This is a genomic window from Eisenbergiella tayi, assembly GCF_001881565.1.
GTDB lineage: Bacteria > Bacillota > Clostridia > Lachnospirales > Lachnospiraceae > Eisenbergiella > Eisenbergiella tayi.
Map to the genome: position 1 here is coordinate 115,343 of NZ_MPDJ01000002.1, position 57,671 is coordinate 173,013.

At 45.9% G+C, this 57,671-nt stretch carries 46 protein-coding genes (2 of these 46 running past the window's edge); 12 read left to right on the top strand and 34 right to left on the bottom strand.

The genetic code is table 11. The annotated features are described in order from the left end of the window. From BLA28_RS09125 to BLA28_RS09185, 13 genes are all read right to left on the bottom strand, one after another. Window positions 1-1,170, bottom strand: partial view of a two-component system response regulator gene (locus BLA28_RS09125; protein ID WP_071699192.1) — the 5' portion only. Its footprint begins 519 nt before the window's first position; 1,170 of the gene's 1,689 nt are visible here — the first part of the coding sequence; it begins with the start codon at window positions 1,168-1,170; its stop codon lies off the left edge, out of view. A 116-nt stretch (window positions 1,171-1,286) separates the two neighbouring features. Then, a complete protein-coding gene (locus BLA28_RS09130) occupies window positions 1,287-3,500 on the bottom strand; it encodes a sensor domain-containing diguanylate cyclase (protein ID WP_071699070.1) in 2,214 nt (737 codons plus the stop codon). A 243-nt stretch (window positions 3,501-3,743) separates the two neighbouring features. Further along, entirely contained in the window at window positions 3,744-5,432 is a 1,689-nt protein-coding gene (locus BLA28_RS09135; RefSeq protein WP_169897223.1) for a sensor histidine kinase, read from the bottom strand. Between the two features lie 56 nt (window positions 5,433-5,488). Next, window positions 5,489-6,976 carry a response regulator gene (locus tag BLA28_RS09140; RefSeq protein ID WP_071699072.1) on the bottom strand — a complete coding sequence of 496 codons (1,488 nt, stop codon included), beginning with the start codon at window positions 6,974-6,976 and terminating at the stop codon, window positions 5,489-5,491. Window positions 6,977-7,009: 33 nt separating this feature from the next. Next, window positions 7,010-7,897, bottom strand: coding sequence for a carbohydrate ABC transporter permease (locus BLA28_RS09145; protein WP_069156915.1), 888 nt, complete (start codon window positions 7,895-7,897; stop codon window positions 7,010-7,012). A gap of 25 nt (window positions 7,898-7,922) precedes the next feature. Continuing rightward, entirely contained in the window at window positions 7,923-8,813 is an 891-nt protein-coding gene (locus BLA28_RS09150) for an ABC transporter permease (protein WP_044968590.1), read from the bottom strand. A 70-nt stretch (window positions 8,814-8,883) separates the two neighbouring features. Beyond that, window positions 8,884-10,605 (bottom strand): extracellular solute-binding protein, encoded by a 1,722-nt coding sequence (locus BLA28_RS09155; protein WP_069156914.1) that lies wholly within the window; start codon window positions 10,603-10,605, stop codon window positions 8,884-8,886. A gap of 119 nt (window positions 10,606-10,724) precedes the next feature. Then, window positions 10,725-12,227: an alpha-N-arabinofuranosidase gene (locus BLA28_RS09160; RefSeq protein WP_069156913.1), complete on the bottom strand. Its 1,503-nt coding sequence runs from the start codon at window positions 12,225-12,227 to the stop codon at window positions 10,725-10,727. 257 nt (window positions 12,228-12,484) lie between these two features. After that, entirely contained in the window at window positions 12,485-13,240 is a 756-nt protein-coding gene (locus BLA28_RS09165; protein WP_071699073.1) for a response regulator transcription factor, read from the bottom strand. Further along, window positions 13,221-14,909, bottom strand: a complete 1,689-nt coding sequence (locus BLA28_RS09170; RefSeq protein WP_069152769.1) for a sensor histidine kinase — start codon at window positions 14,907-14,909, stop codon at window positions 13,221-13,223. The genes BLA28_RS09165 and BLA28_RS09170 overlap by 20 nt, the downstream gene beginning before the upstream one ends. Window positions 14,910-15,026: 117 nt before the next feature. Beyond that, window positions 15,027-16,676 (bottom strand): type 2 periplasmic-binding domain-containing protein, encoded by a 1,650-nt coding sequence (locus BLA28_RS09175; RefSeq protein ID WP_069156910.1) that lies wholly within the window; start codon window positions 16,674-16,676, stop codon window positions 15,027-15,029. Between the two features lie 111 nt (window positions 16,677-16,787). After that, window positions 16,788-17,657: a carbohydrate ABC transporter permease gene (locus tag BLA28_RS09180; protein WP_044968582.1), complete on the bottom strand. Its 870-nt coding sequence runs from the start codon at window positions 17,655-17,657 to the stop codon at window positions 16,788-16,790. A gap of 18 nt (window positions 17,658-17,675) precedes the next feature. After that, on the bottom strand, window positions 17,676-18,629 hold the full coding sequence (locus BLA28_RS09185; RefSeq protein WP_081329930.1) for an ABC transporter permease: 954 nt from the start codon (window positions 18,627-18,629) through the stop codon (window positions 17,676-17,678). A gap of 350 nt (window positions 18,630-18,979) precedes the next feature. Between BLA28_RS09185 and BLA28_RS09190 the strand changes: the two genes are divergently transcribed. The 3 genes from BLA28_RS09190 (at window position 18,980) to dapA (ending at window position 21,084) form a co-directional block, all read left to right on the top strand. Then, complete coding sequence (locus BLA28_RS09190; protein WP_169897224.1) at window positions 18,980-19,495, top strand: GNAT family N-acetyltransferase; 516 nt, start codon at window positions 18,980-18,982, stop codon at window positions 19,493-19,495. 318 nt (window positions 19,496-19,813) lie between these two features. After that, window positions 19,814-20,080 carry a hypothetical protein gene (locus BLA28_RS09195; protein ID WP_044968574.1) on the top strand — a complete coding sequence of 89 codons (267 nt, stop codon included), beginning with the start codon at window positions 19,814-19,816 and terminating at the stop codon, window positions 20,078-20,080. A gap of 41 nt (window positions 20,081-20,121) precedes the next feature. Beyond that, entirely contained in the window at window positions 20,122-21,084 is a 963-nt protein-coding gene (gene dapA, locus BLA28_RS09200) for a 4-hydroxy-tetrahydrodipicolinate synthase (RefSeq protein WP_069156908.1), read from the top strand. A 110-nt stretch (window positions 21,085-21,194) separates the two neighbouring features. On the opposite strand, the gene BLA28_RS09205 is transcribed toward dapA, so the two are convergent. After that, window positions 21,195-22,064 (bottom strand): AraC family transcriptional regulator, encoded by an 870-nt coding sequence (locus BLA28_RS09205; RefSeq protein ID WP_069152760.1) that lies wholly within the window; start codon window positions 22,062-22,064, stop codon window positions 21,195-21,197. 233 nt (window positions 22,065-22,297) lie between these two features. Here BLA28_RS09205 and BLA28_RS09210 point away from each other — a divergent pair, with 233 nt between their 5' ends. Next, the gene (locus BLA28_RS09210) at window positions 22,298-22,804 is read left to right on the top strand and encodes a hypothetical protein (RefSeq protein WP_069156907.1); all 507 of its coding nucleotides are present in this window, start codon (window positions 22,298-22,300) and stop codon (window positions 22,802-22,804) included. 12 nt (window positions 22,805-22,816) lie between these two features. Here BLA28_RS09210 and BLA28_RS09215 read toward each other — a convergent pair whose 3' ends face one another. The 3 genes from BLA28_RS09215 to BLA28_RS09230 form a co-directional block, all read right to left on the bottom strand. After that, window positions 22,817-23,017, bottom strand: coding sequence for a hypothetical protein (locus BLA28_RS09215; protein ID WP_133304852.1), 201 nt, complete (start codon window positions 23,015-23,017; stop codon window positions 22,817-22,819). A gap of 65 nt (window positions 23,018-23,082) precedes the next feature. Next, entirely contained in the window at window positions 23,083-24,009 is a 927-nt protein-coding gene (locus BLA28_RS09220) for a Dyp-type peroxidase (protein ID WP_069156906.1), read from the bottom strand. Between the two features lie 420 nt (window positions 24,010-24,429). Further along, entirely contained in the window at window positions 24,430-26,433 is a 2,004-nt protein-coding gene (locus tag BLA28_RS09230; protein WP_069156904.1) for a right-handed parallel beta-helix repeat-containing protein, read from the bottom strand. 244 nt (window positions 26,434-26,677) lie between these two features. Here BLA28_RS09230 and BLA28_RS09235 point away from each other — a divergent pair, with 244 nt between their 5' ends. Continuing rightward, window positions 26,678-27,772: a helix-turn-helix domain-containing protein gene (locus BLA28_RS09235; RefSeq protein WP_044968952.1), complete on the top strand. Its 1,095-nt coding sequence runs from the start codon at window positions 26,678-26,680 to the stop codon at window positions 27,770-27,772. A gap of 89 nt (window positions 27,773-27,861) precedes the next feature. Here the strand turns inward: BLA28_RS09235 and BLA28_RS09240 are convergent, their stop codons facing one another. From BLA28_RS09240 to BLA28_RS09255, 4 genes are all read right to left on the bottom strand, one after another. Beyond that, window positions 27,862-29,553 carry a glycoside hydrolase family 2 protein gene (locus BLA28_RS09240; RefSeq protein WP_069156903.1) on the bottom strand — a complete coding sequence of 564 codons (1,692 nt, stop codon included), beginning with the start codon at window positions 29,551-29,553 and terminating at the stop codon, window positions 27,862-27,864. Between the two features lie 31 nt (window positions 29,554-29,584). Continuing rightward, window positions 29,585-30,454 (bottom strand): carbohydrate ABC transporter permease, encoded by an 870-nt coding sequence (locus BLA28_RS09245; protein ID WP_009255453.1) that lies wholly within the window; start codon window positions 30,452-30,454, stop codon window positions 29,585-29,587. 10 nt (window positions 30,455-30,464) lie between these two features. After that, window positions 30,465-31,385, bottom strand: a complete 921-nt coding sequence (locus tag BLA28_RS09250) for an ABC transporter permease (RefSeq protein WP_069156902.1) — start codon at window positions 31,383-31,385, stop codon at window positions 30,465-30,467. Window positions 31,386-31,450: 65 nt separating this feature from the next. Continuing rightward, window positions 31,451-33,043, bottom strand: a complete 1,593-nt coding sequence (locus tag BLA28_RS09255) for a type 2 periplasmic-binding domain-containing protein (protein WP_169897225.1) — start codon at window positions 33,041-33,043, stop codon at window positions 31,451-31,453. A gap of 259 nt (window positions 33,044-33,302) precedes the next feature. On the opposite strand from BLA28_RS09255, the gene BLA28_RS09260 reads away from it, so the two are divergent. The 4 genes from BLA28_RS09260 (at window position 33,303) to BLA28_RS09275 (ending at window position 36,693) form a co-directional block, all read left to right on the top strand. Then, window positions 33,303-35,585, top strand: coding sequence for a helix-turn-helix domain-containing protein (locus tag BLA28_RS09260; RefSeq protein ID WP_069156900.1), 2,283 nt, complete (start codon window positions 33,303-33,305; stop codon window positions 35,583-35,585). 256 nt (window positions 35,586-35,841) lie between these two features. After that, window positions 35,842-36,099 carry a hypothetical protein gene (locus tag BLA28_RS09265; protein ID WP_069156899.1) on the top strand — a complete coding sequence of 86 codons (258 nt, stop codon included), beginning with the start codon at window positions 35,842-35,844 and terminating at the stop codon, window positions 36,097-36,099. A gap of 107 nt (window positions 36,100-36,206) precedes the next feature. Further along, entirely contained in the window at window positions 36,207-36,479 is a 273-nt protein-coding gene (locus BLA28_RS09270) for a type II toxin-antitoxin system RelB/DinJ family antitoxin (protein ID WP_069156898.1), read from the top strand. Next, window positions 36,472-36,693, top strand: a complete 222-nt coding sequence (locus tag BLA28_RS09275) for a Txe/YoeB family addiction module toxin (protein ID WP_069156897.1) — start codon at window positions 36,472-36,474, stop codon at window positions 36,691-36,693. The genes BLA28_RS09270 and BLA28_RS09275 overlap by 8 nt, the downstream gene beginning before the upstream one ends. Before the next feature lie 156 nt (window positions 36,694-36,849). Here BLA28_RS09275 and BLA28_RS09280 read toward each other — a convergent pair whose 3' ends face one another. From BLA28_RS09280 to BLA28_RS09295, 4 genes are all read right to left on the bottom strand, one after another. Then, window positions 36,850-37,062, bottom strand: coding sequence for a hypothetical protein (locus tag BLA28_RS09280; protein ID WP_069156896.1), 213 nt, complete (start codon window positions 37,060-37,062; stop codon window positions 36,850-36,852). 71 nt (window positions 37,063-37,133) lie between these two features. Beyond that, window positions 37,134-37,469 carry an Ig-like domain-containing protein gene (locus BLA28_RS09285; RefSeq protein ID WP_069156895.1) on the bottom strand — a complete coding sequence of 112 codons (336 nt, stop codon included), beginning with the start codon at window positions 37,467-37,469 and terminating at the stop codon, window positions 37,134-37,136. Between the two features lie 147 nt (window positions 37,470-37,616). After that, the gene (locus tag BLA28_RS09290) at window positions 37,617-39,113 is read right to left on the bottom strand and encodes a S41 family peptidase (RefSeq protein WP_069156894.1); all 1,497 of its coding nucleotides are present in this window, start codon (window positions 39,111-39,113) and stop codon (window positions 37,617-37,619) included. Window positions 39,114-39,592: 479 nt separating this feature from the next. Further along, a complete protein-coding gene (locus BLA28_RS09295) occupies window positions 39,593-39,841 on the bottom strand; it encodes a hypothetical protein (protein ID WP_009255457.1) in 249 nt (82 codons plus the stop codon). A gap of 389 nt (window positions 39,842-40,230) precedes the next feature. On the opposite strand from BLA28_RS09295, the gene BLA28_RS09300 reads away from it, so the two are divergent. After that, window positions 40,231-40,578, top strand: coding sequence for a hypothetical protein (locus BLA28_RS09300; protein WP_009255458.1), 348 nt, complete (start codon window positions 40,231-40,233; stop codon window positions 40,576-40,578). 13 nt (window positions 40,579-40,591) lie between these two features. Here BLA28_RS09300 and BLA28_RS09305 read toward each other — a convergent pair whose 3' ends face one another. From BLA28_RS09305 to BLA28_RS09340, 8 genes are all read right to left on the bottom strand, one after another. Further along, window positions 40,592-42,457 carry a putative bifunctional diguanylate cyclase/phosphodiesterase gene (locus BLA28_RS09305; protein ID WP_069156893.1) on the bottom strand — a complete coding sequence of 622 codons (1,866 nt, stop codon included), beginning with the start codon at window positions 42,455-42,457 and terminating at the stop codon, window positions 40,592-40,594. Between the two features lie 39 nt (window positions 42,458-42,496). Then, a complete protein-coding gene (locus BLA28_RS09310) occupies window positions 42,497-43,399 on the bottom strand; it encodes a hypothetical protein (RefSeq protein WP_069156892.1) in 903 nt (300 codons plus the stop codon). Beyond that, a complete protein-coding gene (locus BLA28_RS09315; RefSeq protein WP_069156891.1) occupies window positions 43,396-45,489 on the bottom strand; it encodes a hybrid sensor histidine kinase/response regulator in 2,094 nt (697 codons plus the stop codon). Before BLA28_RS09315 ends, BLA28_RS09310 begins: the two co-directional genes overlap by 4 nt. Before the next feature lie 54 nt (window positions 45,490-45,543). After that, a complete protein-coding gene (locus BLA28_RS09320; protein ID WP_069156890.1) occupies window positions 45,544-46,998 on the bottom strand; it encodes a winged helix-turn-helix domain-containing protein in 1,455 nt (484 codons plus the stop codon). 72 nt (window positions 46,999-47,070) lie between these two features. Continuing rightward, a complete protein-coding gene (locus BLA28_RS09325; protein WP_069156889.1) occupies window positions 47,071-49,635 on the bottom strand; it encodes a hybrid sensor histidine kinase/response regulator in 2,565 nt (854 codons plus the stop codon). A gap of 29 nt (window positions 49,636-49,664) precedes the next feature. Further along, on the bottom strand, window positions 49,665-51,608 hold the full coding sequence (locus BLA28_RS09330; protein ID WP_050018789.1) for an extracellular solute-binding protein: 1,944 nt from the start codon (window positions 51,606-51,608) through the stop codon (window positions 49,665-49,667). Then, window positions 51,605-53,677, bottom strand: a complete 2,073-nt coding sequence (locus BLA28_RS09335) for a diguanylate cyclase (protein ID WP_069156888.1) — start codon at window positions 53,675-53,677, stop codon at window positions 51,605-51,607. The genes BLA28_RS09330 and BLA28_RS09335 overlap by 4 nt, the downstream gene beginning before the upstream one ends. Next, window positions 53,674-54,045: an Hpt domain-containing protein gene (locus BLA28_RS09340; RefSeq protein WP_069156887.1), complete on the bottom strand. Its 372-nt coding sequence runs from the start codon at window positions 54,043-54,045 to the stop codon at window positions 53,674-53,676. Before BLA28_RS09340 ends, BLA28_RS09335 begins: the two co-directional genes overlap by 4 nt. Window positions 54,046-54,373: 328 nt before the next feature. On the opposite strand from BLA28_RS09340, the gene BLA28_RS09345 reads away from it, so the two are divergent. Both BLA28_RS09345 and BLA28_RS09350 read left to right on the top strand, forming a co-directional pair. Further along, on the top strand, window positions 54,374-55,948 hold the full coding sequence (locus tag BLA28_RS09345) for a GGDEF domain-containing protein (protein ID WP_069156886.1): 1,575 nt from the start codon (window positions 54,374-54,376) through the stop codon (window positions 55,946-55,948). Continuing rightward, window positions 55,938-57,239 carry a hypothetical protein gene (locus tag BLA28_RS09350; protein WP_069156885.1) on the top strand — a complete coding sequence of 434 codons (1,302 nt, stop codon included), beginning with the start codon at window positions 55,938-55,940 and terminating at the stop codon, window positions 57,237-57,239. The genes BLA28_RS09345 and BLA28_RS09350 overlap by 11 nt, the downstream gene beginning before the upstream one ends. 53 nt (window positions 57,240-57,292) lie before the next feature. On the opposite strand, the gene BLA28_RS09355 is transcribed toward BLA28_RS09350, so the two are convergent. Beyond that, window positions 57,293-57,671, bottom strand: partial view of a hypothetical protein gene (locus BLA28_RS09355; protein WP_069156884.1) — the end only. The gene runs 1,118 nt beyond the window's last position; 379 of the gene's 1,497 nt are visible here — the last part of the coding sequence; its start codon lies off the right edge, out of view; the stop codon is at window positions 57,293-57,295.

The window sequence follows — 57,671 nt, forward strand, 5'->3', positions numbered from 1 at the left end:
GGAAACCGGCAGCGGCGGCAGTCCCCTATTCTTCCAGCTCTGCATAACGGCACAGACCTTATCCCAGACATATTGATCCAGCCGGGTGATAAAACCGTTGCGCTCAAACAGCGGAATAAACACTGCGGGAGACTGCAGCCCCCATTCCGGATGGTTCCAGCGGACCAGCGCTTCGGCGCCGGACATCCGGTTATCCTTAAGACGGTACTTCGGCTGAAGGTAGATTTCAAACTGGCCCTGTGCCAGAGCGGACTCCATGCTGTCAACGATTTCCTGCTCCTGCAGGAGCTTGCTGCGGAGCTCATCGTCATAGTAGGCAAAAAATTTCTTATATATTCCCTTGATGCTCCGAACTGCCAGCAGCGCCCGGTCACACATCCGCTCTACGGAAACATTCCTGTCCTCCACACGGTAGATTCCCCACTTCATCACAATATTCTGTGACTGGGACAACAGGTTAATCCGGCTGCAGGAATCCTGAAACATGGTTTCTGTGTAATCCCAGTTATGTTCAATGATACATGCAAACTGATCCGCATGGAAATGGCTGCAGATACCCCTTCCCTCTGTCAGAGCGGTATACTCCTGCGCAACCATCCGCAGGAGCCGATCCCCCGCAGGAATACCGAAAATATCATTGACCAGCTTAAAATTAACGATATCGGAACAGATGATATCATACTCCTTATCCGGATTCTGGTGCAGAAGCTCCCCTGCCTGCTGACAGAAAAATTCCTTGCTGTAAAGGCCGGTCAGCCGATCATACCGGAACTCATTGACGAGAGCGGCGGACTCCCGCAGGTGAATGATATTGGCAGCACGGTGCAGGATGATCTGGGGTTTGTAAGGCTTGACCACAAAATCGGCAGCACCGCAGGAAAGGGCTGTCACCTCTTCCGACTCTCCGTCATTTTGTGTGGTGACAATCACCGGGATGGAGGAAAAATCAGGGTCATTCTTGACCACGGCCAGGAACTCATAGCCATCCATAACGGGCATGACAATATCCAGCAGGATAAGGGAAAAATTTCCCTCCTCCTGCCGTAAAATGGCAAGAGCCTCCCGGCCGTTTTCCGCCTCTGCAACGTCATATTCGGTTTTTAATATTTCACATAAAAGACCTCTGTTAAGGGCGTTGTCTTCCACCACCAGGATTTTTCTTTTTGCCATCACCGCCACTGCATCCACCTCTTTATCCCGACCGGCACCTTGATGCGGCTGCCTTACCCCAGGTAACCGCAATTCACAGCATGCTCAGTACCGTAATATGTATTTTTCCGATATTTTTATCTCCCGCTGCCTTTCTTTTCCTGCATCCGCTTATATTCCGTGATATCCGCACAGTTGATCAGATAGGCGCTGTCATCTCCCCATTTCATTGGGGAAAACTGAACCTTTGCCCAGATGCCGTACTGAGGGTTATAAACCTCCATGGCGCCGGTCAGAGGGCAGTTCTCACAAGGGGCGCTGCGTCCGAAAAAGGCCTGATGACAGGCCATGCCGGGTCTGGCGGACGGATCCAGCCTGAGCAGCTTTTGATTCATATACAGCAGCTCGTAGGTATCCTGCTGAATCGCATAAATATAGGCATCCTGCATATCCAGAATAGTATTCAGCTGAACCATGATCTGTCTGTTGCGGTCGGCCTCCCGTTTTTTTGACAAAAAAGTAGTCAGCATCTGGGCGACCAGAGAAAGGATGCCAATTTCCTCCTTATTCCACATCCGCAGCCCCGTACACTCATCGAAACCGATGAAGCCGCAGAATTCCTTGTCATCGTACAGCGCGCACTGAAGGGTGGAACAGATACCCTGACTTTCAAAAAGCCGGCTCTGGGCGGGTGTGAGGGAATGGATATCCCGGCAGTAAAAAACAGAATTATCCCGAAACAGATCCTTGTAGCCTTCCACCTTCTCATAGGGATATTGCTGCAGAAACTCCTTTTGGGGTATAATCCCTTCATTACACCATTCATAGGTGTTATCCGCATAATTACCGCAGAAACTGTTTTCGAACACATAGGCGCGGCTCACATCGAAGCGCCTGCCTACGATTTCCAGAATAGTTTTGATGGCATCATCGATATCATTTGTATCATACAGAATTTGAAATACGTAATTGACCAAATCACCGGTCTTTCCGCCTGTATTCTGATCCGAATCGATGGACGCTCCCAAAGAGGAATAGCCAATCCGATCCATCGCCGCCATACTTCCGGCATCAAACCGTGCAAACCGGTTCTTGCCCCAGCATTTGGCCTGGTACAGCGCCAGATCTGCGCAGTGGTACAGCTCCTGATAGCTGCTGCCGTCCCACGGATAAACTGCCACACCAATGCTGCAGGTCACCTCAACAGACTGCTTTTCTCCCTGAAACAGGTTCTGAAACAGCTGCAGCAGCTTCCTGGCCTTATCCTCGGCAATACTGACCGACGGAAGATCCTTGAGAAACATGGCGAACTCATCCCCGCCTATCCTGCCGATCACATCCGATTTCCGCGTTATTTTCTTCATACCTGCCGCCAGCTCCGCCAGAACCGCATCCCCGAACAGGTGCCCCTGACCGTCATTCACCAGCTTGAAATTATCCACATCTATGATAAACATGGCACAGATTGTATCCGGCTTATCCACCAGGTACAGTTCCGCCCTCCGTTCCGTTTCGGTATGGTTATAAAGGCCTGTCAAAGCATCCAGCTCCGCCCTCCTGCGCAGTTCCTCCACCATCCGTTTTTCTTCGTCAATATCTGAGATTGTCCCCACCGCCCGAATCGGTGTATTTTCTGCACTGTACTGGGTCGCCGCCCGTATCCGGCACCAGATATACTGATCCTGAAAGCTGCGGATCCGAACATCAATGACCGAATCGGATATGCCCCTTTTGGCCTCTTCCATAAATGCCGCCATCGGCTCCACATCATCGGGATAAAAATTATGCAGCATTTCTTCCTTCTGCTGTCTGCCGTCATAATGCGGGGCATAGCCAAACTTTTCCAGCCAGTTCGGGGAAAAGGATATGGAATCCGCGATGAGATCCCATTCAAAAATAATGTCGGAGGACTGGTTCATAATAATTTCCAGATGTTCCAATGACAGACGCAGCTTCTCCTGTGCGTCCCTGACCTCGGTAAGATCCAGGAAAATACAGAAAAAACGTTCCTCCTTCTCATCCCCAAACAATTTTTCGCTGCTGGCAATCCATTTATAGCTTCCGTCCCTGCACAAAACCCGATAGCTTAGGGAAAGCCGATCGCCTTTTTCCAGCTGCCGTTCTGCTTCAATAAGGAAATTCTGCTGATCCGACGGATGAATCATTTGAAAAAAACGATTTTGGAACCTTTCGTCCAGTTCTTCTCTCGTATACCCAAACATGCTAAGAAAACCATCGTTGACCTCAACGATGGTATAGCTACTGTCATTCCTGCATTGCATAACCCCTCCGGGGATAAGATTTAAGAGGGCCTCTCCTTCCGGGCTGAGCCCTTTCAGCAGTCTTTTCATGTAAATCTCCTCTCAATCCTGAATCCGACTGTGCTCCTATGGCTCACCAAGATTCTTTGTATGCCATCACCGTACCCGTCACCATCGGAATTCGTTTATTGCTCATATGCATATATATTTTACTATAGCAAAAGACATAGCAAATAGCAATAGATATCCTTTTTTCGATGGAAAAAGGGAAAAGGAAAAAGCGGCAGCGTATTTCCGGATACAATCCACAAATACGCTGCCGCTGCTTTCCATTCAATTTACTTCCGCTGAAACCGGAATCCGGATTTGGATTCTCGTGTCCTCTCCTGCATTGCTGTAAATTTCAATCCCATAATCATCGCCATAGAAAATACGAATCCTGTCATTTACATTTTTCAACCCGTATCCCTTCGATTCCTGATTTATGGCCTGTTTTTCTTCATCCCCTGCAAAGCCCGGCCCGTTATCCGTAACCGCCAATACCAGTTTTTCCCCCTCTTTCCGAACAAATATACGCAGTACGCCGCGGCCATCCCGCTTTTTATCTATTCCGTGTTCCAGGGCATTTTCAATCAGCGGCTGCAGGATATTGCATATTATCTGACACGGCCTGCATTCCTCCCCTATTTCATATTCCGCATCAAAGCTGTTATTGTGCAGAGCCAGCTGGATGCTGATATAGCTCTGGGCGTTTAAAAGCTCTTCCTCTACCGTTGTGGTCGCCTTTCCGCTGTTTAAGGCTGTCCTGTAAAAGGAGGATATATCCCTGCTGATTTTAGCAATCTCCTTTTCCCCTGCTTTGAGCGCGCTCCAGTTAATAAAGGAAAGCGTATTGTACAGAAAATGGGGATTCAGCTGGGCCTGCAGCATCTTGAACTCCGCCTCTTTTTGAACGATCTGACTCCGGTATACTTCATTAACCAATACGTTCAGTTTTTTAATCATGGCGCCGAAGGCATTCGTAAGCTGCCCTATTTCATCCTCCGCCTCGGAAGAAACCTCAATGGAAAAATCCCCCTCCTCCACCTGGCGGATATGCTTCCGCAGCTTCTCCATCGGGCCTAACAGCCAGCGGCAGAGCATCCAGCTCATCAGCAGACACAGAAAAATAGCAAGAATCAATACAAGGAAGGTCGCCCTTAATATGGATGGATCGTTGATTTCCATATTTTTTTCAGGTACAAAGCAGAGCGATTTCCATCCTGTTTCCGGTATATTATTCACGAACAGAATATACTTTTCTCCGTCCAGCCTGACTTCCTGATAATTCTCCGCCTTTTCATACTCCGCATACTCCTGTGTCCCCGGACTTTCGAATATCCTATTTTCACTGCCGTCTATCAATAATAATTTTTTCTCTCCGTTCAGCATGAGCCCCAGTGATTCCGAAATACGGAACTCGATATACAGAACATTTGTCAAATCCGCCCCCTGGAAAGGATATTGGCATAACGCCGTAAGCTTTCCGTCATTGATCTTATAATTAAGCAGCATCCTGCCTGAGGATTTGTCATAATCCGGTAATTCTTCCAAATCGTAGAGATATCTGGAATGCCCTTTCAAGGTTTCATTATCCGTATATATTTTAACAAAAAGTATATTGGAATGGGAGCTTACAATACTCTCTATCGTAGGCTCCAGGCTGTTTTGAAACATCAGATACTGCTGATAATAGCTGATATTTTCCGTATTCAGGCATTGGATGATCTCGGAATTATACAACAGACTGGATATGACCGTCTGGCTCTGGGCGATTTGGCTGTTCAGCATGGTATTGGCCTGCCAGATCTGTTCCTTCACACTCTGCTTCTGCTTATCCAGTAAATTATTGTGGGCCTGGTAATAAGAATAAATTCCCAGCGGAATCAATGTGATGCTTGACGTAAGGAAGAAAGCGGCAAACAGCTTCCGGGAAAATTTAGTATTCTGAATCTTTCTTTTCAGTCCGTTCCCTATCTTCATTTCCTTTTCTCCTCCCTGCTGCCGTCTGTTGTTCATTAACCCTTACCTTCCGCATGCTATCTTCCGTGTTCCCGGAACTGAGCCGGTGACACCCCGACGTTATTTTTAAAGGTTATATTAAAATAAGAATAATTCTGATATCCCACTTTCGCGGCAATGTCAGAAATTTTCATATTTCCGGAAAGAAGCAGCTCCTTTGCCTTATCCAGCCTTGTCATTGTTATATACTTAATCAGACTGACTCCCACCTCTTTTTTAAACAGATAACTCAAATAAGAAGGGGATAAATATACCTCCTCCGCGATGGACTGCAGGCTGATATCCTCCTGATAATGCTGTTCCACAATTTCAATGACAGAGCGTATCACCTTTTTATGTTCAAAACCTCCTGCCTCCTCCGTCACAGACGTTTCCATGAATTGTGAAGAAAGAGCAAGCATCATCTTATGGATACCTGACAGAGAGCTTTCCTCAAACAGACTGTCCAGATATGTTTTAAAATCACCATAGGCTATACTGCTGTTATCAAATAATCTTTTTAAAATATTGGAATACAGATATTTGACATAAATCTGGGAATCCATAATATGAGAACGGAGCTCTTCCCGGAGCAGGGTCAGATTTTCCGTTACATAGGGAAGATTCTTATTATCCACTCCATGATAAATTTCCTTTACAATCCTCTCTATAATCTGTTCGGAGCTGCCTGATCCCGCATTGCTTTCATTCACATAGAGCAGCTGATTGCCGTCCATAAAAAAATGAAAACGAAGCATCTCTTCCATCTGCAGAAAGCTGTCCTGGAGCTCTTCACAGCCGGAAGCCTCATTCCCCATCACAACACATGCCTGCCGGACACCGCAATGTTCCAGAAATTCCATGACGGCCGGAGCGTTTTCATCCCCCTTATGCAGAAGCAAAAGAAATACCCCCTCACTTACGGTGATGCAGCTTTTCATAAGAACGAACGCATCCCTTATGCCTTCATAAAAGGATGCAATGGCCGTTTCCTTTTCATCCTGTATATCGTAAAGCTGCAGCCGGAAGGTCTCTCTGCCGTCAAGCATTTCCTCAAGCCATAACGGCGGAAGCCCCTCTTTATGCAGAAAAGCGCCAATCACATCCTCCGTTCCCGCACCAGTACGCTGCAGGCGCCTGCTATCTTCCTGTTCCCTTGTAACCGTCTCCACGATTTCGGAAAGGATATTCTGAAATTCATCCGGATCTATCGGCTTCAGGAAATAATGCAGAACCCGGTTTTCCAAAGCGGTCTTGGCATAGCTGAAATCTGCGAAAGCGCTGAAGATCACAATTTTCAGGCCTTTAAATTTCTGATTCGCCTGTACCAGCAGCTCCAGCCCATCCATAAAGGGCATTTTAATATCGGTAAAAAGGATATCAACCGCATGCGTTTCCAGGCATTTCATGGCCTCTTCCCCATTTTCCGCCATATACACCTGGAATTCATAGGGACTTTGCTCCAGAAGCAGGCTGATCCCTTCTCTTTCAATCCATTCATCATCAGCAATTAATACCGATAACATGTTTCCCTCCCTCACCTTCCAATTCCGGCGCACTCATTCCTTAACGGAGCCGAGCGTTATTCCTGTTACAAAATATTTTTGAAGAAACGGATATACCACTAATATGGGAAGCAGGGCAATCATAATTTTAGCCGCATTCAGAGTCTTGTTGGAAGACTGCATGATATTTTCCAGCTGCCTCGGATCCGTAATATTGGTGGTATCCGTAGGAATCACCAGCTGCTGTATATAAGTCATCATCGGAACCTTGGACGGCGTATTGATATATATCATTCCGTCAAAAAAGGAATTCCATTGGTTAACAATACTGAAAAGCGTGATTGTAGCCAGGCAGGGAAGGGAAATCGGAAGAAATATCTTAAACAGGATATCCACATGGGACGCCCCATCCATGATAGCTGCTTCTTCCATACCCGGACTGATATTGCGGAAATAGTTCATGAGCAGGATAACATTATAAATCGGAACGGCTCCGGGCAGCACCAGGGACCAGAAGGAATTAATCAGTCCCAAACGGCTGACCGTCAGATACAGAGGAATCAGTCCGGCTGAAAACATCATGCAGAAAATCAGAATCCACATATATACATTGCGTCCCCGGAACAGCTTCGGAGATTTTGACAGAGGATACGCCATCAAAACCGTCAGCATAAGGTTCAGGCCGCCTCCGACAATGACACGCAGGACGGACACGCCGAAGGCAGTAAAAAATCCGCTGTCCTTCAGCAGCATCTTATAGGATGCAAGGTTAAATCCTTTGGGAAGAAGAAAAACCTCCCCTGCCGCCGCCCTGGATTTATTGCTGAAGGAAAGAGACAGCGTATTCAAAAAAGGAATCAGGCAGGTAAGGCTGACAGCCACAACAATTATGACAATCAGATAATGTCCCAGTTTTTCTCCGGGTCTTTCTTTTATTTTCATAGTTTGCATCACCTTTCTCACTCTGTCAGAAAATCCGGTAGTTGGCAAATTTCTCCGCCAGCTTATAGGAAATAATTATCAGCAGGAAGCTTATGACGGATTTCATCATCCCCACGGCGGTCGCAAGGCTGAACTGGGCATTCTGCAGTCCCATACGATATACATAGGTATCTATAATATCCCCTGTCCGGTATACAAGCGGATTATACAGGTTGAATACCTGGTCAAAGCCTGCGTTCAGAACATTGCCCAGACTCAGTGTCCCCACCAGCACTATCGTGCTCACAATGGAGGGCAGCGTTATATAGATCAGCTGTTTGGATCTGGTCGCCCCGTCAATGGCGCTTGCCTCATAAAGAGTGGGATCAATCCCTGCCAGCGCGGCAAGAAAAATAATACTGTTATATCCAAAGCCCTTCCATACATCGGAAAGTATCACTATCGGGCGGAACCATGTATTGCTGCCCATGAAAATAATGGGCTCTATCCCCACACCCGAAAGAAGGGTATTAATAATTCCTGATTTGGAAAAGATATCCGCAATAATGCTTCCCAGGATTACCCAGGATATAAAATTAGGCAGATAAACAATCGTCTGAAGTGTCCTTTTTAACAGTTTACATCGGATTGCATTCAGCATCAATGCGAAAACCAGAGGGACCAGCAGATTTAATATCATTTTGGAAACAGCAATAACCAGAGTATTTACAAATATCTGCCTGCTGTCGGGCAGCTGGAACATAAATTTAAAATTATCCAGCCCCACCCACTTTGATCCTAAAAGGCCTTTTGCCGGAAGGAAATTCTGGAAGGCCATAATAAGCCCCGCAAGCGGTATAATGTTAAATAACAATATAAAAATCATGCCCGGAGCTATCATAGCATGAAAAGTAATATTAGCTTTTCTGTTTTTCACGTTGCCTCCTCCTTACAACAGCCGGATGTCTGCTTTCTGCAGGCATCCGGCTGCCGTCAGCTCTTCATTATCAGCCCTGATTCTTTACTATTTCAGTCGCTTCCTGCATAATCTGATCTCCGCCCAGTGATTTCCACTGGGATACAAATTCGTCAAAATAATCCAAATCCTTTTCTCCGGTTATGATTGCAAGCAGCGCTTCATTTTCCAGCTTTTCCAAAGAGGTCCATCTGGCCGTCATAGAATCTGTCATGGCAAAGAAAACACAGTTGTCCGCCACCTTGACATTATCCATGCTTGCCACCTCATATCCGCCTGTACGGGCCATATAGCCTGACCACTGATCCCTGTTTGCTTCCGGATCCTCTTTATACTTAAGCCTTGCCTCATAAACCGGCACCATGACATCACTGAGAATGCTGGGATCCTTTGTTTCTTCCGCTTCATTCAGCGCCGCATATTCTTTGGGCATATAATCCTGCTCGGAGAACTGCAGATTAAGAGGGATGATTGTCTTCCCGTCTGCAGGAGTCCCCCTGTAGGGATAAGCATAACCCTCCGGCAAATCCTTCACCGGCTGCAGCCACTCGCTCAGCTGGCTCTGAAGCTTCATAATGGCTTCCGGATGAGGGAAATCCTTTCTTACCACCGCCCAGTATGTATGGATTTCCTGCTGATATGTTTTAAATTTCCCGTCTTTATCCAAAGGACATAAATAGGGCTGCCAGTCGGCATCCGGATCATTATTTACACTATCCTGCAGGGTATACGGCGCCCACCAGGGTCCGAAAATAATACCGCATTTTCCTGCTGCCAGAGGAGAGTTGATGTCATTAGGGTTCCTCACCGCAAATTCCTCATCAATCAGCTTATCCGAATACATCTGGCGGAGTGTGGCAAGCGCTTCCTTTGTTTCCGGCGCGATAGTACCATATGTCACATTGCCGCTTTCATCTTTGAGCCACTGACGGGGATAGGAGCCGTAATAACCGAAAATAGGATCCATGGTATGATTGGAATTATAGATGCCTCCCACCCTCTGGTCACAAAGAAGGCCGATGGTATCATTCTGTCCGTTTCCGTCCGGATCCTCCTCCACAAAAGCCTTTGCTACCGCCTGAAGCTCTTCCAGCGAACCGGGCTCCTTCAGTCCCAGCTTATCAAGCCAGTCCTTCCTGATCCAGGTAAAGGCATAGGAATACCCAGGTACATAGTTGGAAATAGCCTTCAGCTTTCCGTCAAACGTACAGGTATCGAATTTCCGGTCCCCATAGGTATCCAGCACAGCCTTATTGTAAGGGCTCATACCGATCTCGTAAGCGGAGTCCAAATCGGCTACCAGATCCGATTCCACAAGCTGTGAAAGAAGGACCTGATTGGGTACCATCATGATATCGGGCATCTGGCCTGAGGTGATAGCCAGGCTGACCTTCTGGGAAAGCGCCGCCTCATCCACTGCCATCCATTCAACCTTCACATCCATATTCCAGCGTTCCTTATAAAGGCGGGTGAATTCATTATCTTCCAGAGTATCACCCTCCGGAAGGTTCATATCCTGCGGATTCCCCAGGCCTCCAATGGTGACCGTCAGCGTTTCCTCATAAGGATCATCCCAGCCTGCCGGAACCGGAATTCCGTCGGAAGGCATATTTTCTGCACCGGCACTGTCGGAATTACTCTCGTTCTGTGTTCCTTCCGGCTGAGTACCGCCGGTCTGTGCATCCTGCCCGCATCCCACCATGGAAACCGCCATGGATAAGGTGAGCAGTATCGCCGCTATTTTCTTTTTCATTGCATATCCTCCTACTTTTTCTGTTGAGCTCCCGGGCAGCTCCTGTATCTTTATACTAATGGCTCAAAGTACTTCCAACAAGATTAGGTTTTTTCGATTTCTTTTTATTTTTTATGATTTTATTTCTTTGGGCTGTTTTCTTTAAGGATAATTTCAGCCACGGAACATGCCGGAAGGATAAAGCTTATCCCGCCGTCCTTTCTTTTGATTTCCTGCAATTCATTCAGCTTTATATTTTCCGGATTGTCAAAGGTATTATGAGCGGCCATATCTCCCTGAAGGATTCTTCCTTCCATAATCTCCGGGGTATAGCCCAGAATATAACAGTCTATCTCTTCCGACCGGAAAGGAGACAGATTGCTGACAGTCAGATGTAACTCTCCGTCCTTTATGGACGCTGTGTGGGATAAGGAAGGGATACGGCTCTCCTCATCCCCGATTTCTTCTGTCTCCAGCCAGCTTCCAAGCAGAGAGGCATCCTGATGGCCTTTATACAGTTCAAAAACAAAGTAGGTGGGCGTAAGTATCATATGCCGGCCTTCCGTAAGGATAATCGAATGAATTACATTGACCATCTGCGCCAAATTAGCCATTTTCACACGATCCGAGTGCTTATTAAAAATATCCAGCTGCACCGCTGCCAGCAGGGCATCCCTGACCGTTCCCTGCTGATAGAGAAAAGCCGGATGGGTTCCCTCCTCCACTTCATACCAGGCTCCCCATTCATCCACCACCAGCCCTACTTCATGAGCGGGATCATATCTGCTCATGATTTCACAATGCTTTTCGATCAGCTCATTCATACGCAGGGCACGTACAAACCCCCGGTAATAATCCGACAGTTCAAACTCCGTTGCTCTTTTTTTATGCTCCCAGGTATTAGGCTGTGTATAATAGTGAAGAGAAATACCGTCCATAAGACGCCGATTTCCTGTATAAGCTGCGGTCTTCATCACGCCTTCCGTCCATTGATAGTCGGCAACATCCGCTCCTCCGGCTATACAATACAGCCGGTTATCCCCATAATTCCTGCAGAAGGTACGGTAACGGCGGAATTCCTGTCCATACTGCTCCGGTGTCATATTGCCTCCACACCCCCAGTTCTCATTTCCCACACCCCAATATTTTACACGCCATGCTTCGGGATGCCCGTTTTCAGCCCTCAGCTCTGACATGGGTGAGCTTCCGTCAAAGGTCAGGTATTCAATCCAGTCACTCATTTCCTCCACGGTACCTGAACCTACATTTCCGCATATATAGGGTTCGCAGCCTATCTGCTCACACAGCTCCATGAACTCATGCGTCCCGAAGGAATTGTCCTCCACCACATCACCCCAGTTTGCATTGACGATTTTTTTACGCTTTTCCCCGGGGCCGATGCCGTCCTTCCAATGATAGTAGTCCGCAAAGCAGCCTCCCGGCCACCGCAGTACCGGCAGCTGTATCCGCCGCAGGGCTTCCACCACATCACACCGCATGCCCTTTATGTTCCTGATATCAGAGGCCTCTCCCACATAGATTCCTTCATAAATTCCTCTGCCCAGATGCTCGGAAAACTGTCCGTACAGTTCCCTGCTGATTTTGCTCTTTCTGTCCCATGCATTGATGACAAGCTTTGCCATATTCTTTCCTCCTCACTTTGGTAAACGGTATTTTATTGTGCAATCATATGATAAGAGGATATGGGGATGGTTATCAATTTCAAATAATTACGTTTTGATTATATTTTTTATGGAAATCTGCTCCGAAAGCTCCGATGTCTTCTGCCTTCTGATATCGCAATAGTACATTTAATTATCCAAATAAGTATAATTGCGCCAATGGATCAAAAAAAGCATCTCTGAGTGAGGAGATGCCTTTTTTTGATCCATTGGCGCAATCATACATTTGATAAATCCTTCTTCACCGTCCTGCGGTATTCAACAGGCGTCACTCCGAATCTTTCTTTAAACAACCTGGAAAAATACTGGCTTTTCCGATATCCAATGAGTTCCATAACCTCATGGACTTTTAATTCGGTCTGCTCCAGAAGTTCAGCCGCTTTCTGCATCCTGATATCCGTAATATAAGCAGATAAATTCATATTTGTTACTTCCTTGAAAATCTTGGACAGATAAGCCGGATGGAGATGCACGACTTCTCCCAATACATCCAGAGAAAGATTCTGATCAAAATTTTCATATATGTAATTTTTCACGTAGGAAATCAGTGCGCTTTTATCGCCGGCCAAGCAGATTTTGTCCTCCTCTTTTTTCTCCTCCAACACAAAATTCTTCTGCAGGATACGTTCCAGCGTTTCCACCAGGTCGCCCTTAAGGACAGGTTTTACCAGATATTCCGACACCCCATAATGCAGCGCCTGCCTGGCATACCCGAAATCACTGTAGCCGGATATAATAATTACTTTTGTCGGGTATTTTTTCTCATCAATGAATGCGGACAAATCAAGTCCTGATATCCGAGGCATTTTAATATCGGTTATCAGAAGCTCCGGCACGAATTCCTGAAGGATATCCCTGGCCATGGAGCCTCCGTTTGTGACGAAAACCTGATCAAATCCATAATCCCTCCAATCCACCAGTTTTTGTATATATTCGGCCATATATAATTCATCATCAGCAATCAACAGCTTCATTTTCCGTCCTCTTCGGTAAAATAGTAAAGGAAACCAGTAAGCCTCCCCAAATACTCCTGCCGAAACGCAGTCCCGCAGAACTATCATAATAATTAATCAGCCTTTGGTTTACATTCCACAACCCTACGCTTTCTTCCTCATCCCGGTTCTTTTTATGCAGGTTTTCCAGCAGCAGCTCAATCTCCTTTTCAGACATTCCATCCCCGTCATCTGAAATCTCAAACCGCACGGAACCGTCCGGCAATTTATAGATTTTAACAAATAAATACTTGGCATTTTCTCTTTCTTCAATGGCATGTTCGATGGCATTTTCAATGACAGGCTGCAGAATCAGAGGAATTATCGGTGTGTCATACAGGGACTCGGAAACATTTATATTGTACGTCAGGCTTTTGCGCATAGCCATAATGGACAGATAGGCTTTTGCATAGGATACCTCTTCCCCGATGCTTGTTATTGCCTTCTTTTTGGTACAATACCTGTAATAGTCCGCCAGATGAACGGCCATTTCCGTTACAGCCTCCGGTTTATCCGCCACTGTCACGATATAGGACAGGCTGTTATAAAGAAAATGGGGATGGATCTGAAGCTGCAGCTGACGCAGCTCCGCCTGGTTTCTGAGCTGCTGTTCTTTTATCGTGGACAATACCAAATCGCCGATTCGGGATACCATCTGATTGAACTGCTGGAAGACATAGGAGAACTCATTATCCGGCAGCACCTCAATCTGGGAGGTGAAGTCACCGTCTTCCACCTGCCTGAGCTTTTCCGTAATTATTTTAAGCTGGAGAAGGATATTTTTGTAGTATAATACCATAAAAATGAAACCGACTGCAAGAATCACTCCCAGCAGCCTTGTGGTTATCCCCATCATATCCATAATAGGCTTTCTCATTTCCTTCAGGGGATAATAGGCGACGAGTTCAAGCCCGTTTTGTACGGCTCCTGATTTGATAATCTGGTATTTTTCGTTGTCAACAGCCAGTTCGAAGGCTTCCTTATCCTGTTTTTTCACCAGCCCTGCCAGCAGATCCTGTTCCATACCATCGGCAGAAAAGAGGCTTTGTCTGTCAGGGAGCACAAGAAGAGTCCCTCCGGTTCCCATACCTGAAGCCATATTTTTGATTTTATACAGGTAGTCCCGTTCCATCTTAATAAAGAGAAAGGGTTCTTCATCTGCTCTTATCCAGTCCGCCGAATACCGTCTTACGTAATACACCTCCTTTTCCCAGTAGATCCACTGGTTATTTTCCGCTCTTTCCAGCATTTTCCGCCTTACGTCCGATTTATTCAGTGTGGAAATGAGGTAATTCTGTTCCGGCCAGTACAATATGAATTCTGACATGCCCACATTGCTTCTCTGGCGTCTGTTCAGATACTCTTTGATATTTTTTACACCCATGACATATTCATAGGGATCATATTCCTCCATGACCATAAGCTGCAGTTCTTTCAAATCATTACTGTTCAGGATTCCGTCCGCTTCTATCTCTATTTCATTGATCTTCTGTTCCAGAAGGGCCCTGGCATATTCCATCTGAATCTGCGCCACGCGCATAAGTGATTCCCTGAGACTGATGGCGCTGTACCGGTATAAAATTAAAAAGCTCGCAATTATCATAATGAGAAAAAAACCAAAAATAATAAAAATTGATTTTATTTTTTTCATGCCCACCCCAATACCGGCTCCGCCGTCTGTTTTTCTCAAAAAATTATAGCAGGATTCGTACCTTTTTACTATATGATACCGGGACTGCCAGATGCTGACAGTCCCGGATGCATGCCTTTATTTAACTGACTGATACCATTCATTCACTTCCTGGGTTATCTGGTCGCCGCCCTGGCTTTTCCACTCTTCCACAAATTTGTCAAATGCATCGATGGGCTCCTTCCCATAAATAATGTTGGTATAGATCTGTTTTTCCATAGTTTGCAGCTGTTCCCATTTTTTCTTCATGGTTGCCGTAGGTTCTCCGTTAAAAAGGTTCGGGAGCAGCTCGTCTTTATGTTCTCCGGCCACCACATATCCCCCTGCCATATCCGGCGAGGCTTTAAAGTCGGCCGCAGCCTTGATCTGAGCACTGGTTTCCGGGGTTATTCCCGTACTGACATCCATATAGGGCTGCATGGTATCAATAGAAGGCGTATTTTTGAGAACAGTTGATTTTCCCGGCATAAACGGATCGGTTACCGGAGGATCAAATAATTTGGAATCATAAACAACGGTATCCCCGACAATATCATAATCATATCCTTCCAGATAACCGTATTTGAAGTCTCCTGTCCCGAATGCCGCGTCATAAATCCAGTCATAATAGGTAAAGAAGGCCTCCATATTGTTGAAATCCTTATTGAACATCAGCCATCCGTCGTTGATCTGGGCTCCCTGGTAAGCAGGCTCCCCGCTGTCCTGCAGGATATTGGGATAGGCTTTAATCACCGCTTCCGGACAAACCGTTTCCACATCTCTGACCGAACCGATCGCCCATGGCCTTCCGATAAAAATCCCTGCTTTTCCTTCGGTAAACTGCATCATTGCATCCCATGCACCGGTTGCGGCGGCCTCCTGAAAAATCCATCCATTTGCATGCCACTGTGCCATCCGTTCCAGGGTCTTTTTATTTCCTTCATGGATGGAGCCGTATACCAGCTGACCATTCTCATCCTCCTGCCAGCTTCCCGGATAATGTTTTCCTGCATTCGCCGAAAAAAGGATAACGGGATCCGCAACCCATCCGGTATTGTAGATACTGTCGCCTGCATAAGTAAAACCATAAGTATCCTTTTTCCCGTTTCCATCCGGATCCTGTTCCGTAAACGCCCTGATAACCTCTTCAAATTCATCCAGTGTGGAAGGTGCATTCAGGCCCAGCTTATCCAGCCAGTCCTGTCTGATTATCATGACCTGGCCCTCAGTCAGAAAGGGGGTACATGCAATGCCATAGGTTTTTCCATCCTTGATGACCGGGTAGAAGGTCTGGGGATATTTATCATATATTTCCTTCAGCCTGTCCGGCATGTACTTCTCTATATCCTCATCAATTGCTTTCACTTTCCCTGATTCAATCATATCGGCTATCATCTGAGTCCCGTATACCGGAAAAACATCAGGAAGCTCCTCCGAACCGGTAAGCGCCAGACGGAGCTTTGTATCATAATTACCCGCATCTCCTCCAAGCAAAATAGTTTCCATCTTAATTCCCAGCTTTTCCACCGCAAGATCTACCATGGGATTTTTATTAATGTCCTCGCCCTCCCCATACCTGCCTGTGTTCTCGTCCAGCTGTTTAGCTATGCGGATCGTCAGGACCGGATCGTACCTGCCCTCCGCATTTTTTGTGCTGACTGCCTCCGTTCCTCCGCTGTCCTTTCCGCATCCCGCAAGGACTGCCGCCACTGTCAGGACCAGTGAAATCGCTTTTACCGCTTTCTTCATCAATACCTTCCTCCTTCTGAAATTATAATCATATGCCGTAACTATTCAGACAAACCTGACTGTTGGCATAAGCTTTCCTGGCAAATCATTTTCTATAATTCCCGGGCGCACTTATTCCTTAACTGCCCCCATAACAATACCCTTCACAAAATATTTCTGAAGGAACGGATACACCATCAATATGGGAAGTGCCCCTATAAATACCTGTGCCGCCTTTATGGTACGTTCCGACATGGCTGCCGCCGAAGTGGGATCCAGTGCCAAATCCTGTTGGTTTCCCTGTACAACAATAACCTGCAGGAAGGAAGCGAGAGGATAATTTTTGGTATCCGACATATAAAGAATACCTGTAAACCATTCATTCCAGTTCCCCACCATAATAAAAAGAGCAACAGTGGCGAGTCCGGCCTTGGACAGGGGAAGATAAATCTTCCTCAATACGGTGAAGAAGCCCGCTCCGTCAATTAATGCCGCTTCCTCCAATGACTTGGGAATAGAACGGAAGAAATTCATAATCAGTATCAGATTATAACAGCTGAACGCGCCCGGAAGCACATAGATAAGAAAATTATTTTTCAGCCCAAGAGTGGAATTGACCAGATAGGAAGGAATCAATCCTCCGCTGAACAGCATGGTAAAAACAAAAAACCACATGAGAGGTGTTCTTCCTTTAAAATCCTTGGAAAGTGCATATCCGGCCGTAGTGATTACACACATGCTGAGCACCGTACCGATGCCTGTCCTGAGAAAAGAAATCAGGATGGAGCGGATAAAATTGTTATTCTGGAATGTTTTCTCATAAGCAAGCAAGGTAAAGTCAACCGGCCAGAAGGTAACAATTCCGCTGTTGGCCGCACTTTTTCCGCTTAGTGACAATGCAAACAGGTTCACAAGAGGCAATAAGCACAGCAAGGCCACAGCTACCAAAAAAATTGTATTTACGAGCACAAATATCTTTCTGCTGACGGATGTCCGACGCATATTCCTTCCCCTCCCCTTCTAAAAAATCCGGTAGCCGGCAAACCTGTAGGCTATTTTGTATGCGGCAACAGTAAGAAGCAGCCCTATCCCGGATTTGAACAGCCCCACTGCCGTTCCAAAGCTGTACTGTCCGTTCACAAGCGACTGCCTGTATACGTAAGTGTCGATAATATCGCCCGTACTGTATGTAAGAGGAGAATACAGATTAAATATCTGATCAAAGCCCGCATTCAGGACATTTCCAAGACTGAGCGTCGCCATGACAATCACCATTGGCATAATACCCGGCAGCGTGATATGAAGTGTCTGCTGCCACTTATTTGCGCCGTCCATTTCCGCGGCTTCATACAGATTCTGGTCAATATTGGAAATCGCAGCCAGATATACAATCATTCCGAAGCCAAACCCTTTCCAGAGATCCGACAGAACGGCAATCTGGCGGAACATTCCCGCCTCTCCCAGGAAAAAAACCGGTTCCATACCGATTTTCTGCAGAAAAACATTTATGATACCATCCAGTCCCAGAATGTCCCTCAGCATTCCGGCAACAGTAACCCAGGAAAGGAAATGGGGCAGATAAACCAGAGTCTGGATGCTTTTTTTTAATCCCAGCTGTTTTACCTCATTTAACAGCAAAGCCATAATTACCGGTACAATCAGCCCCAATACAATCTTACTCACAGCAATAATGAGCGTATTTATAATCGCCTGATACGATTCCCTGAATTCAAAAATCTGCCGGAAATTATCCAGTCCTGCGAATTCCGAACCAAAGATTCCCAGCCAGGGCTTATAATTCTGAAATGCCATGATAAGCCCTGCCATGGGAATATAACAAAAAATTATGGCAAGTATAGCGGCCGGCAGCACAAGCATATAGAGCGGCAGGTTACGATGGAATTCCCGTTTCCAGCTTATTCCGGCAGCTCCCGTTTTCCCTTGTGATTTTCCCGCTTTGTTTATCAGCTTCAAATCTCGTTCACCTCGTTTTCGTATTTATAGATTTATTATAAAAGATTGAATATCCATAAAAAACACCTCGATTTTAAGGTTATGTCCCCATTTTTAACTATTTTTAGTCATAGTTCAAAGAAGAATCGGGCTGATGAGCGGTATATTTTATTCTGCTTTACGTTTTTTTATATATCATCAAAATGCAGGTTAATTTTTTCAGCAGGATTTTTTCAGCAGTTAATTCAAACAAATTGACAAATAAAATACGGGCTTCTATAATGTAAGAAATTATCCGTTTTTTTTACACATTACCGGCTTTTTCATTGATCTTATGTACATCCAATCCACATCAGACAGGAGATATGAATATGGAAATCCAACTCGTCTTACCCGAGGAATCCCATGCAGAAGATCTGGCCTTACAGCGAAACGACCGGGAGGTTGTCCGCTATACCGGCGATCCCAAATATCCTTATACGAAGGAGGACGCACTCGCGGATATCAGAAGCTTCCTGGAGGAAGAAAACAAATCCCGTGTCACACGTACCATACTCGCTGATGGACGCCCTATCGGCATCGTCTACTTCTATCTGCCGTGGCGGGGCCAGAAATCTGTGGAGCTGGGATACTGGATTGGGAAACAATATTGGGGGCAGGGAATCTCCACTTACGCTGCGAAACAGCTTTGCGACTTTGCCTTCCGTACCCTGGATATCAACCGTATCTGCGCCAGCGCCCTGGAAGTAAATGTGGGTTCCTGGCGGGTTATGGAAAAGCTGGGGATGCGCAGAGAGGGGACTTTTATTAAGGCTATTTATCAGGACGGGGAGTTCTTTAATGACCTTTATTACGCGGTTCTCCGGGAAGAATACAGCATGGAATAAACCGGAATCGATTTTTCTCAGAGTATGTGTTCGCAATAATTGAAGAAGCAATTCATTTTTTGGTGAAAACCAGTTGAACTCTGTTAAGAGAACCAACTGGTTTTCTGCTGTTTCATCCGTCCTGAATTCTTCCTTTCAAAACAATACCTCCATACATTCTCTGTTCCCCTCCCCCTTAACGATATTTTAACGTTCCGCATCAAATTTTAACCTGCTTCTTATTCGGAAATGGTTATAATGTAAACCATAAATTTCAGATTCATACAAGTGTCAACCAACACACCGCACAGGCTAATGAAAATCAAAGGAGTAATTTAAATGAAAGATGTCTATTTTCTATTCAGCAAAAAACAGCTGAAGAATAGGGAAGAAGCCCTGGAACTTATTAAACATTTCTGTAAGGAACATGACTTAAGCTTCAGTCTTCCGGAAACGGATAACTGCTCCATTGCCCGCATCGGGGGTGAACAATATATGATAAATATCGAAGAAATAAACGATACTCCCGAAGAAGTAAATTGGATGGTCTGCTGTATACATCAAACCAATAAGATACTATCGCCAGTCGGCGGTATTCACAGATGATGCTGAAATACGGAAATTGAAATTTATATCAAGGAGAAAAAATGAAGAAACTTATATTTAAAGGTGCTGCAACAGCGCTTATCACTCCCATGACAGAAGACGGCAAAATTAATTACCAGGTCCTTCAGGATCTACTGGAATTCCAAATACAGAAGAAAGCGGATGCGGTAGTTATCGCAGGAACGACAGGGGAAGTTTCCACTCTTTCTGATGAGGAACATATAACTCTTGTAGAAAAAGCGGTCAGGCAGGTGAATGGACGGATTCCCGTAATCGCCGGGGCCGGAAGCAACAATACGGCCCATGCCGCATGGCTGTCCGGGGAATGTGAAAAAGCAGGGGTCGATGCACTCCTGCATGTGACCCCCTATTATAACAAAGCATCCCAACAGGGGCTTTATTTACATTTTAAAACCTGTGCACAAGCCACTTCACTCCCAATTATCCTGTACAATGTTCCTTCCAGAACCGGAGTAAATATTTTTCCTGCCACCTATAAGAGACTAAGTGAAATCGACAATATTGTGGCCTGTAAGGAGGCCAGCGGAAATTTTTCCCAGATAGCCAAGACGGCGGCTCTGTGCAAAGAGGATTTAACCATCTATTCGGGAAATGATGATCAGATTACCTCTGCATTAGCCCTCGGCGCCAAGGGGGTTATTTCTGTTCTCTCCAATATTCTTCCGGAAGAAACACATAATATTTGTTACTCTTATTTTAACGGCGATCAGGAAAAAAGCGATAATCTGCAGCTGAAATATCTGGAATTGATAGAAGGGCTTTTTATGGACATAAATCCCATACCTGTCAAACAGGCTATGCGGGCCATGGGTTATCCTGTGGGCGGCTGCCGCCTTCCCTTGTGTGATATGGATCCTGCTAATGCGGAAAAGCTTTATGCAATTCTGAAAAGCTATGGCCTTATAAACAGCGGAGTAAAAGCAGGTTCGATCACCGTACATAATGCAAAAAACACGGGTAATATTTTAAGATATAATATATAGCATTCGTTTTCCCATACCGGGAAAAGGAAACACAAATGCATGAAACAGGTCATGGAGCGGTACCAGCTTTCTGAAGGCTGCGGGAAAGCTGGTACATGCGCAGATGTATCTTATAAAACCGGAACCCAGTACTCAATCCTGCTCCTGCCATTCTCATCCGTTTCCTCTCCATACCGCACAAAATCATACCTCGCATTTTCATTCAGCCTGCAGGTCGACTGCGGAAACCATTCCCTGTAAATATAATCCGCAACCGGCTGCACACTGTCTTCCTTTATTCCCCGGAAGCAAAAGACTATATATTTTGTAGCGGGCAGCTCCCTGCCTTCCATACCTTTCGGCAGAGCGCCTATCCGTTCCACCTCCGATGCCGCATAATAGTCAAAGACCGGCTGTTTTTCCGAGTCCGTATCCCATCGTGCATAATCATTCAGTCCAACGAGGAATTCCCTATTTATCCGATTAGGAATGCTTCCCTTCCCGGCATGCATTTTTTTCCAGCACTGCCCGATTACATTGAAACCAAAGCGGGTATTTTTCCGGTAACCGGCAAGCAACATCCTTCCGCCTTCCACCATTTGGATATCCATCATCCTGTCTCCTCTCAGTTTTCCGGATCCGTCCACAGTCATTTTCAGCTGTAAGGGGAAGAATTCCTTTTTACGCCGGAAGGCCCTTGGACTGCATTTATACATTGCTTTAAAACCGATCGTAAAGGACTGCTGTGTTTCATATCCGGCAAACAGGGCAATCTCCATAACCGGCTTGTCCGTAAATACCAGCAGCCGTGCGGCTTCCGTCAATCTCCGCCTCTGAATGTAGGTATGAACGGAAAAACCGGAAATCACTGAGAACATCCGGCTTAAATGGTATCGGGAATAGCCCGCCTCACGGCAAAGACTGTCAAGATCCAGCCGTTCTTCCAAATGCTTCTCGATATAATCCATCATTTCCCGAATCGTATCCAGATTTGTTTTCATTATCTGTCCCTCCCTATGACTACTATACATCGGAGTCTCCGGGGATTTTTCACATTTCTTGCTGTATTTCCTGTAAACATTATTTGCTGTATGCTATAATGAATCTGCGGCATGTCCTGCCGCTGCATCTCATTAAATACAATGTTTCCCGTTGGATACTTACTCTGTAAGCCAGCCCTATGAGCCTGTCCTGTAAAAGCGGAAACACAATAAATATTCACCGGAGGGACCTAATGAAAAAACAACATTCAAAAGTATTTTATATCGTATCCGTGCTTGCCGTTATACTGGTAATATCGGCTGTTTTACTTCTCTTTTTTCCAGGCAGCGGATCTGCTTCGGCTTCCGGTATCCTAACCCTGAATACAGATGAATATGTAAAGGCGATGGGGGTTGAGCAGTTTTCAGACTTGTTCCAGGATGTGGGAGACAATTATAATACGGCCTATGTTCTCCAATATTCCGGAGAAAGCAATCTCGATTTTAAGACCATCAGCACATATGCGGTATATGTACCTGGCGCCGGTTCAGCCTCCGCAGTCGGTCTGGGAACCTCTGGTCCGGTGTTCAGCCGTCATCTTAAACTGGATCTGGATTCAACAGGACAGACGGGAAATGATGTTTACTGCATTACTTCCCATTCGGATAAGGAGATGGATTTCCGGGTTTATCTGGATGGTAAGAGAATTGATACAAAGATTGTAGATGTGGATTTTAACCCCATACCATCCATTGAATAATACGCCGCCTGTTCAGCATCTTTCAATCCGGTATTCCTGGTATAGCTTCTTCCGATATTCCTTATTTTTGATCGCTTTCTGAAGATCGTCTATACGGAAATCGGCAAGAAGCTTTTGCGACAGCGCGGCAAAATATTCTTCTCCCAGTTCCAATCCCTGGCTTTTACCCTGATTCACCCCATCATTATAAAGATCATCCAATGCTTTACACATATTACAGCTTTCCCCCTTTACATTCAGCGCTGACAAAATCTGCGTTCCTTTGGCGGCTTTCCGGTTTATCCGGAACATCTCTCAATCCGGTATTCCCGGTACAACTTCTTCCGATATTCCTTATTTTGGATCGCTTTCTGAAGATCGTCTGTACGAAAGTCGGCAAGAAGTTTTTGTGATAGCGCAGCAAAATATTCTTCTCCCTGATTCACCCCATCATTATAAAGATCATCCAATGCTTTACACATATTACAGCTTTCCTCCTTTACATTCAGTGCTGACAAAATCTGCGTTCCTTTGGCGGCAGCTGCCAGGAAAAGAGCTGCATCCTTGGAAAGACGGGAAAAAACATGCTCGTTTTCTTTTACATATTTTTTCAAAGCCTTTCTGTCCTCCTGGCATTGAAGAAATCCGAATACCTGCCGCAGTTCTGTGTGAAGCAGGCTGATATCCATGTCCCTCCTGACGGAGAGTACATGGATCGGATAATCGGGCACAAAGCTTCTGAGTCTGTCACTTTCCTCGGGGAACCTCAGAAGATCATGCAGCCGCTTGGGCCTTTTCCACTCTTCTTCTCCAAAATACAATAGCAAAGTAATAACAGGCGTTATCCGGTCATCAGGGAAGAAAGCCGGAAAACCGGTTTTAAGACCCAGCCGTTTCCGATTCTCCTCTTCCACCCTGCGCACCTTTTTCTGATAATCAGCCCCGTCATACTGCATGATCCGCACCGGAGCCGTATAATCAATCTTTTCCTGGTTTTCAATCCCAAGCAGAACCAGCTCCATTCCATCCTGATAATACATCTTTACAACATCCCGCACATGCTTATACGCGGCAGAATACTCAGGCCTGTTCTGTACCGGATCCTCCTGCCGCAGGCCATGATAGTCAATCACCTGCCTGCCGCCGTACAGCCAGGCATTAAACAGGTCGGCAAATACTGGCGGATGGGACAAATAGGAAGACAAAGAAATATCAATTTTTCCCATAAACTTACTGCTGTCTGCCGAAACAGACAGATTTCCTCCTTAATTATACATAAAAAATGTAGAATATACAATATATTAGCAAAAACAAAACGGAATTAAACGGAACAGACTGTTCCAGGAATAAAAAAGAATAGCTATAGCTGATGTGCAGTTATCATAACACAGAAATAATGAAAAAACAATACATATCTGCACCCGATTTGTGTCAGGTTTTTTATCTTCCCCCTGTGAACACATATAAATGTGAACACATATAAATGTGCCCACATATAAAAAGGAAAACATATAACGGGAACGTAATCCCCTCCATGTTTTCCTTTTATGATTCATGTCTCAATTTCTATTTCGATTTTTCCCCGCTGTTTTGTATCCATCTTCTGCACTGAGGAAAACAGGAGGGAATAGTATACCGGAACCAAACTACCAAAGCTGTTTTCCAGCCGCTTCAGCGGAAACAAAAGGTCCGGGAACCGCAGAAAGTCCGCGATGCTCACCCAGATAGTCCTCGTTGAAGGTAATCGCCGTTCCGTCAGGATTTTCAAACCTCTGCTCCGGCTCAAATGCGTAGCCCAAGATATCACTGGTAATAATGCCGTCCTTAAAATCACCAAGCAGATCATACACATTTGTTTTCAGGTAATAATGCCCGTCCTTCTCCACCAGCTCCACGGTTACCTTATTTGTCTCATCAACCAGATTTGACTTCTCATTTTTGCAGGGTTTCGCGCCATTGAAGTAAGCATTTCCGTTCACCCAAACAGGTAAATGTGAGAAATGATACTGGGCCAGTTCGCCCATATTGGCAGGCTTATCCATTTCAAACCAGCTGATCCACTCCTCATAGGTAGGATACTCATCAAATACTCTGGTACCAACCTCCTGGTTATCCTCCATTTTGAATCCCATATCCTCTTTCGCTTCCGCTTCCTTAACAGGCCAGTTCTGAACGAAGATATTGTTGTAGAAACGATCATCCCCATGCAGGATGGACATAAATCCTGCCACTTCGGTACGATGGCGGATATGATAAGGTGTGTAACGAGGCTGGTTAAGGCCGTTTACCGTATTATCCGTGCCGCCGCCTACAGCCGTAAAAGCACCCAGAATCAGGTTATGTACACAGGCCACGCCTTCGGTGGCAATCCGCAGGCCGGCTTTGGAAAGCATCACATTGTTGTCAATCAGTGTCGGACCATGACCCACTTCTACGAAAATATCCTGGCACATCATAGCGCCTTCTGCCTTTGTGGAGCCTTCCGGCGCATGGTTGTCATGCAGCAGGTTCTGTGTGATTCTCGTGCCCTGCGCCTGCCAGTCACACCAGATACCCATGGTAGAATGATGGATATGATTGCGGCGGAATGTTACGTCGATAGCTGCATGGAACTTAATGCCGGAAATCTCGGCGCCGCCCAGCTGCTGCATATTGTTGATATTGTGAATGTGGTTATCCTCAATGATACTGAATACACATCCCATACGTCCTACAATACCAGCCTGTTCGCAATGATGGATATGGCAGCGTCTTACGATATGGCTGCCTACTTTTTCCTTCAGCCATCCATGATACTGTCCGCGGCACACCGCATCCCTCTCCATCTGGGTAGGGCTTTTCACATGCTTGTTGGTAAAATAATGATCATTTTCCGGGTCATAATATTTTCCCAGGGAAATACCGCAGCATTTACTGTTGCTGATCTCACAGTCCTCAATGATCCAGCCTTTTGACCAGTGAGGGCCGACCATTCCGTCCTGATAAGCGGCGGGAGGCGCCCAGGTTGTGGCAGCTTTGTTAACGTCAAAGCCACTGAAGGTAATATAATCCACTCCTGTTTTTGAGGGCATAAAGCAGTTGCGGCGCACATTGATATCCACTTTTTCCTCATTGGGATTATGTCCCTGGAAATTGGCATAGATCACTGTGGTGTCGCCTGCCTGTTCGGTATACCATTTATAAACAGAAAAATCATGATCCCAGGAAGGGAGATATACTTCACCCTTGATACATTCCTCCAGCGTCTCGGTTTCGTAAAGCTGACGGTCATTTAAGTATACGGCGCCTGTGTGTCTGACTACAGGTGCAAAATACCAGTCCCCTCCCACAAAAGTAGTATAAGGATTATAATTGCCGAATACGCCGTTATCAATGCGGCATACCCAGACATTCCCCTGGTAAGGTTCCCAGGTATCTACGGGTTCCGCACCGGTAATGACTGCACCCAGAGGCTGTTCGCTGCGATAGGTGATTCTGGCGTCTTCCGTTCCTCCGTTCACAGGATCCACATACTCCCGGTAAATACCTGGAGCAACCAGGACCTCATCCCCCGGTCCGGCAACCTTTGCCGCTTCATTGATGTGTTTAAAAGGCATTTCCTTACTGCCGTTGCCCTCTCTGGCAGCGGCGGCGTTCACATAAAAAATCATACATGCTCTCCTTCCTATTGTGTGTTTTTTCGGAAATAACAGCCCCATCACATCTGAACTGTCATTTCCGTTATAGTCTGCTCATGACCGACAATATTTTCCCTGACGGGAAACAGGCAGTCTCTTCTTGCTTATCCTATAGAGTCATTATATAATCATAATAAGCACCTGAAAATGTCGTATCCAGAGGGAAACGGAGTTTTATTGTATCCAAATCAGACTTTTTGAAGTCAGGAGGAACCGTATGAAAAAAGTCAGACAGTTCATCGATACCAGTGGGAAACTGTCACAGGAAGGATTTCTGAAAAAACTGGGGATTCCCAAAACCTTTCTCACCTTTCATAATTTAGGCAGCTATACTTCGGAGTTTGTAGAGATCGGAATGCCGTATATGATCATATATGAAGCAACTGACAGAAAGCACGGTGAACTGAACTCCCTGGAATTTACGGAAAGCAATAAAAATTATTTTTTTTCTTCCGTAAGCAGGCTGGATTTGGAAGGGAAGCGTTCCCTGCACTCCCATGATTTTTATGAACTGACCATCGTGCTGGAGGGCGAGCTTCATTTACAGATCGAAAATGAAACGGTGGCCTATCATGCCGGGGAATGCTGCCTGTGCAATAAAAATATACGTCATAAGGAGCTGCATGACAGCGAGTTTGAAATCATTCTTTTCATGTTCCAGGAGGAATATATCAAATCCGTACTGGAACAGGATCTGCTGTATGATGAGGAAGGGCAAAGCTGTACCAGCCATACCTTTTTCCATCATCTGTTTGCGGAAAACCAGAAGCTTTCCTTTTACAGTGCAAAGGAGTATATCGATTTCAGAAGAAAGACCCTCTTTGATCCCGATGATTTTTACAGGCTGATTAATGCCATCGTGCTGGAACTGAGCGAAAGCCGTTCCGGAAGGAATTATATGGTGAGGGGATATTTCTGCCGTTTCATTGCCATGCTGGGAGACGAGGAGAATTACCTGATCCAGACCCACCAGACAAGGATCTCCAAGGAAGAAAGGCTTTTCTACCAGGTGTCCCAGCTGCTGCAGAACAGAAAGGGCAGGATCAGCCGGGGCGAACTGGAAGCGGAATTGAATTATAACAGCGACTACATCAACCGGGTGGTCAAGAAGCACACCGGCCGGACTTTGTCCGATTACAGCAGATCCTTTCTGCTGAAGGAGGCTGCGGATCTTTTGAAAAATACGGACAAACGGGTGGGAGAAATCTGTGAAGAGCTGGGATATACCAACAGGAGCCATTTTAACAGGCTGTTTATTGAACGTTTCGGGATGACACCCACGGAGTACCGGGAATTGGAACCGGATGCGTAAATATATCGCAGATAATAAGTATATTCTGCCGGATCAGGTTCCAATATTCCCGGGCTTTTCTTCTCACTGGTTTGTATCTATAGTGCATTTCAATTCACATAGGTATCAAGTCCCCTGAAGATCCGCTTTACCGTCTCATAAGACAGCTTAGGCCGCCTGTACTCATCCACAATCCCTTTATTATTCATGGTCCTCGGGCGCGTCCCGAACCAGCTGTCACATACTCTTCCGTCACAGAACTGCCAGACATAGACGCCGCTGCAGCCCTCCTGTCCGAATACCGCAGTCAGCTGTTTCTGAATCGCTGAAGCCTGATATTCCTCCGACCACTTCACCTCTGCCGGCGTACGGTAACCATAAATGGCCCCTGCGCCGATCTCGGTAACCAGAAAGGGTTTCCCTGTCCCTTCGGTTTTCTCCTGAACCCAATCATACAGCTCCTTCAGATAAACATCCGCCGGTGTATCATGATACCACAGCGGGTAAATATTATAGGAAACCACCTCAGGCATTCCGAAACAGATATCCGTTTTAAACTGACAGCTGGCGGAAGAACGCGGGCGGCTCGGATCGAGCTTCCTGATGAGATCGTATTGTTTCTGATAACAGTCTTTTCCATACTCCGTATGGCTGGCACACTCATTCAGAATCCCCCATATATAGATGGAAGGATGATTGTAATGGGTTTCTATCATTTCCCGGATGCAATCCTCGCATTGTTTTTCAAAATTGGGATTGCGCATATCCTTTTCCGACAATCCCCTTGCATGATTCTCTTCCCATACAAGGAAACCTGTCTCATCGCAGAGATCCAGAAACAATTCATCGTTGGGATAATGGGAGGTTCTCACCGAATTGGCGCCCATATCCTTCATCAGCATTAAGTCCTGCTGCATTGCCTGGAACGGAATGGCGCAGCCAAACTGCGGATGATCTTCATGCCGGCAGAAGCCTTTGATTCTTATTTTACGTCCGTTCAAAAGGATATCCTTTCCTTCCATACGTATTTCCCGAAATCCCACTCTGTCGATCCAGTCGTCCATGTCATTTCCCATGCCATCCTGCAGCACTGCCGTCAGATGGTACAGAACAGGATTTTCCGGCGACCATTCCTCCGCCTGTCCGCAGGGCAGGTTTTCGGCGGTAAAGGCTGCTTTGCTGTCCGGCCCGGCCTCCACAACAGCCGAGTGGATTTCCTGCTCTCCAAGGTACAGGATTACCTTTCCTCTGAAAAAATGATCCGAAATATTCTGAAGCTCTCCCTGCACCGAAGAATACCATTTCCCGTCCTTCCGGACAGGGGTAAAATGGATTCCGGTTATATAACTATCATTCAGTTCCTCCAGCACCACCGGACGGGTGATCCCACCGTAGGACTGGTAATCATTGGGAACGTGCAGGGCAGACTGCGGCCCGAAGGAATTATCTGCTATAACCTTCAGATGATGCTTTCCTCCGCCCAATCCCTTTACCACCGCAGAAAAAGGTGTATAGGCATTGTAATGGGAAGCAATCTCCCTGCCGTCCAGATAAACCTGCGCCGTATGGCTCACCCCTTTGAATTCTATGCGCACATTTCCGGAACAGCTGATATCCCGTTCATAGCATGCCCGGCCCCGATAGGTTCTCGTATCCGGACAGCTTTCCCAGCCGCCGGGTACCGCCGCCTTTCCTTTAACGGCCTCTTCTTTTCCCTGCTCCGGCAACGTGCAAAAATCCCAGAGGCAGGAAGAAATCTCTTGTGTTTTCCTTATTTTATGTGTGGCAAATGTCCTTACCATGCTGTATAACCTCCTATTTTTTCCCGGCTGCCTATTCTTTGACCGCTCCAATCATGACGCCTTTCACAAAATGTTTCTGAATAAAAGGGTAGATACAGAGTATGGGCACGGTAGAGACAATGATCGTGGCATATTTTATCGTCTGTCCCACATCCTCCACGTCCGTCTGCCCCGTCATGGCCCCAAGCTGGCTTCTTGTCAGGATATCGCGCAGGAATATCTGTATGGGCATCTTATCCGCATCCCGCAAATAAATCATGGCATTGAACCAGGAATTCCAGTGTCCCACCGCATAATAGAGCAAAATAACCATAATGGTAGGCTTGGCTAAAGGCATGATAATACGGAACAATATGGTCCAGTCACCTGCCCCGTCTATCCGCGCCGATTCCTCCAGGGACTGGGGAATCCCTTCAAAGCCGGTAATCATAATCATGAGGTTGAAGGTGCTTACCGCCCCCGGAAGAATCAGGGAAAGCCGGCTGTTAATGAGCCCCAGATCCTTAATCAGCAGGTAGCTGGGAATGAGCCCGCCGTTGAAATACATGGTGAAAATAAACATAATCGTGAGAAAACGCCGGAGCATGAACTGTTTTCTGGATAATACATAGGCCGCCATGCAGGTAGCCAGAATATTGACCAGGGTTCCCGCGGCCACATAAAAAATGGTATTCAGGTAACCGCTGTAAATAGAGGGATTGACAAATACTTTTTTATATGCATTCAGGGAAAATCCCAGGGGCTTCAGCAAAAGGCTGGAGTTTCCCATCAGCTTTACCGGATCGCTGAAGGATGCAAAGATAACGTATAAAAAAGGATACAGGGTCATCAGCGAAATCATCGCCAATATGATTCCGTTTATCAGACGGAAGCCCCAACCATTGCTATTTTTCTTTTTCATATTGCTTCTCCTACCATAAGCTGTGTTCTGTCAGTCTTTTGCATATTTTATTTGCACAAAAGAGCAGGGTCAGGTTGATCACGGAATTAAACAGGCCCACCGCCGTGGAAAAGCTGTAGCTTTGATCCACCAGGCCCTTCCGGTAAACATATGTGGAAATAACGTCCGCGGTTTCATAAATAGAGGAATTATACAGCAGAATTATTTTTTCAAATCCCAGGTTCATCATATTCCCCACCCGCAGGATAAACATGGTGATTATGGTGGGCAGAATCCCCGGCAGGGTGACGTGGAGCATCTGTTTGAAACGTCCTGCCCCATCCATTCTCGCAGCTTCATACAGCTCCGCATTAATCCCTGCGATAGCGGCTATGTAAATGATGGAACCCCATCCGATTCCCTGCCAGATATCGGAAATCACGTAGATTGGCTGAAACAGGGAAGGGTTCATCATCAGATTCTGCTTCGGATAGCCGAACAGCGTCATAATCTGTGTCAGGAATCCGTCGGTAGCCGTAAACTGAAGTACCATTCCGGCAACCACCACTGTTGAAATAAAATGGGGCATGTAGCTTACCGTCTGGACAAACTTTTTATATTTCTGGCTTCGCACCTCGTTCAGCAGCAGGGCGAACAGAATAGGCGCCGGAAATCCGAAAACAAGATTTTTCAGGTTAATGCTGAAGGTGTTGCGGATCAGCCTCTCAAAATATACACTCTTAAAAAATTCGCCGAAATGCTTTAACCCCGCCCACGGACTGTGAAAAACCCCCAGCTTCGGCGTATAATCACGGAATGCGATCTGTGCGCCGTACATGGGATAATAGCAAAACACTAGATAAAAGGCCACCACCGGCAGGATCATGAGATAAAGCCCTTTATGCTTTTTCATATTCTGCCAGAGCCTGGCAGAAAAACTAACTTTCTTCATAAATGCTCCTTTTATTCAGGCCCGCATTCCGTAAGGCACCTCCTGCGGGCCTGCGGTTATACATGTTATCTTGCCAGATACCTGTTATATTCCGCCTGTCTGATTTCGATCGCTCTGTCAATATTCATATTTTTGATGTTTTCCACAAACTGAGGGAAATTTTCCAGAGACTCCGTACCAAGGATAAACTTCAGTTTAAATTCATCCAGGTAGGTCTGGATATCCGTCATGATGGAATTGTATTCCTGGACCTCTTCATTCGTCATGGTCTGAGGCGGCATATCCTTTATGGGTGCATCGGGAGTGGCCCATACATCCAGAGACTTTTTCTGGACATCATAGGCATAACCGCCCAGCATATAATCCTTTTCCACCAGGAACGGCTTATTATTGCAGCCGGCATAAACGGAGAGCGCCTTCTCAATGGAAAGCCCATCCGGATTATGCAGGACAAAATCCGTGAACACAGGCTTCCCGTCAACCATCTCGTAGGTGACGCCTTCTTTGCCGTAATTAGCCAGCATATTTCCCTCTTCACCATAGGTATAATCAAGCACCCTGGCTGCCGCTTCCGGATTGGTACAGGTAGCGGAAATCACGCCGCCGATGTTGTTGATACGGTAGCTGCTCTGGTCAACGATGAACTGATCCCCTTTGTTCATAACCGGATTGGGAGCCGGCTGATAATTCATATTCTTGTTTTCTTCCTGCATTGTCTGGATTTTCCCCAGTGTTCCTCCGGTATATCCCCACACCAGGCCGGTCCTTTCACCTGCTATTTTTGCAAAAAATGCGTCTGCGTCCTGCGTAAAGGCGTCAGGATCCAGAATTCCCATATTCATCCAGCGGTTGAACAATGTGAGGAAATCCAGATATTTCTCTTCCACGGCGCCGAAGTGAACCTTATTATCCCCGTCCACATACATACCCTCACGGATTCCGAAGCTGTTTACCATAATATTGTAATTGCCGTATATAAAGGAAAATGCCGCGTCACAGCCCTTTTTCTCCTTAAACGCAACCAGTACATCCTCCATCTCCTGTACGGTTTCCGGCATACCCAGCCCCAATTCATCCAGCCAGTCCTGACGGATCATATTGCCGTTGAATACCAGCGGGGAATCCGGCTTCCGGATCATGGGTGTCCATGCATATAAGCCTTCATTATTTTTACAGAGCTTATCCACTTCCGGATCCGATTCCAGATAAGCCTTAAAATTAGGAAGCTTTCCAGCGTCCATCAGATCATTTAAGGGAATGATGGAACCGTCCAGAAGCATTTTCTGAACGCCTCCCGGAAATGTGGTGTCGTATTCAATAATAATATCGGGAAGATCATCCGTACCGGCGAGCAGGGATAATGCATCCTTTCCTCCCGTGCTGTCGAGGAACTGCAGGTCCACATTGCAGGCCTCCTCAATCGCCTGCCAGTATTCCCAATCCCCCTGATCACTGTAAAGGTCGCCGTTTGTCCAGTATGCCCACACGCTGAGTACCGGCTTTTCCCCTTCCTCCGCCTGCTCACTGCTTCCGGCATTCGTTTCTTTATTATTGGAAGAGGACTGTGCATCCCCTCCGCAGCCTGTCAGTATGGACGACAGCATCATTGCTGCTGCCAATGTTACAGAACATATTCTGTTTGCCAATTTCTTTCTCATTTCATACTCCTTTTCCGCTTCAGCTGACATCAATTCAATATAACACTGCATAAATACCCGAACCGGCGCGCTTTCGTTTCGATGTACGACCAATATACCGCCGTCCGCAGCCTGCGTAAATCCCGCAAATGCCCACTTATATGACTCTGCCTGAATTTTTCAGAAAAATAAGATCTGTTTAGAAATATCATACTGGAATTTTTCCCTCTTATGTTATACTTATTTTATCATACGATAATTGCAAAGGGTGAGGGGTTTTATGCGGCAGATATTCCATAAACGAGCAAAGAAAAAAAGGACCGGGTTATTCTGGAGGACATTGGTTTCCTATACGATTGTCCTCGTGCTTCCCATACTGATCTGTTCTTTTTATTATTTCCACAGCTACAATGCCCTGAAGGAACGAAACAGGACGAACCAGCATCTTATCCTGGAAAATTTTGCGGAGCAGATCAATTCCGCTTTCCGGGATGCGATTAATTTAGGCTCCCATCTGCAGCTGAATAAATATGTGACCGCCCTGTCCAATAATAAAAGCACGATAAATTCCACTCCGCCTATGGACAGGTATTACCTCAAAAAGGATTTGGCTTCCCTGCAGGTATCCAACTCGTTAATCCAGCGGATTAATCTGTATTTTCCGGGTTCGGAATATGTGGTGAATTCCGCTTCCACATTTTCCACCTCCCTGTTTCCGTATATGGAGCCCAAAGGCTACAGCCTTTCCGGAAAGGACTGGGATGCAATCCTGAAAAGACTGCAGACCGAGCGCATCGTATGCTATGCTTCCGATGACAGAAGTTTCCTTACTGTTGCAGAGGTCCTCCTTACGGATATCTCCGGGCAGCCGCTTTCCATACTGGCAATTCAAATCGATAAAAAGAATCTGCTAAACAGGCTTCAAAACAGGCTTCTTCTGGAGTCTCCCTGTTCATTTGCCCTGATCAGTGCGGACGGGCCCCTGCTGTCCACTGAAAATAACGAGATCAGCCTCTCCGGCCTTCCTTTTGAAAAACTTGTAACAGCCGTGCCGGAATCCTCCGTATATGAAGTGCAGACGGAAGAAAAGCTGATAATCGACTATTATTCCCTGCAGATACCCGGAACGGCCCTGATTTCCGTCACCAAAAAAGCAGATTACCAGGCCCAGACGGCCCAGCTGCTGAAAATCATGGTGCTGACCATTCTGTTCTGTGTCCTCATCGGAATCGTGGTTATTATGTATTATTCAAGGAAAAATTACGAACCGGTATCCCAAATTCTCCAATTTATCAAGGGTACCGATCAGAATATGGAGCCTGAAAAGAATGAATTCCATTATATTATGAGAATTCTCTCACAAAGCCGGAATGAAATAGAACGTCAGAGAAAGCTGTTGAAAAATAATTATATGCAGAAAATATTCTCCGGGGAAATCGCTTTTGACCAGATCCCGGAGCAGGTGGCGGAGCAGTTTTCCCTTAATCTCACTGATTCCTCCGCATGTGTTGTTTTGTTTTATGTAGAAAGGACGGGCAGCTTTAACGAGCCGGAAAACGTTTTGGATCTGACTGCCTTTACCGTTGAAAATGTATTTCAGGAGCTCCTGTCCGAACAGTTCCCCGATAATTATTTCAGTAACCGTGGGCAGAAAATTTCCGTGCTGATCCATATCCCGGGGGAGGCCTCCCAGCCGCTTGTCCTGATAGAACAGCTGACCAGACATCTGCTTGGTTTCCTGAAGGATTCCTTTCAGCTGTCACTGCGCGCCGGCATCAGCTCCCTCCGTCCACAAAAAGAGATTCCCGACGCTTACCTGCAGGCGGATACCGCCCTGGAATACCAGCGGTTATTTGAAACCGGGAACATCTGCTGCTATGAAACGATTCCCCAAAAACAGGTGATAGGCTCTATTCCCCTGAATACAAGCGATTATGTAGTCAATCTGATCGTTTCCGGAAACAAAGCACAGATAACGGATTATTTCCGGGTGCTGGAAAAAAATATGGAGAAATGTGTGTTATCCCGGGCGGATGCTCAAAGCTGCTTTTATTTCTTTTACCAGGCCACTGCAAAACTGCAGCTCTATTGCCAGACCCACTATGGCCTCCAGCTTGATGCATTGGATTTCCTGGATGACTCCTTTTTTTCACAATCCCTGCCCAAAGCGCTTTCACAGACACGGCAGGCCTATCTGGCCGCCGGCGAAGAACTGGCGGAAAAGAGCAAGAACCCTTCTTATGTACAATGGGGAAAGGATATCTGCCGCTTTATCGAAAACAATTATTTCGACGCCAATATCAATCTGAATATGGTCGCAGAGCATTTTCGTATATCACCGGCATACCTTTCCAAAAAGTTCCGGGAGCAGTATCAGAAAAGTGTTATCGATTATCTTTATGAAGTCCGGATATCCAATTCGGTCGCCCTGCTCAGGGAAACTGATTTAAAAATAGCCGATATCGCCCAGATGACCGGTTTTGTGGACAGTAATGCTTTTATACGGATATTCAAGAAGCTGAAGGGGACTACGCCGGGGAAATATAAGGAGGGCGAGGACTGAAAGTTCTCTTAAAGGTACCGGAAGCAGCGGATTCAGATTGGTCATATCCATAATTTGGTCTACGCTGTCATCTGTTGGGCCGTCTATTTCAGCCGCTTCATAAAGACTCTGATTAAAGCCCGTGAGCGCACAGAAGTAGACGATTGCTCTATAGCCCGCGCCTTTCCATACGCTGGTCAGTATGAGTATCGGCCACCAGAGCGCCGCATTGGAATACCATGACACCGCTTCACTTCCAAAGGCCTGGATAAAATGATTGAAAAAGCCCCTTGCTTTCACCGAACAAAGTGATGGAAATCATTCCTACAACAATCCAGGAAATGAAATGAGGAAACAGCATAACAGACTGGGGTACTTTACGAAACCATTTATTTACTTTTTCATTGATGGCAATCGCCAGGCTCACATTAACCACTGTGCCAAGTATAATGTTGAAGCCATTAATGATGAGGGTATTTCTGGTCGCCCGCAGAGCGTCGTCTATACTTCTGAAAAAGAATTTAAAATTCTGTAGTCCGAGAATAAGAATAACAAATCAAAAACCGCACACAATATAAAGACCGTGTATTGCATTTGTCTTTACATTATGTTATAATACAGTATATAGAAAGGAGTGAAAATATGGCACAGACCTTAGTTAATATTAGAATGGACGAAGAATTAAAGAAAAGCATGGAGCAGACTTGCCAGGAGTTAGGCATGAACATGACAACAGCATTTACTATTTTTGCAAAAAAAATGAGCCGTGAAAAGAGAATACCTTTTGAAGTTTCTGTTGATCCCTTTTATTCTGAAAAGAATACAAATGCACTTAATGAAAGCATAGCACAGTTAAAGGAAGGGAATGTAGTTATAAAAACAATCGAAGAACTAGAGGAAATGGCTGATGGGTAAGCTGATATTTACGGATAGAGCATGGAATGAGTACCTATATTGGCAGCAACAAGATAAAAAGACACTAAAACGTATCAATTCATTATTAAAAGATATTGATAGAGGCAGCTTTGAAGGTATTGGCAAACCAGAGCCATTGAAAAATCATGAGGGTTTTTGGAGCCGCCGTATTGATGACTATAACAGACTTGTCTGTCAAGTTTCTGACGGGTAAACGGAAATTATCCAATGCAGAGGACATTATGATGATTAAAAAAATTATCTTAATGGGCTGTGAAAAAATGTTCTAAATATAAAACGGGCTAAACTTCACCCACAGAGGGCTTACCATCTCAGCAGCACTGAAACGGTAAGTCCTCTTTTCTTTCTATCAATCATAGTCGTCTTTTTTCCAATCACTGCGCCAATACAGTACCGGCCGTTCCTGTTCAAAGTAACTGCAGTTAACTGATATACCTGATCCCTCTACAGGGCACTTAACGGTTATCTGCAGAATATCGGATGGAATAACCTCCCATTGAAAAAACGGACTGTCGATGGACGCCGGCAGCACCAGTGCATAAATACTTTCTTCTTCACCCATACAAAGCGACAGTTTGTTTCTGCTCAGATGAATTTCTGAAACTCTTGTTTCCGGCCTGGATACCGTAAGAGTTATGTATCTGCTCTCTCCTCCAAATATGGAAGTGGCATAAATACATACCGTATCTGCCGAATATGCTGTTCCCCATCCGGCAAAGTCGCGGATATCCGCGTAAATCCGGTAGTTCTGGCTCTGACCAATCCGTCATTCACCTCTGCTGTTTCCGGATCCTGTGATGTCCATGAGACATCCTGTTCGGAAAAGCGGCCGCCCTGTACAGCTGCCTTAAGCTGTACGGTACTTCCGCAGGTTTCCCAGTCCTCAAAGGTGTATTTGCTGGAACTTACCACAACCAGAGGATAGGTGTGATAGTACTGTCTGTTTCTGCAGGTCTCATATACTATCATTCCTTCCCGTTCCGTCAGTAATTGAACAGCATTGTCTTATGCTTTTCATCCTAACGGAAACAGGTACGGAATACAATTTCAAAAATTCGGAATTGTTTCGAATTTACCTGCAGTTATCTATTTACAGTCTCATTTGCAATATTCATATTATTTTATATTGTAATAGGAAATCAGATTATTTACTGCTTCCAAAGAATCACCGGAACACCATATATCAGGGATAACACCTTCTCCCTCTCTTCCCATATTATCGTTATAAAAAAAAGTCATACTATTAGGTAAACGAAGTTCCAATCCGCTATTCTTCAGATAAATTGGAAAATTCCCATAGTCACCATGAATTCTTCCTGCGGAAGGCGTACCCACTATAATAACATTTCGTTTGTTAAGAAGTGAAAGTACCAGTCTCTCACTGACAGATGCAGTCTCCTTATCTATTAAAATAAATAAAAGTCCATTATTTCCAGTCATTTCTTTTGGATATTTATGACTATTTATATGCCACTTATTTATACTGATATTTTTTTCGATCCAGAGCTTTTGTTCAATAAACCAATTCGTTCTCTCCTGCATATCACTATAACAGGTAAAACATCTTAAAGCGATGGAATCTAAAAATAATTCTTTTTTTCCATAAACAGTATCTGTCAATTCATTATCATAATTTGCCATCCACTGCTTTAATGTAATATAATGTCCGCCCATATTTCCCCGTAAATCTAATATGCTTATATTACTTCCGGCCATGATATCAGCAGACCTTAAAAAATTGTCCCGGGAATTCTGGTTCATACGACTTTCATCAAAACTTGTAACGCAGACCTTTGTTATTCCGCCGCTGCTATCAACAGTACATGAACTGCCCTCTGCCTGTTTAGGCACATGATATTTTAACGTTATTTCTTTTTGCTCATTATTCTCATATTTGATTTTTACTGTTACTTTTTTATCCATATCACCATTAATCGATATGCAATAAGCTAATTTACCATCTTTATCAATCGTTCGTTTTATAAGCTCATGAAAATCAGCTTCATCATTAATACTATTGATATATTTAACCTCACCGTCAGTAATTTCAAAGAATCCTTTATCATCTTTATAAAAATATTCCTCTGAAAAATACACTGCCGTGCTTTTATTTAGCGGCTGATTATTAAAATAAATATGACCATCTTTTACAAAATTTAAATATTCACGATAAAGATTTAAAAGCTGTCCGAGTTCAATTACATCACTTGTATCTATCTTTTCAATTATGCCGAAAAATGCTTCATCAAATATTTTATCACCCCCATAATATTGGTATCCCGGATAAAGATATTTGAAACATTTCTGCAATATGATTGTATCTTCTTTAGCTTCTTCTCCGGTAAGTTTCCATTTCCCCAAATCTGATATCGTCAGCGACTTTAATTCGCTCCAGGAAAATCCTACTTCCTTTTTTTCATAGGAATACATATATTTCTCCAATGAGTCATTGAATTCAGACGAAATTATATTTTCGTGCAAACTATTATATATTTCTATCTCACTCATAAATTCATCATCAGCTGTAAAATAGATATTATAGTCATTTGAATTACATGATGTTAAAGACAGAATAAAAATCAGCATGAGTGGCACTGCGAAAAATTTGTTCATTTATTTCCCTCCGAAAAGTTATTAAGTACCTCAAATACTGTTGCTTGACTAAATAAATATATAAATAAATATTTGAAAAACTTATGTATCATACAATTCCTCCATAAGTAATAAATTTATAATAATCCTATTTTTTCATAGAAAAAATACCATTTCAATTGACATAAAAACAATATATCACAGGGAAAAATCATAATCCACTTATTATAGCATGCTATTTATCAAAAAATCATACGGAAAGTTACATATTCTTTTATGCATTAAATGTATAAAATAAAATTTCTCATTATTCGTATCATAGACAGTGATTAGCTTCCTTACTCCCATACCACCGCGTAATCAAAAGACAATCATGCCTTGCTTCTGTATGGACGGTATTTGTGTATGTATTCGTTCAGATGACAGAGAGCCAGTTTCCAATGCATATCAGAAAAACAGCCGGCCTTCTGCTGAAGACCGGCTGTCTGCCCCTCAAAATCTTAATGCGGAATTCGTTGGTTCTGTTTCATCTGAGCCTCAAACCGCAGTCTTTCCGTATCCATATTCACGTTTACTTCCGGATTTTCCCTGGATATCTTCATGTTTTCTTTTGCTTTGCGTTCCGGACGTTTCCCCTCGATCTGACGTTTAAAATCCCTTTTGCGCAGCAGACTCATCGTCACCGACCAGATAACCGGAACAATAATTAAAAGTGAAAGAAGCAACAGCAGCCACTGTACATCAGTCATAATAATATCCCTCCTGTCTTTTCAAACAACTTGATTACCTTTTAACGCTTACCCTTATATTCTTATTTTACCATAACAAAATAAGACAGGACAGTAATTGTTCATAAATTTTCTTATATGCCGACAGTTTATTTTCATGAAAGCTTTCCATACCGACATTTTAAATCAATACCTTATACAGAACTGCCGCCGAAGCTGCTTCGTCATGTAAAGCAGCAAAATAGTCCCCGATTGGTATCCAAATGAACAAAAAGATCCATACACAATGATATAAAGTTATAATACGCAATGAGCTGTTTGACATTTCCGCACACTAATATTAGAATGAAAAAAATAAATCAAGTTCAGCCGCCACTAACAAAGAAGGCTGAGCGGCGGAGGGCGTTCTGATGTTTAATGAAATCTGTATTTATGAAGCAAAAATTGACAAACAGGATGAGATTGAAGCTCTTATGAAAGAGGTCGCAGAATTTTATCTTTCTCAGCCCGGAGTTATTGATGTAAAGTACATCAAGCGTACCCATCGGCAAGAGGATTTTAATGCGGTGAAGGAAGGGAAGCCGCCCATCCGCCTGACGAAATGGGTAGGCAAAGTCACTTATATTTTGCACTGGACACTTGAAAACGAAGATGTTCACGCACAAGTGTCCCGGCTCGGATTGGAACATTTTTATAAACGCTGGAACCGATGCCTTACTACCATGCCTAAAATCCTGCTTGGTGAGAATATCGTGTAGGCATTTTCCTGGCTTAAAACACACACTGCAGCAGTCTTTCATACACATCCTGAGGCATCGGCTTATAGAACACATAACCCTGCACCATATCACAATGAAGACTGCGCAGGATTTCCACCTGCTCCATGGATTCAATCCCTTCGGCCACCGTAATTATATCAAACTGCCTGACCACGCGGATGATCCCCTCCGCCAGCAGGCGGTCCTTTTCCCTTGTGGTGATATTTTGGAAAAACAAGGCATCCAGCTTTAAAACATCAATATCCAGATTTTTTACCGTATTTAAAGAAGAATAGCCCTTTCCGAAATCATCAACGGAACAGGAAAAGCCGGCGGCTTTCAATTTCTCCACGATGCTCTTCATAACATCCCAGTTATCGAACAGGATCGTTTCCGTAAATTCAATTTCCAACAGTCCGTCGGGGATTTGATACCTGTCCCGGATTTCCGTATAAGCCTGCACAAAATCACTGTTATAAAACTGCAGGCAGGATACATTCACGGATACCGGGAGAACCGTCTTCCCGTTGTCCAGCAGCTGACGCAGCCAGGCACAAACCTCTTCAAATACATATCGATCCAGCAGCGGAATGGAATGGTTTTTCTCAAATACAGGAATGAACTGATCCGGGGGAATGATGCTCCCGTCCGGCTTCTGCCAGCGTACCAGAGCCTCCGCACATACGATTTTGTTCGTTTCCAGGCTGACTTTGGGCTGATAGTATACTTTAAATTCGTGATTGCTCAGGGCTTTCTCCATACTATGCTCAATCAGCTTTTCCGCGCGCAGCTGACTGCGTATCCCCTCATCGTAAAACCGGTATTTATCTCCTTCGCCGGCCTTTGCCCATTTTCTCGCATAATTAGCCCGGTCAATCAGCCCTTCAATGGTCAGCTGTTCCCCGACATCCTCCAGACAGCAGATACCGCAGCGGACAGGAAGAGAATATTTATCTCTGGAATCCTGGATATATTCCATAATCTTCCGGTCCACCTCCAGCTGGCGGTGAAGCACATTTTCTTTTGTGTCATAGCTGCGGAGGGCTATGAAATTGTCCGCATTGACACGGCAGAAGGTTTCCTCCTCCTTCATATCCTCAGTCAAAAGGGAGGCGTATTTCTTCAATATCCTGTCTCCCCATTCATAGCCGAACACATCATTAATATAGTTAAAATCTTCAAAATCCATGTAAAAGAGAGCATACCTCTTTCCGGCGCCTTCATCCAGCAGCTTCTGCGCAATTACCTTAAAGCGCTCAGCCGTATAGGCCTGGGTAAGCATATCCCTTCCCGCCTTGTCATTCAGATCTCTGTTTGTATATTCAAGATGCAGGATCCGCCTGATATTCATAACAAAGAAAAGCAGCCAGAAAACAACGATGCACAGAAGCAGTCCCGCCGTTACCCGTAAGATATAAAGCATTTGTTTATTGGAATAGGCTTCCGCAGCAAAAACAGCCTGATTAGACATTTCAAAATAGACTTCACTATATTCCAATAACGCATTTTCGGTTGATTTATCCTTCCGGTAAGAAGAAATTCCCGTCTTCAAATCCATCCACAATTCCTGGAGCGCATCAAGGCATTGCCGGTATTCCTCATCATCCAGATGGAGCAGGCCATACTGTCCATCCTCATGTTCCAAATCATCAAGGATACTGTCCAGATAAGCGATCAAATCATCGTCCGGCTGCCCATTCAGTTCAAGCTTCACGAGACGTTGTGTTCCTCCTCGTACAAGGCCCAGATAATTGATCAGCTGGGCATATGACCGCGCACTGTAAACGGATCGGAAAATAAACCCTGCCAGGATAACCATTCCCAAAAGGAACCCAAATGTGGTGTAACGTACATAATTCTTTTTCTTTTGTATGCTCATATGTTCTCCTCACACCGGGCGGAAGCAATACCCTTTTATTTAAATGGTATTCCCCGACATTTTCGAATCGGTGCGTTTTCCTATATAAAAGTACGCAAATGATAACAGGATGCCTGTCACACTGATAATAATGACCGGCATCAGCTCACCGGCCGCATCCACATAGGAAGCGGATGTCAGAATCGTCCATCCACTGTCCAATCCCACATTCCGGAATGCATAACAGGTCGGCACAAACCCGTCCAGGAACCAAATCGTACCGCTGTCTTCATTTTTGACGCGCAGAAGCACGGATTCCAGCTTTTCCCCGAAAATTTTTTTGCCTTCCAGTCTGGATTCCAGGGTGACGCCAAGCAGCGACTCATCGTTGCCCGACATACACTGCTGTTTTTTACCAAGCAAAATGGTGTGCATCGGCTGCGCGCTCAAAGCTCTGCGCACCTCGCTGTCGTAAATAGCGGCAAATACCGCGCCATTGTTCCCGGCATCCCCGGCGACCGCAACTGCAACCGTATAATTCAGCGTCTTACCATCCGCACCGGCAAGAAAAACATCGGTAATCTGTGGTTCGTTGGTTACCCACAGGTTCTGGATATACTCCCGGCTGTTCAGATTGGATACGGCCTCTTCATGATCTGCCCGGTACACTCCGCCGTATGTATCAACTGTCCGGATCATCTGATAGCCCCAAATCTCGTTGTAATGGTCCAGGCGTTCGGCTTTTTCCTGATATGGTATGTCTTCCGGCAGCATCCACGGTTCCTCGGATATCACCTTGAGCAGATTCAGAGTGGATTCCAGATTTTTAGCAATCTGTCCCTGTGCACTGATGCAGCTGGCTCTCGCCGCCATACTGCAATACCGGTAAAATCCTATGCACGGCCCCAGGATAAAACAGAGAATCACAGCAACGCAGCAAATCCCTCTTATTTTTGTTCTCATCTTTCCTTCCCCTTTATATAAGACAGAATACTTTCATACAATAACGAAACCGAAAGAGGCTTGGAAAGCCGTTTGTTCATACCGGCATCCAAAATTTCCTTGTTATCCTCTTCCAGCCCGTTGGCTGTGAGAGCCAGGATCGGAATGTCTTTCGCCCGCGGATGATCGGAAGCACGGATGCGGCGGGCTGCTTCCAAACCGTCCATAACAGGCATACGGATATCCATCAGAATCAGGTCAACAGGTTCTGCGTCCGGATCCAGGAAATAGTCCACCGCCTGCCTTCCGTTTTCTACCGTCTTTACCTGCGCTCCCGCTTGTGTCAGCAACTCTTCGGCAATCATGGAATTGATCGCATTATCCTCTGCCATGAGGATCCGGATTCCGCCCAGATCAACCTGCTGCTGAGGTGACGGTGCCGCAGGCACATTCTGGTCGGCGTCCGCATGCAAGGGAAGCTCTACCGTAAAAGTCGTCCCCTTGTCCGGTATGCTCTGTACCGAAATGGCGCCGTTTAAAAGCTGTACCAATTCCGAAATAATCGCCATGCCCAGCCCGGTTCCGGTCTGTGTACGGCCATAGGTTGTGTCCTCCTGGGTAAAGGGCTGGAATATAATTTCCTGAAATTCCTTCTTCATGCCGCAGCCGGTATCCCTTACAAGGATGCGGATTTTGTCACCGTCATCAGACACGGAAAGGGTAACTGTCCCATGAATGGTAAACTTCACCGCATTGGAAAGCAGATTGGTCATGATCTGTTGGATTTTTTTCGCATCTCCCACATAAAAACGGTTTTTCAGCCCGGAGAGATCCACACAAAGTCCGATCTCTTTTTCCTGAACGGCGGCATCAAATACATGTGATGTTTTCTCACACAGTTCGCGCAGGTCAAAGCGTTCCGCATGTACTTCCGCGCTGCCGCTTTCAATTTTTGCCATATCCAGCACATCGTTCACGATATCGGTAAGCTGCTGTACCGAATCCTCCATCCGGCACAGATACTCTTTTTGTCTGGCGGCGTCTCCTCCGCAGTTTTTCAGCAGATGGAGGGTCCCGGATATGCCGTTAAGCGGCGTCCGGATCTCATGGGAGACATTAGAAAGGAATTTTCCCTTGAAAATACTTTCCTTTTGCGCCACAGCCAGTGCCAGCTTCATCTGCCGGTTTTTGTAGATGAACCATACCGCCACGACCACGATAGCCAGGATTCCTGCAATCAGGACCAGGATCATCTTGATTTCATTTTCCGTATTAAGCACCGAGGAGCGGGGTGTGATAGTCAAAAGTGTCCAGTAATTATAGCCCAGCGGCTCAAAGAAAAGCACCCGTTCCTGCCCATACGCAGTATAGGTCACCAGCCCGGAAAGCTGCAGCTCCAGCCGTGTGGCAACCTCTTCGGCCGTGACCCCATTATTGAGATCGTAAATCTCCAGATCCTGAATGACATTATGTCCCTCTTTATTTTCCAGGGTGTCGGAGCTGTTCCAGAGATGGTTCCCCTCATGATCGACAATAGCGACAAAGGCTCCTGCATTCCCATAGGTTGTATCCTTAAGCATATCGGAAATGGTGCTGAGCGGCAGATAACTGTAAATGGCAACTGCAGACGAATCGCCCTGCCCATCCCACAGGATACGGAACAGCAGCTGGCCCTGTCCGTTAATGGAATTTTCTGACAGGGTTACCGTGTAGGGATAGTTATGTACATCCAAAACGTCGATGGGCTCGTCAAACACTTCGGTCACACCGGTATAAGATCGGGCGGTGCCGTCCTCCAGGACAAAGCCGACTCCCTCCAGGGCGGAATCATTCACATAACGCCTCAGTATATTCTGCATATCATCCAAATCCGTAATCTGCCTGTCCATGAGCTCACTTTTGAGCAAAATCAGCTGTTCCGTATATTTGCTCAGATGATCGGAAACACGATAGGTTATCTGTTCCGAAAAGCGTTCAAAGGCAAGCAGGCCGCGTTCTGTGGAATTATTCATGAAGTAAGTAACCGTGTAGAAAATGCTGGCCGTAACAGCCGCAACATAAAGCAGCAGAAGTAAAATTGTGCGCCGCCGTTTCTTATTTATTGGTTTCAAGCGTTACCTCTCCTTTCACACAGTTTTGCACCGGAATTTATCCTGTTCCCCCATCTATTTCCACAGCGCAGTACCATCATAGGCCTGCATTGCCGCCTCATAATATCCGAGCTGCCTGCACTCCTCAATTACCAGATGGCGGATTCTCTCAAATGCTTTCACTGTCTTTTCGCAGAATTCCTGGGGTTCCTCATCCATAAGCGCACGGAACGCCGCCGCACACTGTTCATGAATTTCGCAGTTCACAGGCGTTTTTTCAACGGTAAGCAGCCCCGGAATACCGCGGCCAATCCGGATATTTCTCCGAAGGAGTTCATAAATCGTACCGAACGCTTCGATCCCGATATGCTCCGTGATGAAATCCAGAAGGACAGCCGGTGTTCGTCCATACAGATAATCCTCATTCCACAGACGGTCCGCTTCGGCTTGTGCCGCCTGCAGAGCCTGCCGGTCAGCATGAGAGGCGGCACAGGCAGCGGCTCCTTCTATGGTCAGCGTCAGCAGCTCCAGCGTATCCAGATAACGCCTGACATGGAGGGCCACCAAATGGGGCGGCATCTGGATCTTCTGGATTTCATCCCGATCCATTTCCACAAAGATTCCTCTGCCGCGGACCGTCCTTACAACGCCCAATTCCTGCAGAATCTGTATCGCCTTCATTGTTGTATCCACACTGACGCCATACATTTCCTGAAGCTCCCTGTGCTTTGGAAGCTGGTCGCCGCGCTGGTACCGGCCGGCGGAAATCAGCCCCATTATATCCATATACACGGCAGAATATCTGACCTCAGATACCTGCAGCAGCTTCTCCAGCTGTGTCCTGCCGAGGAGGACCGGGGAATCGGAAGCGACCTTAAAAGCGGGCGTGCCTCCGTCTGCCAGTCCATATAAGCCGGACATATCGTCAAACCGGACGCTCTCCGGTTCTCCGCCCGTTTCAAGGACTCTCATAAACTCCTTCATCTGTTCGTAATATCTGATCCTGAGCTGATCATCATCCTGCAACGGGCTTAATTCAGAAAGCCCTAAACCGTCAACCGCCTGCAGTGTGAGGGAATTTTCATTTCTGGCCACAAAAAAGCGGTAAAACTTTTTTGATAATTTCCAAAATTCCGACGGATTTCCGATTTTCATGTTATCCAGAATCCGGCGCGGAATCTCCAGATCCGCCCGGCTGCAGAGCGAAATCCCGTTCTTGATTACCGGATAGCACAGCAGAACCCCTGTCTTAAGCACATCGTTTGTGACGGATGCGTCTATTTTCTCAAGGGCAAGTATGGTCGTCTTATGGCCGGCTTTCCGTTTGAAGCTTACCACCGGACGCTTTCTCTGTGAGGTTTGAATAAATCTATTTTCCTCCAGCATGGCCAATGCCCGGCGGATTGTTTTTTCCGAGGTCCCGTACTCCTGACATAAATCCGCACGGGAAGGAAGGCTTGTCCCCTCCGGAAGCAGGCCGCTTTCTATTTTATTTTTAAGAATCTGGAAAACCCTCTCATACATCAGCATATGGAATGATCATCACCTTTCGTCAGTCCTGTTTTTTGTTGTCAATTTCTATTCAGCATGCCATATACCTTCTTATTTTTCAACCTGTTTCTGCAATACTTTCGTGTATGTGTCAATAATGTCATTCATGACAAAGGGCTTTCCAATATGCGCATTCATGCCGCTGTCCAGACACTTCTGCACATCCTCATTGAAGGAATTCGCCGTCATGGCAATGATGACGATACTTTTTGCGTCCTGACGGGAAAGGGCGCGGATAGCCTGTGCTGCGCTGCAGCCGTCCATCACCGGCATCTGCACGTCCATCAGAATCAGATGATAAAAGCCTTCCGGAGCCCCGGAAAACTGTGCAACGGCTTCCTGTCCGTTGGCGGCCGTAGTTACGAAAGCTCCTGCATCCTGCAGCAAAGCCACGGCAATCTCCAGGTTGATATCATTATCCTCCACCACCATAACCTGCGCGCCTGCCAGTACTGTGGATGTTTCCTGTTCCGGCTGTACACTCTTCTGCCCTGTCAGCTCCGCCATGAGTTCGGCAATGTCGGAATGAAATACGGGCCGGCAAAGGGTGGCGTCGGCTCCGCATAAGGAAGCCGTATCATTCAGTTCATCCTGATCCTGACCCGTCAAAATAATGATAAGGCCGGCATTCTTTGCCTCCTTCCGGATAATCTGCACAAACAGCCGCATATCCACAGAAATATTCCATTTGATAAAACATAATTCATAGGGGGTACCGCTTTGTACGGCTGCCCGTATTTTATGCAGTGCGTCCTCCTCACCGGATACGGAATCCACCTGGAAGTTTTCTTTTGCCAACATATATGCCAGATGTTTTTCCAGCTCCGTGACCTGATTTACCACCAAAACCCTCTGTCCGTTCCCGCAGCGTTCCGTGTCTCTTCCCACAGCAGCCGGTGCAAAAGGCAAATCAACCGTAAAGGTACTTCCCGCACCCACTTCACTGGAGACGGAAATGGAGCCTCCCATCAATTCTGCAAAATTCTTTGTAATGGGAAGTCCCAGCCCGGTACCGCCGTATTGCCGGACGATCCCGCTGTTTTCCTGTGTAAAGGCCTCAAAAACGCTGTCGATATTCTCAGGAGCAATCCCCCTTCCGGTATCCCTGACGGAGAAACGGAGCCATATCCAATACTCGTCACGCCGCAGTTCCTCCACATTCAGGCTGACATGCCCCTGTGCAGGCGTAAACTTTACCGCATTGGAAAGAAGATTGGTCAATATCTGATTCAGGCGAAGCGCATCGCCCACCAGATATTCTTCAACCTCACCGTGGAGGAAAACCTGAAAGTCAATCTGCTTGCTTATCGCCTGAACATGAAATACAGTCGTCAGGGCACGCAGAAGCCGTCCCAGGTCAAACTGCTCCGGATGCAGCTCTATTTTTCCGCTTTCAATTTTTGACATATCCAGGATATCGTTAATCAGGGAAAGCAGGTGCGTTGACGAAAGTGTGATCTTATCCAGACAGTTGCGCATGCGTTCCGGTTCGGCAAGATGATTTTTCCCGAGTTCAACCATCCCCATGATGCCGTTGAGCGGTGTACGGATCTCATGAGACATTTGGGACAGGAAATTGCTTTTCGCCCGGTTTGCCGACTCCGCACGTTCTTTTTCCATCAGAAGCAGCTCTCTGTTGCGTTTTTCACGATGGCTCAGCAATAAAAAGAAAGCTGATACTGTAGAAAACAGGATAATAAAAATACCCACGCTCAAAGCCACCATAAACTGACTCAGATAAACGATTTGATCGTTCACCGTTTCGTATGCCATGCTGGTAATCATATACCAGTCCGTCCCCTGAATGGGAACATAATAGAGGTATACATGCTGCCCTCCCACCGTCATCAGCGTCAATCCGCTTTTACCGGCTGCAATCGCCGCACGGAAGGACTCATAATCATAGCCCTCGTCAAAACCCGCCTGCTGTTCATAGATGGTGAACAGATTCGTGCCCTGTAAAATCTCTTCTGAAAAACCGCTTTTCATTACAAAGTCCCCGTTGCGGGTCACAATATTCGTATAAGAATTGGTGTCCTTCTCACTGTCCAGCCCCAGCTTCACTCCGATATCCGATGTATGGATACCAACGATAACGGCAATTAACCGGCCATCCTGAAAGGATACGGGAGTCATTGCGGTTCCCAGCAGGATCGTATTGCTTTCCCAAATGCTTTCATTTACCGAAATCAGCTTTTCCGAACCATCCAGCAATTTATCCAAATTGGAAATCTTTGATAATGCGGGAACTGTGCCATCCGGAGAATAAGCTATTCCTTTGCTGTTTATTAAGGCAATATGTGTAAAATCATTATCCTTCTGTGCCTGTGCCAGAAAATGCTTCAGACTTTCTTCATCCTTCAAATCATTTTCTGAAATTGCGTTGGAAATAGTATAAATCTGTGAAAACTGGCTGTTCAGATTTGTCTGAAAATGACTGCTGATCTGTGTGGTCATTTCCTGCAGGTAAACCCTGCTGATATTTGTCACTGTGCGCGCCGACACCTTCCGGTATATAACCGCCGCAGACGTGCAAAGGACGGCGGTTATCAGAAACAGGATGGAAACAAAAATCAGCCTCTTGTATTTTCTATTCCATTTTTTGTGAATATTCAATGCTACCCTGTCCTTTCTGCGCCTGCTATTTATTTCTCCTGCGCCAGATCAGTGATTCTTCCTTCCAGCTGAACATCCACGGCCGTGTCCCGGTGCCGCTCAAAATAAAGCGCCAGGGCATCGCGGTAAAGCAGCCCGGTTTCCTTTATCAGTGTCACACTGCCCTTCGGGACAGAATCATCATAGAAATTCAGCATTGTATATCCGTCCCCATTCCCCTCCGCATAAGATCTGGCTCCGGCCATATAGTCTGTCACCGCCACCTGGTAGCTCTCATTCCTGTCCAAAGCCTTCCCATCGGGTAAGGTCACACTCACAAGTCTGTTTCCCGCCGGTTTGCTGCTGTCAAAAATATAATTCAATCCCGAGATCTGTAAAAACCGTCCGCCGGGGAATTCCTCCGTACAGGTAGACAGGCCGTTTTCCAACATATCCCACAAGGTTTGTCCGTCCATTTCCAGTATGATGACCTGGTTATCAAAAGGGCACACCACGGCGATATCCCCGCCGTACACTACTCCCTGATAAAAACTGGCCCGGATCCCTCCTCCATTGACCACCGCAATCGGGGCGCCGGACGCTTCGGCAACGCAGTCTGCTATAAAATTACCAAGCTCTGTTTCCATGAATCGAACATTGAAATTTTCCAGCAGCAGATCCCGGCTTACCGTCCCGATCACCGAAAAGTCATAGGAAGATTCATCCGTTCCCTCACAATAAAACCGGTCTATGGCCTGCAAAGCCTCTTCCACCGTGCATTTTTCGTTCATAACCTTTCTCACGTAGCCGCCAAGATATTCCACTGTTTTGCTGGGGAACAAAACGTTATAAATATATCCGGATTCCACATATTCCTCCACACCGTAAGGTATCAAATCTTCCCTCTGCCGATAATCGGTGAGACAGGACATTCCGGTCCCCATATCCTCCATTAAAGCCTCCTGTCCTTCAGGTGTGGAAAGCAATTCCAGGATACGCCTGCAGGCGTCTTGTTTTTCCTCGCTTATCGCATTATTCACACCCAGAAGGGCTGAAGGGGAAAACAGAAACCAAGGTTCATTTCCTTCATCACTCAGAAGCGGATACATCCGGTAGGTATAGGCCTCCGCCGTACCTTCCTCCGCCGCCTTCCGGTTGTCTGCTACACACTCATAGTACAGTGCCGAATCGCCAAAAGCCGCAGCAAGGGTACCTTGGACAAGACGCTGGTGACAGAGGATGGAATTACGCTGTAAGGAAATCGCTTCGGGATCCATGACCCCCGCTTCCACCAGGGCATCCGACAGTGCAAAGCTTTTTTCCCAAACGCCGGTAAAGGCCGCCTTTTTATCTGTAAAATCTGCCAGCCACTTCATACCCTCAACCGTTCCCAGAAAATCAGGCACCATATATCCAACGTAAAACATCCCCACGGATGTATTGTAGTCACTCATAATTGAAAAATTGATGTTATCTTCTCCCAGGCCGAGCCCTTTTTCTTTTAATTCGGCCAGAGCGGACACTAATTCCGTATTATTTGCGGGCATTGCCAGTCCTGCCCGTTCAAATAATGTTTCATTGACGATATATCCGCTGTACACACCGGGCAGCGGGAGCAGATAGGTTTTCCCTTCCAGCTTCAGCGCATTCATGATCGTGCCGTCATATGCTGCGCTGGCTTTTGTGTCGCTGATATCCAGCAAATACTTTTTCACCAGGTTGGAATCTGGCTGCGGTGAGATTACCAGTTCAGGGCCCACGCCTCTGTCCAGACGGCGGAGCTGTTCACTGGAGTATGGGGAAATTTCTATTTGCAGGTCAATATCATCGTAAACCGATTCCACCAGTTCCTCCACCCGCTTAAAGTTATTGGAGTAAAGAATCCTGATCACGACTTTTTCTTCCGGCTCCTGCCGGCTGCAGCCCGACAAGGCCGACAGCAGCAGAATGGCGGTTACCATACCCATAATTCTCCGGGCTGCACTGCGAATCATACCGTATCCTCCTCCTTTTCTTCCTCTGACTGCCGGGAAAGGGACGATAAAATCGTCTTCATGGAATCATCATAAACACGCCACTGGTTTCTTCCTGCCTGTTTGCAGGCATATAACGCCTGGTCGGCACATATAAACAGTTCTTCATACGTGACGCCGTTTTCCGGCGCCAGAGCAATCCCTATGCTCGCCGAAACCTCAAATCCCTCATAAGCGCCGGATACCATGTGAAAAATACGATCCGCCAGCTTTTGAATGCAGCCTTTGTATTCCACATACAGAAGGAATTCATCACCGCCTATGCGCGCCACGATATCCGAATTACGGACGCTTCTTTTCAATCGTCCCGCAAAAGCCTTCAGCATTTTATCCCCGTAAAAATGACCATAACTGTCATTCACATTTTTAAATGTATCCATGTCCAGGACCATCAGGGCCGCTTTTGTATTTCCCAAATCGGAAAGCCGCAGCGCGATCTCTTCATACGCACGGTTTCTGCTCAGCAGCTCGGTCAGGTCGTCATGCTGGGCCTGCACGATGAGCTTATCCAGCGTCTTCTGCTCTTCCTCATTATCCACAAATTTACCGATGATCTTCGTGGGAGGAGCCTCCTCATCCAATCCCCAGAGAGGACGCGCCACCGCTTTATACCATCGCGGTTCCCCATGGAGCGTCAGGCGATAGCGACGGCTGACAATCGGATTCTGCGGCGTAGCCTTCTGCAGGCGTTCGCGAAGATCACAAAAGTCTTCCCCGGAAAAAATCCGGAGCAGGGAGGAATCACTCTGCGGATGCTGTATACTCTCGTTAACTCCTGCATGGGCAGCGCCCCATTCCGACAGGATGAGTGTATCGGAGCCATAATTATATTCAAACTGGATTTCTTTTGTCATGGAAGCATAAAACTGGTACTTGGTACGCTCCTGCTCCAGCAGATCCAACGTTCTGTCGGAAACGTTAATACTGTGGAGCGTGTCATGCACCAGCGTATGGATGGAATCATTGCTTATTTTCCCCGCCGAACGGATCTTTACCTCGCTTTCCAGATAATCCCCCACTTCCTTCAGGCATTCAAGCAATAAAGGGTTAAAAGCGCCGCATTCCCCATTCAAAATCATTTCCATGGCACGTTTATGCGGATAGGCCGGCTTATACACACGCCTGGTGGTTAAAGCATCATAGACATCCGCCATGGCCACAACCTGTGCTGAAACAGGGATTTCTTCGCCCTTTAATCCGTCCGGATAGCCGCATCCGTCATATCGCTCGTGGTGCCACCGGCAAATTTCCCTCGCCACCTGAACCAGCTCTTCGTCCTGATAATATGTAAGACCTTCCAGCATCTGTGCGCCTACCGCACTGTGCGTTTTGATGATTTCGAACTCTTCTTTATCCAGTTTCCCCGGTTTATTCAGAATGTCTTCGGGAATTGAAATTTTTCCTATATCATGCAGGCTGGAGGCATTGGTGATCAGGGCAATCCGGGCCGGGGTTAAATCATATTGGCCGCATACGCTGCTCAGCTGCCTGAGCAGTACTTCAGTAATCGTACGGATATGGAGTACATGAAGGCCGCTCTCACCATTTCGGAATTCCACGATATGGCTGAGGATATCCACCATGACCATATTGCTTTTTTCTTTTTCATATATCTGCTCACTTACAATATTCTCCAAATGCTTTTGTTTGGCATGGAGCTTTACCGTATTCTCGATGCGATGCCGTATGGCCACCTTGTAAAACGGACGGTTGATATATTCCGAAGCGCCCAGGTGGTACGCATGCTCGATATAAGACGGTGCATTTTCCGATGAAACAATAATAACCGGAATGCTGTTTATCCAGCCATTCCGGTTCATGACAGCCAATACCTCGAAACCATCCGCCTTGGGCATCACAATGTCCAGTATAACCAGATTGATTTCAGAGCTGTGCTGTTTCAGACATTCCACGACCTCTTCGCCGTTAGACGCTTCCAGAACCTCATAATCCGGGGACAAAATGTCAGACAGCATTGCCCGGTTGATTTCGGAATCATCTGCAATCAAAATCTTTTCCTTCGTGTTCATTGGGCATTGCCTCCCGATAACACAGGCAATTGTGAAAAAACAGCCGCCATATTTTCGTATTCCTGTTTGAATTCCGAAAATGCCGGCCCGATATTTATATTCTCCTCCCTGTCACGGAGGGTTTCTGTCAAAGCACCTGCCTTTTCAGCCAAAGGAGTAAGCCCCAGATTAAGAGCGATGCCCTTCAGTGTATGGGCGCCTCTGTAAGCACCTTCATAGTCGCAATGCTCCAAAGCCGTACAGATATCCGTGTAGTTGGAGTCCTTCAGCAGCATACTGATCAGCCGCGGAAGTAATTTTTCATTGATCCGATAACTCATTTCCTCGTAATTTCCGCCCAATTCTCCATAAGCCTCCTGGATCGTCATTGTCGTACTCCTTTCAAAGCAGATTCTTGGATCCTTACCCAAATAATTATAGAGTATGGACTTTACTTTTGCAACAGAAATGTTAAAATGATTGTCATGCCCCTTTACTTTCCATATTTTTCGGCATCACAGGCTGCTCAAAAAAATTATTGGACTAATCAACAGTAACGTTGTAATATATAAACACGTAACACATATGTACTGTATATAAATTATACGCAAACTCAATAAAGGGTGTTTCGTTTTCGAATTTCTTCCGACACTTCGGTTCGGGCAGGCTTTCAGCGGTAATTTCCTTTCAATCCAGGTTCCTTAAAGGTGAAAAGCTATGAAAAACAGAGTTAAAAAACAAGCTGTAAAAAGTGCAGAAGCACTGTCCTATTCAAAAGTACGCAGAGCTTTTATTGTCTGCCTTTTTCTGGGCATTTTGTGTTTTTTGCTTCAAAACGCATTTCTTGCCTATACGAATATGAAGCAAACCGTAAAGACCATACAGCAGAGTGTTTCTGCCCAGATTTCGGAAAAAGTAAATGAATCTCTGAAGCTTCTGGAATCCCTTGCGTCACTTGATCTTTTTTATGAACCGGACACTCCCTGGGAAGAAAAAGTTGCGGTGCTGGATAAAATAAATGAATTTTATGGATATATGTTTATTTGTTTTGTCGATCAGGATATCGTTGTATATACCCTGGGCGAGGAACCGGCAAGCCTGGCAAGCCGTGAACATATGCAAAAGGTTTACGCTTCCAAGCAGCCCTATGTTACAGACAGCTTCGTAGCAGGCGCCGACGGCAAAACCCTGAATTATACCGTCATCGTCCCGCTGCTCAAAGACGGCGTCATGACGGGCAGCCTGTTTGCCACAATCGTTTTGGATGATATTTCCGGTCTTTTAAACGAAATTACATCCACCACAAAAGCAGAAGCGGTTTTGATCAGTTCAAAAGGGCTGGTCATGTGTTCCACAAACAATTTGACCTATGGCACATCTATCCTTGACATCCTGAGCAATTACAAGCTGCTGCATACGACTGCCAATCAGTTAGAGGAACAGATGCTGAACAGACATTTTGGTTCATTCCAAAGCTATAACGGTTTCGGACTTATCTATACGGAATACGGCCCGGTGGAGAATTCCAACTGGGATATTCTGGTAACCGTCAATTTCTGGCCGGTATTCCTTTCCATGCTGCCATCCGCAGGTTTTGCTGTTTTGGGAATGCTTTTGATCATGGCGGCACTGTATTATTTCGTAAACCGCCATGCCAGACTGCAGTCCCAAACCATAGAGAACATGGTCAAATCTGTTCAGCAGATTAAAAGAAAGGTCTATCAGGGCAATGACCCTTCAGAACAAATTGATTATGAAAATATTATCCAGCTGTCCAGCAAGGGATTAAATGATGACCTGACAGGAACCTTCACCCGGGTTATTTTCCTCGATCGGGCGGAAGCGATGCTGAAGGATAAACAGGATGAACAGATATTGGCTCTCTGTTTTATTGATCTGGATAATCTGAAAACACTAAACGATACGAACGGCCACTCGGCCGGTGACATGGCCCTGAAAAAAATAGGCAGCATTGTGCGGGAATACGGTGTGAAATATGACGGGATTGCTGGACGTTACGGCGGCGATGAATTCATTTTGATTTTACGGGATATCGATAACCATGATGAGTTGAATACCGTCCTCAAAGAGTTGGTTGACAGATTGAAATTTATTATATACTGCGAAGATAAGGAGATTGAAATCCATTGCAGTATCGGCGCCAGCATATGGCATAAGGGGCTTACCCTGGAGACGCTGATTTCCAATGCGGACAAGGCCCTGTACAATGTAAAATGTCACGGAAAGGCTAATTATTCACTTTTTTTGAATGGTGGGCACGATGAAATATAAGATAAAGCAGGGCATGATTTTCGGTATACTGTTTCTTATCCTGACAGGCGCAATACTTATTCTGGCTGAAGCCTTTAAAAACGCCATTACCGCCGAGCGTATGGCGGCGGCCCGGACGGTAGAAGCAGGCTTTAACAGAGGCCTTGATGAAACCTTCGGGAACTTAAACCATGCGGTGAAATTATCCTATTCCATTGATTTCGAGGATACCGGCAGCCTGACGCTTTTTCATAAAAAGGTGCAGGAGCTTATGGAGGAAAATGAACATATTTCCTATGTTGCCTACTTTAAAGAAGATACGCTGGATTACATTTATCCGGCAGATAAATTCCGTTCTTTAATCGGGAAAAACATGGCTGATTTTACATACAGCATCACTTTGGCAAAAGTCGTTAAAACGCCTGTTGTGGAAGGTCCCGCAAATCTGCTCGACGAAAACGGCGATGTATTCCTTTTTATGCAGCCGCTCTATAACGGCACATATTTTATTGGGGAAATTGTAGTTGCCATGGACAGCGGCTATGTACTCTCCTCTTTGGGCCTGGATGAATTAGAGAATGGCAATTATGACTATGAGCTCTGGCGTGTGGATTTTCTCGGACACAGCAAGACAGTCATAGCCACTTCAGATACCACGGTAGATTATTCCGACGCTGTCAAACATGAATTCAGCCTTCCCGCCACATGGAATATCAGTATTTTACCAAAGGGCGGCTGGATTACATCCTCCGAAGATGTTTTTATTAATACCGTATTCCTTTCCCTTGGACTCGTCCTGCTGGGTATATTGATTTTACTGTATCGTATCCTCCGGCTGCAGAAGAAATTACAGATTGCCAAATATACAAATGCAGACAGCGGGCTCTTTACCATGGAAGGCTTTCTGCTCTTTACGAATAACCGCTTAACTAAAAATCCCGATTCCCATCTGTGCATCCTGGAGCTGCAGCTGGGAAATTTCCGCAGGTTTACAAAAAATATGGATCGGGAGGAACTCGTAACGTATTTAATGCAGTTAAGGCAGAATATAACGGATTGCTTCCCTGATGACACAGTCGCGGCAAGAATCAATGACGATAGTTTTATTCTCGCAATTTTTATGGACGGCCAGCAATTGGAACGATCCATTGAAGATTTTATCCTGCAGTTATATTGGAAAAGGAAAATTGATGATCAGAAAATCTTTATCACCCCGCGTTACCGCACGGTTACATACCCGAAAGACGGCAGGGATGCGCTTTCCCTTGTAAAAGCGGTAATCAGGCAGTTTGAAACAAAGCCTGAAAAATAAAGTACCAGAAAAAGGCATAAGTGATTTTCCAGTCACTTATGCCCTTCCTCTATCTATTCCTCTGTCTCCGCTTCAGCCTCTTCCCGGTAATACAGCCGTACGGCAGATACATTCCGGCGGAAAGTATGGAAATTGCCCCATGCCGTCGGGCCTGCTTCAAAGAATTCCCGTGCCGCGTCCATCACTGCTGGTAAATCCCAAGCGATGAAATCCAGATAGCCGCAGTACAGGCCGCTGGCTCCGCCCAGGAAGGTGACCGCGTCCTCTCCCGCTTTTTCCAGCACCGCTTCTTCCAGGGCATCCCGGAAATCCAGCATATTTTTCGCCCGCTCTTCGCCTGTAAAGTCATCTGTAGGATAGCAGAAAAAGCCGGGCACCGCGCCGTCCTTATGAAAAGCATCCATCACACTGCTTTCATTGTTCAGGTACTCA

Excerpts from the sequence above, each read along its gene's own strand:
- BLA28_RS09130 (WP_071699070.1), bottom strand. The coding sequence starts at position 3,500 with ATGAAAAGACTGCTGAAAGGGCTCAGCCCGGAAGGAGAGGCCCTCTTA.
- BLA28_RS09135 (WP_169897223.1), bottom strand. The coding sequence starts at position 5,432 with ATGAAGATAGGGAACGGACTGAAAAGAAAGATTCAGAATACTAAATTT.
- BLA28_RS09140 (WP_071699072.1), bottom strand. The coding sequence starts at position 6,976 with ATGTTATCGGTATTAATTGCTGATGATGAATGGATTGAAAGAGAAGGG.
- BLA28_RS09145 (WP_069156915.1), bottom strand. The coding sequence starts at position 7,897 with ATGAAAATAAAAGAAAGACCCGGAGAAAAACTGGGACATTATCTGATT.
- BLA28_RS09155 (WP_069156914.1), bottom strand. The coding sequence starts at position 10,605 with ATGAAAAAGAAAATAGCGGCGATACTGCTCACCTTATCCATGGCGGTT.
- BLA28_RS09160 (WP_069156913.1), bottom strand. The coding sequence starts at position 12,227 with ATGGCAAAGCTTGTCATCAATGCATGGGACAGAAAGAGCAAAATCAGC.
- BLA28_RS09165 (WP_071699073.1), bottom strand. The coding sequence starts at position 13,240 with ATGAAGCTGTTGATTGCTGATGATGAATTATATATGGCCGAATATATA.
- BLA28_RS09170 (WP_069152769.1), bottom strand. The coding sequence starts at position 14,909 with ATGAAAAAAATAAAATCAATTTTTATTATTTTTGGTTTTTTTCTCATT.
- BLA28_RS09175 (WP_069156910.1), bottom strand. The coding sequence starts at position 16,676 with ATGAAGAAAGCGGTAAAAGCGATTTCACTGGTCCTGACAGTGGCGGCA.
- BLA28_RS09180 (WP_044968582.1), bottom strand. The coding sequence starts at position 17,657 with ATGCGTCGGACATCCGTCAGCAGAAAGATATTTGTGCTCGTAAATACA.
- BLA28_RS09190 (WP_169897224.1), top strand. The coding sequence starts at position 18,980 with ATGGAAATCCAACTCGTCTTACCCGAGGAATCCCATGCAGAAGATCTG.
- BLA28_RS09195 (WP_044968574.1), top strand. The coding sequence starts at position 19,814 with ATGAAAGATGTCTATTTTCTATTCAGCAAAAAACAGCTGAAGAATAGG.
- dapA (WP_069156908.1), top strand. The coding sequence starts at position 20,122 with ATGAAGAAACTTATATTTAAAGGTGCTGCAACAGCGCTTATCACTCCC.
- BLA28_RS09205 (WP_069152760.1), bottom strand. The coding sequence starts at position 22,064 with ATGAAAACAAATCTGGATACGATTCGGGAAATGATGGATTATATCGAG.
- BLA28_RS09210 (WP_069156907.1), top strand. The coding sequence starts at position 22,298 with ATGAAAAAACAACATTCAAAAGTATTTTATATCGTATCCGTGCTTGCC.
- BLA28_RS09215 (WP_133304852.1), bottom strand. The coding sequence starts at position 23,017 with ATGTGTAAAGCATTGGATGATCTTTATAATGATGGGGTGAATCAGGGT.
- BLA28_RS09220 (WP_069156906.1), bottom strand. The coding sequence starts at position 24,009 with ATGGGAAAAATTGATATTTCTTTGTCTTCCTATTTGTCCCATCCGCCA.
- BLA28_RS09230 (WP_069156904.1), bottom strand. The coding sequence starts at position 26,433 with ATGATTTTTTATGTGAACGCCGCCGCTGCCAGAGAGGGCAACGGCAGT.
- BLA28_RS09235 (WP_044968952.1), top strand. The coding sequence starts at position 26,678 with ATGAAAAAAGTCAGACAGTTCATCGATACCAGTGGGAAACTGTCACAG.
- BLA28_RS09240 (WP_069156903.1), bottom strand. The coding sequence starts at position 29,553 with ATGGTAAGGACATTTGCCACACATAAAATAAGGAAAACACAAGAGATT.
- BLA28_RS09245 (WP_009255453.1), bottom strand. The coding sequence starts at position 30,454 with ATGAAAAAGAAAAATAGCAATGGTTGGGGCTTCCGTCTGATAAACGGA.
- BLA28_RS09250 (WP_069156902.1), bottom strand. The coding sequence starts at position 31,385 with ATGAAGAAAGTTAGTTTTTCTGCCAGGCTCTGGCAGAATATGAAAAAG.
- BLA28_RS09255 (WP_169897225.1), bottom strand. The coding sequence starts at position 33,043 with ATGAGAAAGAAATTGGCAAACAGAATATGTTCTGTAACATTGGCAGCA.
- BLA28_RS09260 (WP_069156900.1), top strand. The coding sequence starts at position 33,303 with ATGCGGCAGATATTCCATAAACGAGCAAAGAAAAAAAGGACCGGGTTA.
- BLA28_RS09270 (WP_069156898.1), top strand. The coding sequence starts at position 36,207 with ATGGCACAGACCTTAGTTAATATTAGAATGGACGAAGAATTAAAGAAA.
- BLA28_RS09275 (WP_069156897.1), top strand. The coding sequence starts at position 36,472 with ATGGGTAAGCTGATATTTACGGATAGAGCATGGAATGAGTACCTATAT.
- BLA28_RS09280 (WP_069156896.1), bottom strand. The coding sequence starts at position 37,062 with ATGGGTGAAGAAGAAAGTATTTATGCACTGGTGCTGCCGGCGTCCATC.
- BLA28_RS09285 (WP_069156895.1), bottom strand. The coding sequence starts at position 37,469 with ATGATAGTATATGAGACCTGCAGAAACAGACAGTACTATCACACCTAT.
- BLA28_RS09290 (WP_069156894.1), bottom strand. The coding sequence starts at position 39,113 with ATGAACAAATTTTTCGCAGTGCCACTCATGCTGATTTTTATTCTGTCT.
- BLA28_RS09295 (WP_009255457.1), bottom strand. The coding sequence starts at position 39,841 with ATGACTGATGTACAGTGGCTGCTGTTGCTTCTTTCACTTTTAATTATT.
- BLA28_RS09300 (WP_009255458.1), top strand. The coding sequence starts at position 40,231 with ATGTTTAATGAAATCTGTATTTATGAAGCAAAAATTGACAAACAGGAT.
- BLA28_RS09305 (WP_069156893.1), bottom strand. The coding sequence starts at position 42,457 with ATGAGCATACAAAAGAAAAAGAATTATGTACGTTACACCACATTTGGG.
- BLA28_RS09310 (WP_069156892.1), bottom strand. The coding sequence starts at position 43,399 with ATGAGAACAAAAATAAGAGGGATTTGCTGCGTTGCTGTGATTCTCTGT.
- BLA28_RS09320 (WP_069156890.1), bottom strand. The coding sequence starts at position 46,998 with ATGCTGATGTATGAGAGGGTTTTCCAGATTCTTAAAAATAAAATAGAA.
- BLA28_RS09330 (WP_050018789.1), bottom strand. The coding sequence starts at position 51,608 with ATGATTCGCAGTGCAGCCCGGAGAATTATGGGTATGGTAACCGCCATT.
- BLA28_RS09335 (WP_069156888.1), bottom strand. The coding sequence starts at position 53,677 with ATGAACACGAAGGAAAAGATTTTGATTGCAGATGATTCCGAAATCAAC.
- BLA28_RS09340 (WP_069156887.1), bottom strand. The coding sequence starts at position 54,045 with ATGACGATCCAGGAGGCTTATGGAGAATTGGGCGGAAATTACGAGGAA.
- BLA28_RS09345 (WP_069156886.1), top strand. The coding sequence starts at position 54,374 with ATGAAAAACAGAGTTAAAAAACAAGCTGTAAAAAGTGCAGAAGCACTG.
- BLA28_RS09350 (WP_069156885.1), top strand. The coding sequence starts at position 55,938 with ATGAAATATAAGATAAAGCAGGGCATGATTTTCGGTATACTGTTTCTT.